The organism is Sphingobium sp. WR1 (assembly GCF_059693745.1).
On record NZ_JCATID010000001.1, the window covers coordinates 221,840 to 277,612 of the forward strand.

Annotated in this window: 51 protein-coding genes and 1 pseudogene (1 of these 52 running past the window's edge); 22 read left to right on the forward strand and 30 right to left on the reverse strand. The window is 64.1% G+C overall.

All coding sequences use genetic code 11. From position 1 onward, the window contains the following. Positions 1-557, forward strand: partial view of a DUF72 domain-containing protein gene (locus AC58EF_RS01135; RefSeq protein WP_497273810.1) — the 3' portion only. Its footprint begins 184 nt before the window's first position; the window shows 557 of its 741 coding nt (coding positions 185-741); its start codon lies beyond the left edge, outside the window; the stop codon is at positions 555-557. 333 nt (positions 558-890) lie between these two features. On the opposite strand, the gene AC58EF_RS01140 is transcribed toward AC58EF_RS01135, so the two are convergent. After that, a complete protein-coding gene (locus AC58EF_RS01140; RefSeq protein WP_179043888.1) occupies positions 891-1,076 on the reverse strand; it encodes a PspC domain-containing protein in 186 nt (61 codons plus the stop codon). A gap of 346 nt (positions 1,077-1,422) precedes the next feature. Here AC58EF_RS01140 and AC58EF_RS01145 point away from each other — a divergent pair, with 346 nt between their 5' ends. Both AC58EF_RS01145 and AC58EF_RS01150 read left to right on the forward strand, forming a co-directional pair. Next, positions 1,423-1,815: a gamma-glutamylcyclotransferase family protein gene (locus AC58EF_RS01145; RefSeq protein ID WP_497273811.1), complete on the forward strand. Its 393-nt coding sequence runs from the start codon at positions 1,423-1,425 to the stop codon at positions 1,813-1,815. A 235-nt stretch (positions 1,816-2,050) separates the two neighbouring features. Continuing rightward, on the forward strand, positions 2,051-2,380 hold the full coding sequence (locus tag AC58EF_RS01150) for a hypothetical protein (RefSeq protein WP_497273812.1): 330 nt from the start codon (positions 2,051-2,053) through the stop codon (positions 2,378-2,380). Positions 2,381-2,492: 112 nt separating this feature from the next. Here AC58EF_RS01150 and rpoN read toward each other — a convergent pair whose 3' ends face one another. The 3 genes from rpoN to AC58EF_RS01165 form a co-directional block, all read right to left on the reverse strand. Further along, a complete protein-coding gene (gene rpoN / locus AC58EF_RS01155) occupies positions 2,493-4,025 on the reverse strand; it encodes an RNA polymerase factor sigma-54 (protein ID WP_497273813.1) in 1,533 nt (510 codons plus the stop codon). A 45-nt stretch (positions 4,026-4,070) separates the two neighbouring features. Beyond that, the gene (lptB, locus tag AC58EF_RS01160; protein ID WP_497273814.1) at positions 4,071-4,856 is read right to left on the reverse strand and encodes an LPS export ABC transporter ATP-binding protein; all 786 of its coding nucleotides are present in this window, start codon (positions 4,854-4,856) and stop codon (positions 4,071-4,073) included. 181 nt (positions 4,857-5,037) lie between these two features. Continuing rightward, positions 5,038-5,517, reverse strand: a complete 480-nt coding sequence (locus tag AC58EF_RS01165) for an Lrp/AsnC family transcriptional regulator (RefSeq protein ID WP_497273815.1) — start codon at positions 5,515-5,517, stop codon at positions 5,038-5,040. 94 nt (positions 5,518-5,611) lie between these two features. Here AC58EF_RS01165 and phhA point away from each other — a divergent pair, with 94 nt between their 5' ends. The 4 genes from phhA to fahA are packed head-to-tail and all read left to right on the forward strand — an operon-like array spanning position 5,612 to position 10,131. After that, a complete protein-coding gene (gene phhA / locus AC58EF_RS01170) occupies positions 5,612-6,481 on the forward strand; it encodes a phenylalanine 4-monooxygenase (RefSeq protein ID WP_497273816.1) in 870 nt (289 codons plus the stop codon). Next, a complete protein-coding gene (gene hppD / locus AC58EF_RS01175; RefSeq protein WP_497273817.1) occupies positions 6,478-7,518 on the forward strand; it encodes a 4-hydroxyphenylpyruvate dioxygenase in 1,041 nt (346 codons plus the stop codon). The genes phhA and hppD overlap by 4 nt, the downstream gene beginning before the upstream one ends. Before the next feature lie 13 nt (positions 7,519-7,531). Then, the gene (gene hmgA / locus AC58EF_RS01180; protein ID WP_497273818.1) at positions 7,532-8,833 is read left to right on the forward strand and encodes a homogentisate 1,2-dioxygenase; all 1,302 of its coding nucleotides are present in this window, start codon (positions 7,532-7,534) and stop codon (positions 8,831-8,833) included. Next, entirely contained in the window at positions 8,830-10,131 is a 1,302-nt protein-coding gene (fahA, locus tag AC58EF_RS01185) for a fumarylacetoacetase (RefSeq protein WP_497273819.1), read from the forward strand. Before hmgA ends, fahA begins: the two co-directional genes overlap by 4 nt. A gap of 78 nt (positions 10,132-10,209) precedes the next feature. Here the strand turns inward: fahA and AC58EF_RS01190 are convergent, their stop codons facing one another. The 4 genes from AC58EF_RS01190 to AC58EF_RS01205 form a co-directional block, all read right to left on the reverse strand. After that, on the reverse strand, positions 10,210-10,413 hold the full coding sequence (locus AC58EF_RS01190) for a hypothetical protein (protein WP_497273820.1): 204 nt from the start codon (positions 10,411-10,413) through the stop codon (positions 10,210-10,212). Positions 10,414-10,549: 136 nt separating this feature from the next. After that, a complete protein-coding gene (locus AC58EF_RS01195; protein WP_497273821.1) occupies positions 10,550-12,091 on the reverse strand; it encodes a SpoVR family protein in 1,542 nt (513 codons plus the stop codon). Beyond that, entirely contained in the window at positions 12,088-13,395 is a 1,308-nt protein-coding gene (locus AC58EF_RS01200; protein WP_497273822.1) for a YeaH/YhbH family protein, read from the reverse strand. Before AC58EF_RS01200 ends, AC58EF_RS01195 begins: the two co-directional genes overlap by 4 nt. Positions 13,396-13,432: 37 nt before the next feature. Then, the gene (locus AC58EF_RS01205) at positions 13,433-15,376 is read right to left on the reverse strand and encodes a PrkA family serine protein kinase (RefSeq protein WP_497273823.1); all 1,944 of its coding nucleotides are present in this window, start codon (positions 15,374-15,376) and stop codon (positions 13,433-13,435) included. A 401-nt stretch (positions 15,377-15,777) separates the two neighbouring features. On the opposite strand from AC58EF_RS01205, the gene AC58EF_RS01210 reads away from it, so the two are divergent. The 3 genes from AC58EF_RS01210 (at position 15,778) to AC58EF_RS01220 (ending at position 17,331) form a co-directional block, all read left to right on the forward strand. Beyond that, positions 15,778-15,951 (forward strand): hypothetical protein, encoded by a 174-nt coding sequence (locus AC58EF_RS01210; protein ID WP_497273824.1) that lies wholly within the window; start codon positions 15,778-15,780, stop codon positions 15,949-15,951. Positions 15,952-16,226: 275 nt separating this feature from the next. Continuing rightward, positions 16,227-16,529 (forward strand): hypothetical protein, encoded by a 303-nt coding sequence (locus AC58EF_RS01215; RefSeq protein WP_497273825.1) that lies wholly within the window; start codon positions 16,227-16,229, stop codon positions 16,527-16,529. Positions 16,530-16,617: 88 nt separating this feature from the next. Continuing rightward, positions 16,618-17,331: a hypothetical protein gene (locus tag AC58EF_RS01220; protein WP_497273826.1), complete on the forward strand. Its 714-nt coding sequence runs from the start codon at positions 16,618-16,620 to the stop codon at positions 17,329-17,331. A gap of 140 nt (positions 17,332-17,471) precedes the next feature. On the opposite strand, the gene AC58EF_RS01225 is transcribed toward AC58EF_RS01220, so the two are convergent. The 8 genes and pseudogenes from AC58EF_RS01225 to araD1 all read right to left on the reverse strand — a co-directional run bounded on the left by AC58EF_RS01225 (position 17,472) and on the right by araD1 (position 29,111). After that, entirely contained in the window at positions 17,472-17,687 is a 216-nt protein-coding gene (locus tag AC58EF_RS01225; RefSeq protein ID WP_497273827.1) for a hypothetical protein, read from the reverse strand. 81 nt (positions 17,688-17,768) lie between these two features. Beyond that, positions 17,769-19,799 (reverse strand): MGH1-like glycoside hydrolase domain-containing protein, encoded by a 2,031-nt coding sequence (locus AC58EF_RS01230; RefSeq protein ID WP_497273828.1) that lies wholly within the window; start codon positions 19,797-19,799, stop codon positions 17,769-17,771. 116 nt (positions 19,800-19,915) lie between these two features. Further along, positions 19,916-22,740: pseudogene (locus AC58EF_RS01235) on the reverse strand (TonB-dependent receptor). A 255-nt stretch (positions 22,741-22,995) separates the two neighbouring features. Next, entirely contained in the window at positions 22,996-24,423 is a 1,428-nt protein-coding gene (locus tag AC58EF_RS01240; RefSeq protein ID WP_497274174.1) for a family 43 glycosylhydrolase, read from the reverse strand. 38 nt (positions 24,424-24,461) lie between these two features. Then, entirely contained in the window at positions 24,462-25,505 is a 1,044-nt protein-coding gene (locus tag AC58EF_RS01245; RefSeq protein WP_497273829.1) for an arabinan endo-1,5-alpha-L-arabinosidase, read from the reverse strand. A 77-nt stretch (positions 25,506-25,582) separates the two neighbouring features. After that, entirely contained in the window at positions 25,583-27,151 is a 1,569-nt protein-coding gene (locus AC58EF_RS01250; protein WP_497273830.1) for an alpha-N-arabinofuranosidase, read from the reverse strand. A gap of 35 nt (positions 27,152-27,186) precedes the next feature. Continuing rightward, complete coding sequence (locus tag AC58EF_RS01255) at positions 27,187-28,113, reverse strand: Gfo/Idh/MocA family protein (protein ID WP_497273831.1); 927 nt, start codon at positions 28,111-28,113, stop codon at positions 27,187-27,189. Between the two features lie 5 nt (positions 28,114-28,118). Next, complete coding sequence (gene araD1, locus AC58EF_RS01260) at positions 28,119-29,111, reverse strand: AraD1 family protein (RefSeq protein ID WP_497273832.1); 993 nt, start codon at positions 29,109-29,111, stop codon at positions 28,119-28,121. 190 nt (positions 29,112-29,301) lie between these two features. On the opposite strand from araD1, the gene AC58EF_RS01265 reads away from it, so the two are divergent. Further along, positions 29,302-30,066 carry a FadR/GntR family transcriptional regulator gene (locus tag AC58EF_RS01265; protein WP_497273833.1) on the forward strand — a complete coding sequence of 255 codons (765 nt, stop codon included), beginning with the start codon at positions 29,302-29,304 and terminating at the stop codon, positions 30,064-30,066. Positions 30,067-30,235: 169 nt separating this feature from the next. On the opposite strand, the gene AC58EF_RS01270 is transcribed toward AC58EF_RS01265, so the two are convergent. Next, positions 30,236-31,570, reverse strand: coding sequence for a sugar MFS transporter (locus tag AC58EF_RS01270; RefSeq protein WP_497273834.1), 1,335 nt, complete (start codon positions 31,568-31,570; stop codon positions 30,236-30,238). A gap of 124 nt (positions 31,571-31,694) precedes the next feature. Between AC58EF_RS01270 and AC58EF_RS01275 the strand changes: the two genes are divergently transcribed. The 4 genes from AC58EF_RS01275 (at position 31,695) to AC58EF_RS01290 (ending at position 34,979) form a co-directional block, all read left to right on the forward strand. Beyond that, the gene (locus tag AC58EF_RS01275; protein WP_497273835.1) at positions 31,695-32,840 is read left to right on the forward strand and encodes an aldose epimerase family protein; all 1,146 of its coding nucleotides are present in this window, start codon (positions 31,695-31,697) and stop codon (positions 32,838-32,840) included. Continuing rightward, positions 32,840-33,712, forward strand: a complete 873-nt coding sequence (locus tag AC58EF_RS01280) for an SMP-30/gluconolactonase/LRE family protein (protein ID WP_497273836.1) — start codon at positions 32,840-32,842, stop codon at positions 33,710-33,712. The genes AC58EF_RS01275 and AC58EF_RS01280 overlap by 1 nt, the downstream gene beginning before the upstream one ends. A gap of 375 nt (positions 33,713-34,087) precedes the next feature. Next, complete coding sequence (locus AC58EF_RS01285; RefSeq protein ID WP_497273837.1) at positions 34,088-34,255, forward strand: hypothetical protein; 168 nt, start codon at positions 34,088-34,090, stop codon at positions 34,253-34,255. Between the two features lie 130 nt (positions 34,256-34,385). After that, entirely contained in the window at positions 34,386-34,979 is a 594-nt protein-coding gene (locus AC58EF_RS01290) for a nitroreductase family protein (protein ID WP_497273838.1), read from the forward strand. Positions 34,980-35,019: 40 nt separating this feature from the next. On the opposite strand, the gene AC58EF_RS01295 is transcribed toward AC58EF_RS01290, so the two are convergent. The 8 genes from AC58EF_RS01295 to AC58EF_RS01330 all read right to left on the reverse strand — a co-directional run bounded on the left by AC58EF_RS01295 (position 35,020) and on the right by AC58EF_RS01330 (position 45,582). Continuing rightward, complete coding sequence (locus AC58EF_RS01295) at positions 35,020-35,421, reverse strand: GtrA family protein (RefSeq protein ID WP_497273840.1); 402 nt, start codon at positions 35,419-35,421, stop codon at positions 35,020-35,022. 1 nt (position 35,422) lies between these two features. After that, entirely contained in the window at positions 35,423-36,784 is a 1,362-nt protein-coding gene (rfbH, locus tag AC58EF_RS01300) for a lipopolysaccharide biosynthesis protein RfbH (RefSeq protein ID WP_497273842.1), read from the reverse strand. Then, positions 36,781-37,860: a CDP-glucose 4,6-dehydratase gene (rfbG, locus tag AC58EF_RS01305; protein ID WP_497273843.1), complete on the reverse strand. Its 1,080-nt coding sequence runs from the start codon at positions 37,858-37,860 to the stop codon at positions 36,781-36,783. Before rfbG ends, rfbH begins: the two co-directional genes overlap by 4 nt. Positions 37,861-38,174: 314 nt before the next feature. Beyond that, positions 38,175-39,581, reverse strand: coding sequence for an efflux transporter outer membrane subunit (locus AC58EF_RS01310; protein WP_497273845.1), 1,407 nt, complete (start codon positions 39,579-39,581; stop codon positions 38,175-38,177). 11 nt (positions 39,582-39,592) lie between these two features. After that, positions 39,593-42,775 carry an efflux RND transporter permease subunit gene (locus AC58EF_RS01315; RefSeq protein WP_497273847.1) on the reverse strand — a complete coding sequence of 1,061 codons (3,183 nt, stop codon included), beginning with the start codon at positions 42,773-42,775 and terminating at the stop codon, positions 39,593-39,595. 117 nt (positions 42,776-42,892) lie between these two features. Beyond that, positions 42,893-44,155, reverse strand: a complete 1,263-nt coding sequence (locus AC58EF_RS01320) for an efflux RND transporter periplasmic adaptor subunit (protein ID WP_497273849.1) — start codon at positions 44,153-44,155, stop codon at positions 42,893-42,895. Continuing rightward, positions 44,152-44,559 (reverse strand): hypothetical protein, encoded by a 408-nt coding sequence (locus AC58EF_RS01325; protein ID WP_497273850.1) that lies wholly within the window; start codon positions 44,557-44,559, stop codon positions 44,152-44,154. The genes AC58EF_RS01320 and AC58EF_RS01325 overlap by 4 nt, the downstream gene beginning before the upstream one ends. A gap of 414 nt (positions 44,560-44,973) precedes the next feature. Continuing rightward, positions 44,974-45,582, reverse strand: a complete 609-nt coding sequence (locus tag AC58EF_RS01330; protein WP_497273852.1) for a TetR/AcrR family transcriptional regulator — start codon at positions 45,580-45,582, stop codon at positions 44,974-44,976. A 244-nt stretch (positions 45,583-45,826) separates the two neighbouring features. Here AC58EF_RS01330 and AC58EF_RS01335 point away from each other — a divergent pair, with 244 nt between their 5' ends. Both AC58EF_RS01335 and AC58EF_RS01340 read left to right on the forward strand, forming a co-directional pair. Beyond that, the gene (locus AC58EF_RS01335; RefSeq protein WP_066859534.1) at positions 45,827-46,102 is read left to right on the forward strand and encodes an HU family DNA-binding protein; all 276 of its coding nucleotides are present in this window, start codon (positions 45,827-45,829) and stop codon (positions 46,100-46,102) included. Between the two features lie 21 nt (positions 46,103-46,123). Beyond that, positions 46,124-46,387 (forward strand): hypothetical protein, encoded by a 264-nt coding sequence (locus tag AC58EF_RS01340; protein ID WP_497273853.1) that lies wholly within the window; start codon positions 46,124-46,126, stop codon positions 46,385-46,387. A gap of 67 nt (positions 46,388-46,454) precedes the next feature. On the opposite strand, the gene AC58EF_RS01345 is transcribed toward AC58EF_RS01340, so the two are convergent. Continuing rightward, positions 46,455-47,483, reverse strand: coding sequence for a ShlB/FhaC/HecB family hemolysin secretion/activation protein (locus AC58EF_RS01345; RefSeq protein WP_497273855.1), 1,029 nt, complete (start codon positions 47,481-47,483; stop codon positions 46,455-46,457). A 53-nt stretch (positions 47,484-47,536) separates the two neighbouring features. Continuing rightward, positions 47,537-47,851 carry a hypothetical protein gene (locus AC58EF_RS01350; RefSeq protein ID WP_497273857.1) on the reverse strand — a complete coding sequence of 105 codons (315 nt, stop codon included), beginning with the start codon at positions 47,849-47,851 and terminating at the stop codon, positions 47,537-47,539. Between the two features lie 95 nt (positions 47,852-47,946). Here AC58EF_RS01350 and AC58EF_RS01355 point away from each other — a divergent pair, with 95 nt between their 5' ends. After that, a complete protein-coding gene (locus AC58EF_RS01355) occupies positions 47,947-48,405 on the forward strand; it encodes a hypothetical protein (protein ID WP_497273858.1) in 459 nt (152 codons plus the stop codon). 50 nt (positions 48,406-48,455) lie between these two features. Here AC58EF_RS01355 and AC58EF_RS01360 read toward each other — a convergent pair whose 3' ends face one another. Further along, a complete protein-coding gene (locus AC58EF_RS01360; RefSeq protein ID WP_497273860.1) occupies positions 48,456-50,561 on the reverse strand; it encodes a RelA/SpoT family protein in 2,106 nt (701 codons plus the stop codon). Between the two features lie 111 nt (positions 50,562-50,672). Here AC58EF_RS01360 and AC58EF_RS01365 point away from each other — a divergent pair, with 111 nt between their 5' ends. The 4 genes from AC58EF_RS01365 to AC58EF_RS01380 are packed head-to-tail and all read left to right on the forward strand — an operon-like array spanning position 50,673 to position 53,785. Further along, positions 50,673-51,155, forward strand: a complete 483-nt coding sequence (locus AC58EF_RS01365; RefSeq protein WP_497273861.1) for a winged helix-turn-helix transcriptional regulator — start codon at positions 50,673-50,675, stop codon at positions 51,153-51,155. A gap of 43 nt (positions 51,156-51,198) precedes the next feature. Beyond that, entirely contained in the window at positions 51,199-52,305 is a 1,107-nt protein-coding gene (locus AC58EF_RS01370) for a sensor histidine kinase (protein WP_497273863.1), read from the forward strand. Further along, entirely contained in the window at positions 52,302-53,102 is an 801-nt protein-coding gene (locus tag AC58EF_RS01375) for a LytR/AlgR family response regulator transcription factor (protein ID WP_179044340.1), read from the forward strand. The genes AC58EF_RS01370 and AC58EF_RS01375 overlap by 4 nt, the downstream gene beginning before the upstream one ends. A 26-nt stretch (positions 53,103-53,128) precedes the next feature. Continuing rightward, positions 53,129-53,785 carry a glutathione S-transferase family protein gene (locus AC58EF_RS01380; protein ID WP_497273865.1) on the forward strand — a complete coding sequence of 219 codons (657 nt, stop codon included), beginning with the start codon at positions 53,129-53,131 and terminating at the stop codon, positions 53,783-53,785. A 244-nt stretch (positions 53,786-54,029) separates the two neighbouring features. On the opposite strand, the gene AC58EF_RS01385 is transcribed toward AC58EF_RS01380, so the two are convergent. Both AC58EF_RS01385 and AC58EF_RS01390 read right to left on the reverse strand, forming a co-directional pair. Continuing rightward, positions 54,030-55,304: a dipeptidase gene (locus AC58EF_RS01385; RefSeq protein WP_497273866.1), complete on the reverse strand. Its 1,275-nt coding sequence runs from the start codon at positions 55,302-55,304 to the stop codon at positions 54,030-54,032. A gap of 32 nt (positions 55,305-55,336) precedes the next feature. Beyond that, positions 55,337-55,696 carry a hypothetical protein gene (locus tag AC58EF_RS01390; RefSeq protein WP_497273868.1) on the reverse strand — a complete coding sequence of 120 codons (360 nt, stop codon included), beginning with the start codon at positions 55,694-55,696 and terminating at the stop codon, positions 55,337-55,339. Between the last annotated feature and the right edge of the window lie 77 nt (positions 55,697-55,773).

Sequence of the window (55,773 nt, forward strand, 5' to 3'; positions counted from 1 at the left end):
AGGCGGTGCCGGATGGATTCCAGTTCGCGGTCAAGGCGTCACGCTATTGCACGAACCGGAAAGTCCTTGCCGAGGCAGGGGAATCGGTCGCCAAATTCACCGGGCAGGGCATCGCCGAACTGGGCGATCGGCTGGGACCGATCCTCTGGCAGTTTATGGCGACCAAGACGTTCGATCCCGACGATTTCGGGGCGTTCCTGAAGCTGCTGCCGACCAGCGTCGACGGCGTGCCTCTGCGCCATGCGCTGGAGGTGCGGCATGAAAGTTTCGACGACCCGGCTTTCCTCGCTTTGGCGCGCGCGGCCGGGGCGGCCGTGGTGTTCGCCGATCATGCGGACTATCCGGCGATCGCCGGTCATGATGTCGGCTTTTCCTATATGCGGCTGATGCGCACGAAGGCGGACGAGCCGACCGGCTACGCCGTCGCCGATATCGCGCGCTGGGCCGATCGGGCGAAGGCACAGGCGAAACAGGGCGATGTCTTCACCTTCTACATCAGCGGCGCGAAGGAACGGAACCCGGCCGCGGCGCAGGCGATGATCGTGGCTTTGGGGTAACGGGGCTGTTGCATTTGATGCAATCGGCAAGCCGCGCTTTGCGATTGTTACAACAATATGACAGGCCTAAGGGCGCACATCCCTCATGTCGGGGGATTGATTCTTGCAACTATGGAGCAAGCTATGCGTCAGATGTTTCAGGGCACCGTGCTGGCCGTTGCGGTCGGCGTGCAGATGCTGACTTTCTATTCGGTGCTTTATGCCTGATCGCGGTCTGTCCGCGATCTTTATCCCGGTGCACCGGGATACCAAAAGGCCGCTCCTGGGTTAACCAGGGCGGCCTTTTTACTTTGGGACGACTTGGGATCGACGTGGCCGAGGGCCGGTGAGGCATCAGCCTTCCGCCAGCCAGCCGGCGAGCAGATAGGCCACGACACCGATCGGTCCCAGCGCGCAGAGCGTCAGCAGGACCAGCGCGACGCGGATCAGCGTGACGTCCAGACCGGTGCGGTTGGCGATACCCGCGCACACGCCCATGATCTTGCCGTTGCGACGGTCGAGGGTGAAGCTGTTGTTCATGAGTCTGGCCTTCTGCTTGGATTATTTTGCCTTGAGGAGGTGGAGCCGATCAGGCGATCGGCACCACCGGGACAGCCGCGCCCACGAACAGGCTGGCGAAGATGACGGCGCCGACGAGGGCGAAGGCGGCGTTCTGGAACTTGGCGATGGACATGATATGCACTCCCTGGCTTGTGTCGGCCGGACCATCCGGCCTTGATGTCAGGTGACATGCAGGGGGTGTGCCAATTTCGGTTTTTGGCGGGAATCTGCGGGTTTTTACAGGATTGCGCGAGATGATGTGCGTGGAAAATTCTGCCTATTGGGAAATATCACCGCAACTTGGTGAAAATATCTAAGGCCCATGATGGGTGAGGCTTTTCTTTTCGTCTATGGCACGCTGCGCGCCGGTTTCGATGGCCCGATGGCGCGCCGCTTGCGCGCGGAGGCGCTGCATATCGGACCGGCCTGGGCCAAGGGGGCGCTTTATCGGGTCGCCGATTATCCGGGTTTCGTGCCGGGGGACGAAGGGCGGGTCATGGGCGATCTGTTCGCCCTGACCGACGCCGAAGCGACTCTCGCCTGGCTCGACCTGTATGAAGAATGCGCCCCGCATTACCCCGCGCCGCACGAATATCGGCGGGAACGGCTCATGGTCGAGGGGCCGGAAGGGCCGATCGAGGCCTGGGCCTATATCTATGCGCGCGACGAAACGGGGCGGGGGCGGATTGCGGGCGGGGATTTTCTCTCGGGCGGTTAAAGGGTCGGCGGCGGACGGGCAGTTTCGACCCTTGCAGCCTCTCACGATTTCATGGATCACCCCCCAAAGGCAGACATGAAAGCGGTGAAGAATGAGGTTCGCTATCGTATCCTACCCCACGATACTAAGCGCCTTGGTTGCTGCGTTGGCAGGCTGTTCCGAAGGGAAACACCCTTTTCGCATGGTCCAGCTTTGTCTTGCTGGTCCACAGGAAATTCCGGCCTTTACCAGCTTCATGAACGAAATCGCGCAATCATATCGAATGGAGTTTTTTGATCGCAGCGGCCAGACGCACGACGAATTGCAGTCGCTTGCATCAGATAACAAAAATACACCCGTAAATGGCCGTGCTGTGAATATCGGAGCAGAAAGAGGAAATGAAATTAGCTTTGGCGCTGGCAATCTAGGACTGCCTACTAATCAGATTGCAATAGGTTTTAACGGTGATGACCTTAATGAAGCCAAGGCATTCTCGGACGTTGCCGTGGAAAGGCTATCCACAAAATGGCGCATCCATGAAGTGCCGCAAGGGCGTGGCGCTTTGCCCCTAACTGGCTGCGATTAGCCGAATGTCGGCTTTGCTCGTCTCAATGCCGAAAGCCGCCATTCCGCTAACCCCCCAAGCCGGCCATCGTGCCAGTTTTCGGTCAGTCCCCAACACCTGACCGCATCCACCCCTACGCCGCCTTGCCCTTGAGCGCTTTCTGCCGGCGGCGCTGCACCGAGGAGCCGATGCCCATCGCCTCGCGATATTTGGCGACGGTGCGGCGGGCTATGTCCATGCCCTTGGCGCGGAGCAGGTCGACCAGCGTGTCGTCGGATAGGATCGCCTGCGGGTCTTCGGAGGCAATCAGCGCCTTGATGTGGCTTTTCACTGCTTCGGCCGACACCGCACCGTCGCCGCCTGCCGCCGCCACGCCGCTGGTGAAGAAATATTTGAGTTCGTAGAGGCCGCGCGGGCAGGAGAGATATTTGTTGGAGGTGACGCGGCTGACCGTGGATTCGTGCATCCCGATCGCGTCGGCCACGGCCTTCAGGGTCAGGGGCTTCAAGTGCGCGACGCCCTGGCGGAAAAAATCCTCCTGCTGGCGGAGGATTTCGCTCGCCACCTTGATGATCGTCTTCTGCCTTTGGTCGAGCGCCTTCACGAGCCAGTTGGCGCTGGCGAGGCAATCGGCCAGCCAGGCCTTGCTGTTCCTGTCCTGCGGGCCGCTCGAAAGCTCAACATAATAGCTGCGGTTGATGAGGACGCGGGGCAAGGTGGCGCTGTTGATCTCGATCGCCCAGCCTTCGCGGGTGGCGCGCACGAACAGGTCGGGCGTCACCGGAGCGGCGCGATCATGCGCGAATCTGAGGCCGGGCTTGGGATCATAGCCGCGCAGTTCGGCGATCATGTCGGCCATATCCTCCTCATCCACGCCGCAGATGCGGCGCAGCTGGGGCAGGGCGCCCCGCGCGAGCAGGTCCAGATTGGCGAGCAGCCGCGCCATGCAGGGATCGTGGCGATCGGCTTCCTTCGCCTGAAGCGCGAGGCATTCGGCGAGCGAGCGGGCGCCGACGCCGGTGGGGTCGAATGTGTGGATGACGCCCAGCACCCGCTCCACCGCATGGAGCGGGACGCCAAGGCCATGGGCGGTCTGGAGCAGGTTCGCCTCCAGATAGCCCGCTTCGTCGATCTGGCCGATGAGCTGGCCGGCGATGATGAGGTCCATGCCCGACAGGGTGGCGCGGGCCTGGTCCATGAGATGGACCTGAAGTCCGACTTCGGGCGCGGCGAAACTCTCGAAATCGGGCGCGTCCTCGGCATAGCCGCCGCCCCCGGCCAGATCCATGCCGCCGCCCGCGCCCATCGCCGTCGCCCTGCTGTCATCGGCGCGATCGCCCGGACCATCGTCGATGAAGATGTCGGCGCCATGGTCGACGTCGAGCGGGCTGTCCGTGCCGCCCAGCCCCTGGGCGATGAGTTCGTCGCTGGCCCCGGTCTCGGCGGCGAGGATGGGGCGCTCCTCCACCCGGTCTATGCCGTCGGGGGCGGGCAGGGCGTCGCCCGCGTCGCCGGATTCGAGCAGCGGGTTCTTTTCCAGCTCTCCCGCGACGAACGCCTCGATTTCGAGGTTGGAGAGCGCCAGCAGCTTGATCGCCTGCTGGAGCTGGGGCGTCATCACCAGAGACTGGCTCTGGCGCAGGTCGAGGCGTGGCCCGAGCGCCATTATCGCCCGCTCCGATCATGAAGAAGGGGGCGACCGTGCGTCATGTCACAGCTGGAAATTTTCGCCCAGATAGAGGCGACGGACGTCGGCATTGGCGACCAGTTCGGTCGGGTTGCCGGCAAAGAGCACCTGGCCGCCATAGATGATGCAGGCGCGGTCGACGATCTCCAGCGTCTCGCGGACATTATGGTCGGTGATGAGCACGCCGATGCCACGCGTCTTCAAATCCTTCACCAGATCGCGAATATCGGCGATGGAGAGCGGGTCGATGCCGGCGAACGGCTCGTCCAGCAGCACGATGGAGGGATTGGCGGCCAGCGCGCGGGCGATCTCGCAGCGGCGGCGCTCTCCGCCCGACAGCGCCATGGCGGACGAATCGCGTAGCCGGGTAAGGCCGAATTCGTCGAGCAGCTGTTCGAGCCGGGCGGCGCGCGCATCCCTGTCCGGCTCGGCCAGTTCCAGCACCGCGCCGATATTCTGCGCGACGCTGAGGCCCCGGAAGATCGAGGTTTCCTGCGGCAGATAGCCCAGGCCCAGGATCGCGCGGCGATACATGGGGAGGCCCGTGATATCCTGTCCGTCGAGCACGATGCGGCCGCGATCGGGGCGGACCAGGCCCATGACCGAATAGAAGCAGGTCGTTTTGCCCGCGCCGTTCGGGCCGAGCAGGCCGACCACCTCCCCCTTGCCCACGGTGAGCGAGACGTCGGAGAGGACGACGCGCTTGTCATAGCTTTTGGCGATGGAGATGACCGACAGGCCATCGCCCACTTCCCTGGGAGCGGGGGGCTGGGCCGGGTTCGGCCGGTCCGGGGCGGTCACGTCGTGCATCCTGTCATTCCTTGCGGGTCATTGGTGACACGCGGGGGTAAATTGGCAGCCCGAAGGCGGTTGGCAAGCTTTGTGCATTCTAATGCCGTGGGAGCAAGGAGAAAATGGGTGCGGGGTGCGGAGGTCGGGCTGGACGGTCGGTCATGCGCCTGGCGAAGCGCCTGTGGCCGTGGAAGCCAGCCTATGCTCCCCGAACCGGCAGGGCGGTTTCATATTTGGTGGTGGAAAGGGCGAATTGGGAGGAGGCGCCCGCGACCGAGGGGTGTTTGAGCAGGGTGCGCATCAGGAAATGCTCATAGTCGGCGACGTCAGAGGCGACGACGCGCAGCAGATAATCCCATTCCCCCGACATGGAATAGCATTCCATCACCTGTTCATGGCCGCGCACGAAATCCTCGAAGGCGGCGATCGCCTCGCCCGAAAATTCCTTCATGCGGACATGGCAGAGGACGGTGACGCCCTGGCCCAGGCCGCGCGGGTCGGCGAGCCAGACGGCGCGGCGGAGTATGCCCTGGTCCTGGAGCGCGCGGACGCGGCGCCAGCAGGAGGGGCCGGTGCTGCCGACCCGTTCGGCCAGATCGGCATTGCTGAGCGAGGCATCCCGCTGAAGCTCCGTCAGGATGCGACGGTCGAGCGGATCAAGCGCGAAAAAATTGGTCATGAAATAGATATATCATGAAAAAAATCGCCGATCATCAGCCATAATGACATTATTTTGAAAAGCATTTTCGGGGATTCTTTGCGACCATCGCGTCATGCAGAAGGACGCCGCCACCCGTCCCGCCCATGCGGCGGAAGACTGGACCATCCCGCAGGCCTGGGACCGCTATGATGCGGCCGACCATGCGATGTGGGACCGGCTGTTCGAGCGGCAGGCGCAGATGCTGAAAGGGCGGGTCGTGCCCGAATTTCTCGCCGGCCTCGACATATTGCGCATGGACCGGCCGGGCATTCCCGATTTCCACGCGCTGAACGAGCGGCTGGTGCGCGCCACCGGCTGGCAGGTGGTCGCGGTGCCGGGGCTGGTGCCCGATCGCCTCTTTTTCGAACATCTCGCCAATCGCCGCTTTCCCGCCGGGCGCTTCATCCGCACGCCGGAACAGGAGGATTATCTGGAGGAACCGGATATCTTCCATGACGTGTTCGGCCATGTGCCCCTGCTCGCGAACCCGGTCTTCGCCGATTATATGCAGGCTTATGGGCAGGGCGGGCTGCGCGCCGACGGGCTGGGCGCGATCGAGAAGCTGGCGCGGCTCTACTGGTATACGGTCGAGTTCGGGCTGATCGATACCGCCGAGGGCTTGCGGCTTTATGGCGCTGGGATCGTGTCGTCCAACGCCGAATCGCATTTCGCGCTGGAAGACCCGTCGCCCAACCGGATCGGCTTCGACCTGAAGCGCATCATGCGCACGCGATACAAGATCGACGATTTCCAGCAGAGCTATTTCGTCATCGACAGTTTCGAGGCGCTGCTGGCACAGACGGCCGGCACCGATTTCGCGCCGCTCTATGCCGAGCTGGCGGGGCTGACCGATCACGACCCCGACACCATCCTGCCGGGCGACCGCGTGCTGGCGCGCGGCACCCAGGCCTATGCGAACAAGAAGGAAGAGGAGCTTTCATGACTGCCGTTCAGGACAACCCGCTCGGACTTAACGGCTTCGAGTTCGTCGAGTTCACCTCGCCCGACCCGGAGGCGATGGCGGCACAGTTCGAACAGCTGGGCTTCACCGCGACGCACCGTCATCCAAGCAAGAATATCACCCGCTACAAGCAGGGACGCATCAACCTGATGCTGAACCGCGACGATGCCGGGCGGGTGGCGGCGTTCCGCGGCGTGCACGGCCCGTCGGCGAGCGCCATGGGGTTTCGCGTGGCGGACCCGGAAGCGGCGCTCAGATGGGCGCTCGACAATGGCGCGAAGGCGACCGAGGAGGACGATACCGTCATCGAAGGTATTGGCGGCGCCTATCTCTATTTCATCGAGGATGGCGCGGACCTCTATGCCGACTGGGCCGAATTTCCGGGCTGGCGGGAGAAGGAGGCGGCGAACAGCGTCGGCCTCGACCTGCTCGATCACCTGACCCACAATGTCCGGCGCGGCCAGATGCGGGTGTGGAGCGAATTCTACCGCACCCTCTTCGGCTTCGAGGAGCAGAAATTCTTCGACATCAAGGGCAAGGCGACCGGCCTCACCAGCCAGGCGATGATCGCGCCTGATCGGGCGATCCGCATCCCGCTGAACGAAAGCCAGGACGACAAGAGCCAGATCGAGGAGTTCATCCGCGACTATCATGGCGAGGGTATCCAGCATCTGGCGCTGGCCACCAACGATATCTACGAAACCGTCGAGCGTTTGCGGGCGCGGGGCGTCAAGTTGCAGGACACGATTCTGACCTATTATGAACTGGTCGACAAGCGCGTGCCTGGCCATGGCGAGGATCTGGAGCGGCTGAAGAAGAACCGCATCCTGATCGACGGTGATGTCGAGCGGGAGGGCATCCTGTTGCAGATCTTCACCGAGAATATGTTCGGCCCGATCTTCTTCGAGATCATTCAGCGCAAGGGCAATGAAGGGTTCGGCAACGGCAATTTCCAGGCCTTGTTCGAAAGCATCGAGCTGGACCAGATAAGGCGCGGCGTCGTGAAGGTGGATGCGTAAGCGAGGAGGCGAGATGACCTATCTCCCCGGCCCCTATATTCCCGGCTTCGCCAATCATCATGCGAGCGAGGCGGTGGCGGGCGCGCTGCCGCAGGGGCGCAATTCGCCGCAGCGGCCCGCGTTTGGCCTCTATGCCGAGCAACTGTCGGGCACGGCTTTCACCGCGCCGCGGGCGGAGAACCGGCGCAGCTGGCTCTACCGGATGCGGCCGAGCGCCGGTCATCCGGCCTTCCGGCCCTATAGCGCTGAGACGCTGATCCGGTCTGGGCCGTTTGACGAAGCGCCGCCTTCGCCCAACCGGCTGCGCTGGAACCCGCTGCCGGCGGCGGGGGACGATGTCGACTTCGTTGACGGGCTGGTGACGGTCGCGGGCAATGGCGATGTCGCGGCGGGCCTGGGCTGCGCCGTCCATCTTTATGCGGCGAGCCGGTCGATGGTCGATCGCGCCTTTTTCAGCGCCGATGGCGAGATGCTGATCCTGCCGCAGCAGGGCGCGCTGCGCATCGTCACCGAAATGGGCGTGATCGATGTCGCGCCCTTGCAGGTGGCGCTGGTGCCGCGCGGGGTGCGGTTTCGCGTCGAACTGCCCGAGGGGGTGGGACGGGGCTATGTCTGCGAAAATTACGGCGCGCTGTTCCGCCTGCCCGAACTGGGACCGATCGGGTCCAACGGCCTGGCCAATGCGCGCGATTTCGAGACGCCGGTCGCAGCGTTCGAGGATGTAGGGCGGCCGACACAAATCGTGCAGAAATATATGGGCGCGCTCTGGACCAGCGAGATCGACCATAGCCCGTTCGATGTGGTGGCGTGGCATGGCACTCTGGCGCCCTGGCGCTACGACCTGACCCGCTTCAACGTGATGGGGACGGTGAGTTTCGACCATCCCGACCCGTCCATCTTCACCGTGCTGACCAGCCCCAGCGACACGCCCGGCACCGCCAACGCGGACTTCGTCATCTTCCCGCCGCGCTGGATGGTGGCGGAGGACACGTTCCGGCCGCCCTGGTTCCACCGCAATATCATGAGCGAATATATGGGGCTGCTCCATGGCGCCTATGACGCCAAGGCGGGCGGCTTCGCGCCGGGGAGTGGGAGCCTGCACAATATGATGGGCGCGCATGGGCCGGATGTGGACAGCTGGCGCAAGGCGAGCGCGGCGACACTGGCGCCGCAGAAGATAGAGGAGACGATGGCCTTCATGATCGAGAGCCGATACCCGTTCCGTCCCACCCGTTGGGCGATGGAAACCCCGTTGTTGCAGGACGACTATGACGATTGCTGGCGGGGCTTTCCCAAGGCCGAGCTGCCGCGATGAGCTGGTGGGCGATCGACGGAACGCATGACCCGAGGCTGACCAGCTGGGTCGAGAGCGCGCAGGGGCATGGCGACTTTCCGGTGCAGAACCTGCCCCTGGGCATTTTCTCGATCGAAGGCGCGCATCAACGTGCGGGGGTGGCGATCGGCGACAAGATACTGGACCTGTTCGCCTGCGCCAGCGCGGGGCTGTTGCCGGCGGAGGTGGCGCCGCTCTGCGCCGGGGAGACGCTGAACGGACTGATGGCGCTGCCGGCGGCGGAGCGGCGCGCGCTGCGGCAGGGGCTGAGCGAGCTTCTGTCCGATCCCGCGCATCGCGCCCGGGTCGAGCCGATGCTGCATGAGGCGGCGGACTGCGCGATGCACCTGCCCGCCCGGATCGGCGATTACACCGACTTCTATGTCGGCATTCATCATGCCAATAATATCGGCCGCCAGTTCCGGCCCGACAATCCGCTGCTGCCCAACTATAAATATGTGCCGATCGGCTATCATGGCCGGGCGTCATCGGTGCGGCCGTCGGGCGAGCCGCTGGTGCGGCCGCGCGGGCAGCGCAAGCCGCCCGAGGCCGATGCGCCGATCTTCGGCCCGTCGACGCGACTCGACTATGAGCTGGAACTGGGCGTGTGGATCGGGCCGGGCAATGACCTCGGCACGCCGATCCCGATCGGGGAGGCGGCGGACCATATCGCCGGCTTCTGCCTGCTGAACGACTGGTCGGCGCGCGATTTCCAGGCGTGGGAATATCAGCCGCTGGGGCCGTTCCTGGCGAAGAATTTCCATTCGACCATCTCGCCCTGGGTGGTGACGCCCGAGGCGCTTGCGCCCTTCCGCATCGCCCAGCCGACGCGGCCGGAGGGCGATCCCGCGCCGCTCCCTTATCTTAGCGACGGCGACGACCGGGCGCATGGCGCGCTGGCGCTGGTGCTGGAGGTCGAACTGACAAGCGCCGCGATGCGGGAGGGGGGATATGCGCCGCTGCGGCTCAGTCGCGGACCGGCGAGCACCATGTATTGGACGGTGCAGCAGATCGTGACGCACCATGCGTCCAATGGCTGCAACCTCCAGCCCGGCGATCTGCTGGGCACCGGCACCATCTCCGCGCCTGAGCGGGAGGGCTATGGCAGCCTGATGGAGCTGAGCAGCGGCGGGCGCCAGCCGATCGCGCTGCCGACGGGGGAGACGCGGACTTTCCTGGAGGATGGCGACGAGGTGGTGCTGCGCGCGCGGGGCGAGGCGGCGGGGGCCGTGCCGATCGGTTTCGGCGCATGTCGGGCGCGGGTGCTGCCGGCACGGTAAAATCCAGCCGGCCCCGCGGCAGGGCGGAGGAAGGGACCGAACCTCGCCCGCCGAACGGCGAGGAACCTCAAAATTGCATCAATAGACCGGGTTGGCGCACAATTCGAGCATGGGCCGGTTCGCCGGTGAGCCGGCGAGCACGCCGGTTTCCGCCCGGCGGCGGAACTCGGCGGCCATTGCCTGATGCATCTTGCGTGCCGAAGCGTCGTCGGTGGCGCCTGCAAGCTGCTCATGCATACGCGCGCGTTCCAGGCATTCTGCGGAAGTAAGATCACTTGCCATGACGAACTCCTGCTGTTTCGCGGGTGTCCAGCCAGCGCCTCACCTGCGGAAAAAACGCGCAAATCTTAACGTTTCCTGCGGCGATTGGAAATGGAATCTTCGCCGCCCGCCGCAACGGCCCCGGCCGCGACACGTCCTATCGCAGCCAGTTGGCTCCCGGCTGTCCGGTATGGCTTTTGAGTTCCTTGCGCGTCTCGGCGTCCACCTCCTTCAAGGCGACCTCATAGCCCCATAAATCCGCTAGACTTTGCAATACCATAGTCGCGTCGGACGCCTCCAGAAGGACGCCGTCCACCACCGAATGTTCCACGATCAGCCGCCGGTCGCCGGCCAGGTCGACATCGACGACCTGGATATCCGGTTCCTGCCGCCCGATATCATATTCGCGCGCCAGCGCCCGGCGAATCCGCCGATAGCCGCGCTCGTCATGGATGGCGTCCACCCGCAATTCCGACTCGCTCGACCGATCGACGATATTGAAGAGTCGCCAGTGGCGGATCAGATGCGGACTGAGGAACTGGGACACGAAACTTTCGTCCCGATAATTGGCCCAGATATCCTTCAGCACCTCGACCGGATCGCCTGATCCGGCGATGTCGCCGAACCATTCGCGATCCTCCTCCGTGGGGTCCAGACAAATCCGCTCGATATCCGACATGATGCCAAAGCCCAGCGCATAGGGATTGAAACCGCCGAAATGGCCGGAATCATAGGTGGGCTGGTAGACGACATTGGTGTGCGACTGGAGAAATTCCATGAATGCGCCGTCGGTGATCAGGCCGCGCTCATGCAGGGTCGTCATGATGCGATAATGGGTGAAGGTCGCGCAGCCCTCGTTCATCGCCTTGGTCTGGCGCTGCGGGTAGAAATATTGCGCGATCAAGCGGACGATGCGCAGCACCTCCCGTTGCCAGCTGTCGAGTCGGGGGCCGGTCTTTTCGAGGAAATAGAGGATATTCTCCTGCGGCAGCCCCAGCGCCGCGCGACGCTCATTGCCGGGCACCGCATCGGCGCGCGCGCCGACCGGCACGGTGCGCCACAGATCGTCATAGATGCGGTCGCGATAGGCCTGCCGCTCCGCCTCCCGCGCCGCCTCATTCTTGAGGTCGCGGGGGCGGACGCGGGGATAGCGGTGCACGCCCTGGTTCATTAGCGCATGGGCCGCGTCCAGCACACGCTCGACCGCCAACTGGCCATGTCGCTCCTCGCACTGGGCGATATAGCGCTTGGCGAATTCCAGATAGTCGAGAATCCCCTCCGCATCGGTCCATTGGCGGAAGACATAATTATTCTTGAAGAAATGATTATGCCCGAAGGCCGCATGGGCGATGACCAGAGTCTGCATCGTCGCGCTGTTTTCCTGCATCAGATAGTTGATGCAGGGATCGCTGTTGATCACCAGCTCATAGGCCAGGCCGCGGCGCCCCTTGCGATACAGCATTTCATTGGTCACGAACTGCTTGCCGAAGGACCAATGCTTGTAGAAAAGTGGCATACCGATGGACGAATAGGCGTCCAGCATCTGTTCGGCGCTGATGATTTCTATCTGGTTGGGATAGATGTCCAGCTTCATTTCCTGAAGCGCGATCGGCTCGATCGCGTCATGGATGCGGTTGATGAGCGCAAAATCCCAGTCGCTGCCCGTGAACAGCGGCGCGTCCGCCAGCCTGGCCTTCATGCCTGTCTCTCCGCCACGCCCTTGCGCTGGAACAGTTCGCGGAAGACCGGGTAGATTTCCCGCCGATGGTGCACCTTGCGCATCACGAAATGGCGATGGGCCTCGCTGACTGGGGCATAGGCCTGCCACAGGCCGGTGGTCGCGCCGATCATATCGACATCGGCGAACTCCTCCCGCCCGACCTCCAGATAGGCGACATATTGGCACAGCGGCAGGATTTCGTCCTGCATCAGCGACACGACCCGGCCATTGTCCGACTGCATGGTGTCGCCGTCCGACGCCTGCGCCACATAAATGTTCCAGTCGTCGGGGCGATAGCGGTCCTTCACCACCTCCAGCAGCTTGTCGAGCGCGCTCGACACCAAAGTGCCGCCCGTCACCGTGCTGTAGAAGAAGGTTTGCTCGTCCACCTCCGCCGCCCGGTCGGTATGGTGGATGAACACCACCTCCACATGCTCGTAGCAGCGCGTCAGGAACAGGTGCAGCAGCGCGAAGAAGCGCTTGGCCAGATCCTTCATATGCTCGGTCATCGAGCCGGACACGTCCATCAGGCAGAACATCACCGCCTGCGCGACGGGCTTGGGCACCGTCTCGAACCGGCGATAGCGCAGGTCGACCGGGTCGATATAGGCGATCAGGTTGCGCCGCCGGATGATGTGCGCCCGTTCCTCGCGCAGCGCCTCCAGCCGCACGGCGTCGTCGGGCAGGGGCGGGTCGCGCGCCTCGATCCGGGCGATCTCCTCCTCGATCCGCTGAAGCTCACCGCTGCTTGGCCGGCGCAACGCCAGACGGCGGGACAGCGCCTTTTGCATGGTGCGCGGCACCGACAGGTTGGACGGATTGCCCGCAGTCGAATAGCCCGCGCGCCTGATGCCGTCGACCGCGCCGCCGATCAGCCGGCGCTTGGCGAGGTCGGGCAGTTCCAGATCGTCGAGGAACAGGTCGAGAAATTCCTCCCGGCTGAGCACGAACTGGAAATCGTCATTGCCCTCGCCCTGTCCCGCCTGCGATCCCGCGCCCGCGCCGCCGTCGGGGCGCTTGATCCGGTCGCCCTCCATATAATCGCGATTGCCGGGAAAGACCCGCTCGCGATTGCCGCCCTGCGCGGCGCGGTGGAGGGTCGGTTCGTGAATCGCGTCGCGCTGGATCGAAATCTGGCCCTGCTTGTCCAGATCCTTGATGCTGCGGTCCTTCAGGCTGTCGCGCACCGCCTGCTGCACATAGGCCCTTGCCCGCCGCAGGAAGCGCTGCCTGTTGACCAGGCTCTTGCCCCCCGGGTTCAGCCGTCTGTCGACTATGTGCATGGTGGCTGAGCCGCCTCCTTGAAACCGCGCGCCCCCATCAACCGGCTTGCTTGACCCGGATATACCATTCGACAAGCCGCCGCACCTGCCGCTCAGTATAGCCCCTTTCGATCATCCGCGCGACGAATTCGTCATGCTTGGTCGCGGTCTCGCCATCCTTCTTCGATCCGAAGCTGATGACCGGCAGCAAATCCTCGACCTGGCTGAACATCCGCTTTTCGATCACCTCGCGGATCTTCTCGTAACTGGTCCAGCTCGGGTTGCGCCCGTCGTTGCTGGCCCGCATCCGCAGCGCGAATTTCACCACCTCGTTGCGGAAATCCTTGGGATTGGCGATGCCGGCCGGCTTTTCGGTCTTGGACAATTCCTGGTTGATGACCTCCCGGTCCAGCAATTGCCCGGTATCGGGGTCCTTGAAGTCCAGATCCTCGATCCAGGCGTCGGCATAGGCGACATAGCGGTCGAACAGATTCTGGCCATAGTCGTTATAGGATTCCAGATAGGCCTTCTGGATTTCATTGCCGATGAACTCGGCGTAGCGCGGGGCCAGTTCGCCCTTGATGAATTCCAGATAGCGGGCCTCGACCTCGGCCGGGAATTGTTCCTGCCGCACCATGCCTTCGAGCACATACATGAGGTGGACCGGATCGGCCGCGATCTCGATCGTGTCATGGTTGAAGGTCGCCGACAGCGCCTTGAAGGCGAAGCGGGTGGAAATGCCCGACATGCCTTCATCCACGCCCGCGGCGTCGCGATATTCCTGAAGGCTTTTCGCGCGCGGATCGATCTCCCGCAGCATTTCGCCGTCATAGACGCGCATCTTGGAATAGAGATTGCTGTTCTCATGCTCGCGCAGCCGCGTCAGCACCGAAAAGCGCGCCAGCATGTCCAATGTGCCGGGCGCGCAGGGCGCCTTGCTGAGGTCGGATTCGCGCAGCAACTTCTCATAGACCTGCCGTTCCTCGGTCGCCTGCAGGCTATAGGGCACCTTGATGACGTAGATGCGGTCGATAAAGGCTTCGTTATTCTTGTTGTTCTTGAAATTGGCCCATTCCGATTCATTGGAATGGGCCATGATGATGCCGTTATAGGGAATGGCGCCGATATTCTCCGTGCCGATATAATTGCCCTCCTGCGTCGCGGTCAGCAACGGGTGGAGCATCTTGATCGGCGCCTTGAACATCTCGACGAATTCCAGCATCCCCTGGTTCGCCCGGTTGAGCCCGCCCGAATAGCTGTAGGCGTCGGGATCATTCTGCGACAGCATCTCCAGCTTGCGGATGTCGACCTTGCCGACCAGGGAACTGATGTCCTGATTATTCTCGTCGCCCGGCTCGGTCTTGGCGATGGCGACCTGGCGCATCCGCGACGGCATCATCCGCACCACCGAAAAGCGCGACAGGTCGCCGGCATATTCGTCCAGCCGTTTGCGGCACCAGGGGCTGATCATCCCGGTCAGACGACGGCGGGGTATCGCGTAATTCTCCTCGATAAAATCGCCATGCTGTTCGGCGTCGAACAGGGCGAGCGGGCTTTCGAAGATCGGGCTGAGTTCGTCCCCGGCCTTGAGCACATAGATGGGGTGGACCTCCATCAGCGCCTTGAGCCGTTCCGCGAGCGAGGATTTGCCGCCGCCCACCGGGCCGAGCAGATAGAGGATCTGCTTGCGCTCCTCCAGCCCCTGCGAGGCGTGACGCAGGAAGCTGACGATATGCTCGATCGTCCCTTCCATGCCGTAGAAATTGGTGAAGCTGCGATAGCGGCGGATCGTCCGGTTCAGGAAGATCCGGCCCAACCTTTGATCGCGCGACGTGTCGATGATGTCCGGTTCCCCGATCGCCGCCAGCAATCGTTCCGGCGCGGAGGCGTGCATCAACGGATCGCTGCGGCATCCCAGCAGATAATCCTCGATGGACATTTCGGCTTGACGACGATCGTCGAACTTTGTCGTGAAGCTCGAAAACAGTTCATTCTTCGTCACTGGCGACTCCCGACCAATACGCCATGAAGAGGAATATAATATGAAGCTGCCTGTAAAAACAGTGCAATAGAGCGGTGCTACCGTAAAAATTTGCCGATGGCGTCAAAACGACACGGGTTTTCGACGTGAAAATTGTCACGGCGCCGATTTTCAGTAAGGAACGACTTGCCCGTTTGAGGCATGATGAAGATCAGCGGGCAAAAAGGCAGCATCGACATACAGGCATGGCGCCGACATCGTCCCCGCACGACGGTCATGCCGCCACCATGACGCATAGTGTCATCCCTTGCCCTCGCGGGGAAGGGGCTTGATGCCATTATCGCGAAAAAGGACGACGCAGCGTTCGAAAAGGCGTGCGTGCCGCGGCTCAGCGCCGGTCCCGGCGCTTCCTCCGGCGGGCCATGGGACGAAATTCCGCCACCGTCGGTGTGTCCGGCGCGCCGGGCGCGGGCATCCGGCAAGCGCGGGCAACTCACCAAGACCATTTCTGCTCGATCGATTTCTGTTCGGGATCGTCACGCGCCTTCACGGGCAAGCGGCAATTTTTCGGCATCCGCTTCGGCCAGAAATTCTGACGCCGGGCCAGAAGGGCGAAAATGCCGCAGCCGGGTCGCGGGACTCGGCGGCGCCTTCCATCTTCATGAACCGTCGTTCATGTCTGAAGTGTTGAAAATCGGCCGATAGGGACAAAAGCCGGTTTCAGGTTCAGCGACAATTCATCTGGCATTTTTGGCTTTCCGCCGCGTCAACCATTCGCCTGACGACAAGCACAGCCGGACAGAATCGCTATTGTTCAACCCCCAGCGCTCGGCTTGGAACATTGCGGTTTTGTTAACTACAGGAGAATAATATGTCGCCGGCTCTAAAGAAAATCGCTCCCCTGGGCGTGATTTTGGTGGGTTCGCTGGCTCTGGGAGGCTGTGCCACCAAGGGTTTCGTGCGCGAGCAGGTCGCCACCGTGAACCAGCGCGTCGATGCGCTCGAAACGAAATTGAACACGACCGACAGCACCGCGCAGCAGGCGCTGGCCGAGGCCCAGTCGGCATCGGGCCAGGCGCAGAATAACGCCCAGCGCATCGAACAGCTCAACGGCCGCGTCGACAGTGTCGAGCAGCGTATGCAGGAAGCCCAGCGCAAGCGCGCGCGCAACTGATCCCGCAGGGGAACGTTAACGACAAGACCATGATCCCGGGTCGGCGCCTTTCCCTTTGGCGCCGCCCGTTTCCCGAGTGCCGCAAACGATGATTCCTGTTCTTTTGGCGTCGGCCGGACTTGCACTGACCGCCTCCGCACCTGTCATGGCGGCCGGGACCGTTTCGGCCGCTGCGCCCGCGCAAGTGGATAGCGAGAAGCAAGGGGAACCGATCCGGTCGGAGGAGGCCAGCCGCGTCGCCGACTGGGTCGCCGCATCGAAGGATCATGGCAAACTGCCCTATATCATCATCGACAAGAAGGCGGCCACCGCCTTCCTGTTCGACGCCAAGGGGAAATCGCTGGGACATGCGCCGGTCCTGATCGGTATCGCGCCTGGCGACGAAGCGACGCCCGGCATCGGCAGCAAGTCCCTGTCGCAGATCGGCCCTGCGGAGAAAACCACGCCCGCGGGCCGCTTCTTGGCCAAGTTCGGGGTAGCCGCCGGAAAGCAGAAAGTGCTCTGGGTCGATTATGCAACCTCCGTGGCGCTGCATACGATCCCGCCGGGCAGTCCGAAGGAAAAGCGGCGCGCCCGGATGTTGTCGGCCACTGCCGATGACAATCGCATTACGTTCGGCTGCATCAATGTGCCGAAGCTCTTCTACGCCAAGGGCGTCAGTCCCTTGTTCCGCAAGAGGGGCGGCTATGTCTATGTGCTGCCCGACACCAAGCCGCTGGAGGCGGTGTTCCCGCGCCTGCGGGTGCAGCCTTTCCTGAACACCACCGTTGCGGCAGCGGCCGAGACGGCGGGCACTGACTGAAAATGGGACATATTCCGGTCGGGGTATTCTAAGCGGGATGGCGTGCTGTTAGGGCGATCCCGCGACCCGAAGGATCGTCTTGCAGGCGACACTTCTTCCTGGCCCGGCACGCCTTGCGTGTCGGGCTTTTTTGCCTGGCGCTATCCCTTCTGGCCCGGATGGAGAAGGCGCAGGCGATCAGATATTTGCCGCTGCGCGGTGCGGGCGAAGGCGGTCTTGGCCTCGGGCGAGCGGTCGGGCTTGGCGCGGCTGACGGGCACCAGCGGGAAAGTGGGCGCGGCCTGCGCCATGGCGGCGCTGCGCGGCAGCATGACGGAAAAGGCGGCGGCGAAAATCCTGCGCCCGATGGTCGACATGCTGGCTGGTCCCCTTGGCGCCTGCGGCGTCGATGGCAAGGATGGACCGCAGATGGAGGGGGCCGGTCCGTCGTTCGTTGTTCACTCGTCAAACAACTTGAATTCGGTCAGACGGGTCGCACTGTGCATCGGCTGGGTGAAGAGCAGGCGAACCTTGCCGGTCTGGAGCCTGGGCCAGCGCAGGTCGGTGACTCCGTTGGCGATTGGGCTGCCTTTGGGCCTGGCGATATCGCGCCAGTCGCCGTCGACCCAGGCCTGAAGGCGGTAGCTTTGCGGCACGGCGAAACCCTTCCCGTCGGCGAAGAAGGCGAGTTCGGCGCGGGCGAGGTTCCGTGATTTGCCAAAATCGATGGCATACCATTGCTGCGTGGGCGAGGGGGCCGAGGACCAGCCGTTGGGCAATTCGGGAAAGAACGAGACGCGGCCGTCGATCGCGTCATGGACATTCTCGACATCCGTGTTGCTCGACGCCGAGCCGATCGGATATTGGCCGCGCACCAGTTGCACGGCGCGGTTGATCGGGCGGGCGATCGCGGGCGTGGCGGCGCGGGCCAGCGGCACCTCGATCCGGCCCAGCGTCTCGCGGCGGGCGACCTCCCTGCCGTCGACTTCGATGGAAAGGCCCTTGCCGCGCCGGTAATGGCTGCCGTCCGCGTCCCATGTCACCGCGACCTTGTGGCCATGATAGGGCAGGTCCTGCACCCGGAACCAGGCGAGCGCCTGCGGATCGCTGCTGTCGGGGAGCAGCGGGTTCACCTCCAGCACATCGTCGGCGCGGGGGCGGATGCCGACCAGCCCGGTCATGATCAGGTCGTTGAAGCCCGAATGGAAATAATGGTGGCTGCGGTCGAGGCCGACGATCGGCCTGCCGGTTTCGGGATGATAATCCTCTTCGATATCCAGCCGGTTCCCCTGATAATGGAGCGCGGCATATTGGCGCAGCAGGCGCATATAGGCGCTGCGGGTGACGGGACCGGTGGCCTGATAATGGTCGAGCAGATTGGCCATGCCGTGCAGCACCTGCGTCGTCTGATAGGGCCAGACCGGGCCGTTCCACTGGCATTCGGGGTCTTTGCCGAGATAGCGATATTGCCGCATATAATATTCGTAACCGGCCTCGACCGTGCGCATACCCGCCTTGCCGGCGAGCGAGGCGGGGTCGAGCAGATGCGCCCACGCCTGCGCATATCTGGCGTCGTCGGGGACGAGGTCGAACATCCAGGGGAGATAGCCGACCAGCTCGCGGTTGCGGATCGGCTCCCAATAATGGACGAACGGGTTCTTGCGCGACTGGTGACGGTCGATGAAATGGGTGAGCCTGTCCGACCACAGGTCGGTGAGGACGCGCTTTTGCAGGGCGTCGGCGCGGGCCGCATAGTCGGCGGCCATCGCCTTGTTCCCGGCCATCTCCGCCATTTTCGACAGGGCGCGGGCATTGGCGAACATATAGCTGTTGACCGAGGGGCGGAAGGCGTCGCCGCCGCGGAACCCGTCCTTGCCGCCCGATGCGTCGATCGAGGAGACGGTATATTCGGTGGCGTCCAGCAGCGGCTCGACGAAATACAGCCCCTTGTCGAAGTCATATTTGTCGTCCCACAGCCGGTAGATATGGTTCATGACGGGCAGGTGGCGCAGCGCGCTCGCACGGTCGCCGTCGACCAGGTAGCGGCCCCACACCGAGTCCGCCATATGATCGGTGAAATGGCGGTCATTGCCGCCGCTGCCATACATGAAATTGATATAGTCGTCGGCGAAGCGGCGATCGTTGAGCCAACGCCCTTCGCCGATATGGAAGCCGCTGGCGTCGTTCAGGCTCGCATAGGGATGGCGTTGCCAGTCGACATCGTCGAAAAATTCGGTGGTGATATAGCCTTCTTCGCCCAGATCGCGCTGATGGCCACGAAACACCTGCCAGCGATAATAATAGACGGCGTCGAGTTTGGGATCGGCGGATTCGAAGAAGGGGATGCGGTCCTGATACCAGGGCGCGTCATTGCCGAAGCGCTGGGTCGCGATGGCATGGGTATCCATCGCGACGGGAGGCGGGGGAGAGGCGGCGCCGCTTCCGGCCAGGGTGGCCCCCGCCAGCAGGATCATCTTCATCGCGCGCATCGGTCATCCCTCCTGTAGCAGAAACGAATATGGCGGCCGTAGCGGGACTGGAGAGCATCCCGATACGGCCGCCAAAAATGGAGCACGGCGAGGAGACGCCGCGCCCCATCGGGCACTCAGTCGAACTTGAAACGGACACCCAAAGCGAAGGTCCGGTCGATCAGCAGCGTGCTGCTGTTGAACTCGATCGGATTGCCGACATCGCCGAACTTGTAATAATTCTGCTGCTTCGCCTTGGTGATGTTCACCGCGTCGAAGGTGATGCCGATATCGTCATTCACATTCCAGGTGAGCTGGAAGTCCAGGCTCTTTTCCGGTGCGCGCCACATGCCGATCGGATTGGCGAAGGAGCGGCCTTCATTGTTGTTCAGGAAGCCCTTGCGCCAGATATAGGACAGGCGGGCGCCGATCGGGCCGCTGTCATAGGCCAGCGTGGCATTGTAGGACAGCTTCGACACGCCGAAGAAGGCCGACTTGGCCGTGCCGGTGATTTCACCTTCATTATTGACGACCGGAATGGTCTGTTCGGAATCCAGGATCGTCGCGCTGCCGGTGAAGCCGAGGCCGTCGAGGAAGCGGGGCAGGTAGGACGGGAAGTAGGTCAGCCCCAGTTCCAGACCCTTCAGCGTGCCGTTGGAGGCGTTTTCCGGGCGGGTGATGTTGAAAAATTCGGTGTAGGTTTCGTTGCGCGGCAGATAGTTGTTCGGGATGAACTCCCGCACGGTCAGGGGCACGACCAGACCGTCGATCTTGCGCTGGAAGGCGGTCGCGTAGATGGCGCTGTTGCGTTCGAAATACCATTCGATCGCCAGGTCCATATTCTTCGAATGCGTCGCCCGCAGGTTGGCGTTGCCCGACGAACCCGTGCCGAACCCGATGCGCGACAGATCGCCCGTCAGCGCCAGATTGGGGTTGAGGTCGCCAAAGGCCGGACGGCGCAGCGTTTCGCCATAGTTGAAACGGATGCGCAGATTGTCGGTGATATTGTAGCGCGCGGTGAAGGACGGCAGGAATTTTTCCGAACCGGTGGACACGGTGGTCCGGGCGAAATCATTGCCGCGATCGAAATAGTCGTAGAGAGTGTCGATCGCGACAAAGCGCACGCCGCCCTGAAGCTGGAGCGGACGGCCGAAGAGTTCGATCTCGCCATCGGCCACGATATAAGCGGCCAGATTGGTTTCGTTGATGCCGAACACATGGCCGAAGCTCATTTCGTCCGACAGCAGCAGGCCGGGCGCGACGGCGCGGTACAGCTGGCGGACGGCATCCTTGTCCATGCTGCGCGGATCGGCCAGCACCCAGCTGGTCGGGATGTCGGCGCGACCGTCGAAGAAGCCGCTGTTCGTGAACGGGGTACCCTCGCCGAAAGCCGCCAGCGTGAGGGGAAGGCCGCCCGCGCCCTGATCGCGGACATAGCTGTCAGCATTGCGGTTGTCGTAGCGGAAGCCGGCCTTGATGCGGCGCAGGAAGCCTTCGTCCCACTTATATTCGCCGTCCAGCATCATGGTCAGCGCGTTGCCGCTATTCTTCGTGCCGCTGTCGAACAGGTTGCCCATAGTCCATGCCGACGCATCGGTCAGGACTTCCTGATTGCCGAAGCTGTAGGACGGCAGGCCGCCGCCGCCGTTGAAATCGACATTCAGGTCGAGCGGACCGCGATCGGTGCGGATGGCGAAGAAGGAGGTTTCGTTCTTGCTGTCCTGATAGGCGATGTCGGCGACGATCTTGCCGCGCTCGCCCACATCCCACTTGGCGTTCAGGGCATAGACATAGCTGTCGGTGCGGTTGGTCGCCATGTCGCCGCTGTTGAAGCCCGCGACCGAACCCATCTGGCGCGACTTGATGATGTTCGTGCCTTCATACAGCTCGAAACTGTTGGCCACGTCGGCAGGCAGATCCCCCACCAGTCGGCGAAGCTGAAGTGCAGGCTGTTGAAGGTTTCGCCCCGGAAGCCGGTGTAGAAGACTTCGGCAGTGTAGACCGAGCTGTCATTGGGCGCCCACTGGAGCGCGGCATTGATCGAGGGACGCTCACGCTTGCCGTAGAGGTCGGAAGCGATGACGGCGTCACGCGACAGATAATAGGGGGTTTCGACGCCGTTGATGTTCAGCGTCGATCCCGGCGCGGTCGGCAGGCCGGCGTCGAGGCCCGGCGTCCAGTTTTCGTTCCGGGCGCCGGGGAAGATGCGCTGCAACGGGGTCAGGCCCGAACCGGCAGGCGGATTTTCCGTGGCGAACGGCACCATGGCGCCGGCTTGCAGATTCTGGTTGCGATAATGGGCGCGGGTGTAGCTGGCGTTCACCAGGAAGCCGATGTCGCCGATGCCGGTTTCCCAGCGGTTGCTGACGAGCAGGGCCACATTGGGATTCACCTTGTCCGCCAGTTCCGAATAGACGCCACGCGCCAGCCCCGAAATGGTGAAGCCATCGAAATCGAGCGGGCGACGGGTCTGGACGTCGATCTGGCCGGCAAGGCCGGTTTCGAGCTGGTCGGCCGAACGGGTCTTGTAGACGTCGATCTGCTTGACGAGGTTTGCGGAGATATCCTGCAATGCGAAGGACGTGCCCGCGGCCGTGAAGATGTTGCGGCCGTTGAGCGTCGTCAGCGGATCGGTCAGGCCGCGGATGGTGATGGCCGCGGTTTCGCCACCGGCGCGGTCGGTGACCTGGATACCGGTGACGCGCTGCAATGCTTCGACGACATTATTGTCGGGCAGCTTGCCGACGTCTTCCGACACGATCGAATCGACGATCTGGGTCGATTCCTTGCGCACGTTGAGCGCGCCGACGATCGAGGCGCGGACGCCGGTGACGACGATGTCGGTGACGTCCTCTTCACCCTGCGCGGCCTGTGGTGCGGCGGCGTCCTGCGCGTGGGCGGCGCCCGACAGCATCAGCGCGAATATGGAAGCGGAAGCGAGTGCGACCGGCCTGAAAGCCATTTGGATATCCTCCCCTGGAGCTGGCGCAGTTACGCCATGCGTGAATTACTCGGACTAATTATTGCTCTGACAAATGAATCGCAAGCGGAAAATTGGTGGCCTATCCCATGAATTGGGATGTTTGTGACATTTATGCTGCATGTCAGGAAGGAAGGGCGGTTTCTGGCCCGCATTCGCCCGGTTCATGCCAAAAGGGTCGCCCGCCCGACGGCGAACGGCGCTTTTGGCACAATTATTTTGTCAGACTTGGATGCGTCAGTCCGCGCGCCAATAGGCGGTCGCATCGCGGCTGCCGACCAGGCGAATCCGGCCATCGGCAAGCCCCAGCGCCTTGCCCGGCGCCGAGATGGCGGCGAAGCGGAGCAGGCCGCCGGCCTTGTCCTCCAGCCGGACGAACTGGCTGCGCAGCGCGAAGTCGGCGCTCTTGCTGTCCTTTACCAGCGTCACCGATCCGTCCTTCTGCGCGACCAGATAATGATCGGGCATCAGGATGGGCGAAAGCATGACGCTCTGCTTGCCGGCGCGGCCCGGCGTCTGGCGGAACTGGGTCTGGGCGAGGGTCGGATTGCCGCCGAGCAATTGCGCGCCGTCATGCGCCAGCAGCGACTGCGGGCTGGCGGCGGAAATGAAGCGTTCGGGCAACGGGCCATTGCCCACAGGCACGCCGAAATCGGGGGTGCCGTCGGCGGTATAATAGAGACGCTGGACGCGGGTGTGGCGGTCGGGGTTGAACAGCGGATCGCCCTGGATCGCCTCATAGTCGCGGCCATGATAGACGAGGATGTCGCGGCCCTTTTCGTCCACCGTGAAACTGTTATGGCCGGGGCCGTAGACGCTGGTGGCCTTGTTCGTGACGAACACCGGCTGGGGTGCCTTGGTCCAGCTTTTTGCGTCGAGCAGGTCGGCATTCTCGTCCGCCGTCAGCAGGCCCAGGCAGTAGCGCGCGTCGGTCGCGCTGGCCGAATAGGTCATGAACAGGCGGCCATTGCGGTGCAGGACGGCGGGGGCTTCGGCCACCTTGTAGCCGCGCACTTCCCAATCCAGCGTCGGCACGGTGAGGCGGGTCGCCTTGCCGGCCAGCTTCAGCGGGGATTCCAGCCGGGCTATGTACAGGTTGCTGTTGGTATCGATGCCCGGCTCGCGCTGCGCCCAGGCGAAATAGCGGACGCCCTTGTGCACGAAGCTGGTCGAATCGAGGTTGAAACTGTCCCAGGGCGTCTGGAATTCGCCCAGCACGCTCCACTGGCCGGTCATCGGATCGGGACCGTCGCAGACGATCGTATAGGTGCGGATGCGGAACACGTCGTCGCCGCCACCGCTGGGACCGGCGGCGAAATACATATACCATTTGCCGTCGATCTGGTGGAGTTCGGGCGCCCAGAGGAAACCGGATCGCGGTCCGCTCGCCTCATGCCGCCAAAGCACGGCTTCCTTGGCGGCGGCAAGACCGGCGATGGTCTTTGAGCGACGCAGGACCAGCCGGTCATATTCGGGTACCGATCCGGTCAGATAATAATAGCCGTCGTCATGGCGGAAGACCTGCGCGTCGGCGCGCTGCTTGACCAGCGGATTGACCGGAGCGGGGGTAGCGGCGGCGTCCGCGGCAGCGCGGGCCGCGGCGGGCACGGCCGACAGCGCGGCGGCGCTGCCGATGAAGCTGCGGCGGGACAGGGCGAAGGGCATCAGACTCTCTCCGGTCATGTTAGTCGGACTAAAAGGGGTCAATAGTCGGCGACGGGCCAGCCGTCAGCCCCCCAGCGCACCGGGGCGATGCGCAGGGTGGGGGCGCCGTTCGCGTGTTTGTCATAGGCATGGTAGACGACATAGTCTTTGCCATCCCGGTCATGCAGCCAGCCGGCATGGCCGGGGCCGCGAAAGCGTTGTTGTTCCTTCAGGTCGGCGCGCAGAAAGATGGTGCCGCCGCCTTCCATGAGAGGGCTGCCATCCTTGCCCAGATAGGGGCCGGTAATCTCCTTCGATCGGCCCATGACGGTATAGTAAGTGCTGTTCACGCCCTTGCAGCAATAGTCGTAGCTGACCATCAGCCAATAATAGCCGCCATGGTCGATGATGAAGGGCGCTTCGACCGGCGCGGGGCCACCGGCGGGGGCAGGGCGGCGGGCGATGGAGACGGGCCTGGCCGTCGCATCCCTGGGCTTGCCGGTTTTCGGGTCCAGTTCGAACAGTTTGATGCCGGTCCAGAAGCTGCCCAATGTCAGCCAGTGACGGCCATCCCGGTCGATGATGAAATTGGGGTCGATGGCGTTGAAATCATCGTCCTTCGTGGACATGACGACCAGCCCCTCGTCGCGCCAGCCATAATTTTTCGCCTTGGGGTCCAGCGTCGGACTGGTGGCGAGGCCGATCGCGGAGCGGTTCGATCCGAAGGTCGAGACCGAATAGTAAAGCCGGTAGCGTCCGTTGACATGCGCAATGTCGGGCGCCCACATGCCGTCGCTGCCGGGGATGGCCTGCTTGGCCCAGTCGGGGAACGCGGTGAAGATCGGATCGCCGGCCGTCCAGTGCACCAGATCCTTCGACGTGCGCGTTTCGATCAGCCGCTTGCCATGGCCGGTGCTGAAGACATGATAGGTGTCGCCTTCGCGGGCGATGACCGGATCATGGGTGGGGACGAGGTCGCCGGTCAGGCGGTCGTTGAGCGTCGCGGCGGCGGCAGCAGGAGCGGTCGGTTGCTGGGCGCAGGCAGGGCCGGTAGCTGCGAGCAGGGCAAGGCCCAATATTGTTGCGATACTATGCCGCGCCATGCGGTCCTCTCCTGCGAAAAATATGTGAAAAAAAGGCGGGCGGCCGCAAAGGACCGCCCGCCCGGGTGACGAAGCCGTTATTGCAGTTCGAGCACGACCACCGACTTGGCCGGCAGCGTCACGGTCAGGGTGCCGCCGCTGACCTGCGCGCCGGTGAAGGCGGCGGGCTTGACGGTCTCGGGCGCGTCGAACGTATTGTGCGCATTGATCGCCGATGCGGTCAGCACGCGGCCGGTGACGCTGGCGGCGTTGAGGCCGTCCAGCTTGACGGTCACGCTGTTCGACTGGTTGGGGTCGAGATTGGACAGGCCGACATGGATCTTGCCGTCCTTGGCCCTGACCGCCGATCCGCTGACCGCGGGCATCGTATATTGATCCTTGGCATACCAGGGCGTCTGGATGTCGATCGGCAGCACCGTCGCATCCTGCCAGGGCTTGTACATTTCGAAGACATGATAGGTGGGCGTCAGCACCATCTTCTTGCCGTCGGTCAGGATCATCGCCTGAAGCACATTCACCATCTGCGCGATCGCGGTCATGCGGACGCGGTCGGCATGTTTGGCGAAGATGTCGAGATGGATCGACGCGACCAGCGCATCGCGCAGCGTGTTCTGCTGGCGCAGGAAGCCCGGATGCGTGCCCGGATCCTGGGCATACCAGCTGCCCCATTCGTCGACCGCCAGGAAGACGCGCTTCTTGGGATCGTATTTGTCCATGATCGCGCTGTGCCTGGTGATCAGCTCGTCCATCTTGCGCGCGCCGTTCAGCGCGTCGGCCCAGCCATTTTCGTCGAAATCGACGGCGGGGGCACGGGGCGGCCAGCCGCCGGCGGGGTGGACATAATAATGGAGCGAGAGGCCGTCGAGCTTGTCGCCCGCGACCCGCATCATGGTGTCGGTCCAGTTATAGTCGTCGACATTGGCGCCGGCGGCGACCTTCAGGATCTTGGTGCCGCGCGGCGCCTTGACGAAAGTGGCGTAGCGACGGGTTTCGTCCGCCGCGAATTCGGGCCGCATATTGCCGCCGCAGCCCCACAATTCATTGCCGACGCCGAAATAGGGAACGGCCCAGGGTTCCTTATGGCCGTTCCTGGCGCGCAGGTCGGCCAGCGTGCCGGCGGGCGCGGTCATATATTCGACCCACTCGGCCATTTCCTGCGGCGTGCCGTTGCCGACATTGCCGGCGATATAGGCCTGTGCGCCGACCTGGCGCAGCAGTTCGAAAAACTCGTGCGTGCCCACGCTGTTCGGTTCGGTCACGCCGCCCCAATGGGTGTTGATCTTGACCGGGCGGTCCTTCTTCGGGCCGATGCCTTCGCGCCAGTGATATTCGTCGGCGAAGCAGCCGCCGGGCCAGCGGATGATCGGCACCGACAGGTTGCGCAGCGCGGAGATCACGTCGTTGCGAAAGCCGTTGGTGTTGGGGATCGACTTGTCGTTGCCGACATACAGGCCGCCATAAATGCCGTTGCCCAGATGTTCGGCGAACTGGGTGAAGATCGCCTTGTCATACAGCGCGCCGGGCTTGTCGGCGTGAATCGTCGCGGTGGTCGGCTTGCCGTCGGTGTCGGCGCTGGCCGGCTGCCAGGCCAATGCGCTGGCGCAGAGCAACAGCGCGCTGGCGGTGCGGCGCAAGGTTTTCGTCATGTCCGTCCTCTCCCTGTGGATAAATTGTGGGTAAGTCAGTCGTGGAAAGCGTCGGTGGTCTGGCGCGTGCCGCGCAGGAAGGCGTCGGCCACCAGCCGCAGCGGGCTGGTGTCGACGTCCGACCGTCCGCCCCGGATCAGCGTAGCGAAGCGGCTGTAGAGGCCCGCATATTCGACATCCTCGCCATGCTCGGTGCCGCTGGGCAGGGTCAGGACCGCGCCGCCATGCGACAGTTTCAGCGCGCCGGCGTCGGTTTCGACGATGATGTCCCAGCTTTGCGGGCCGGTCTGGCGCCAGTCGAGGTCCATATGGATCAGCGCGCCCGCCGTGTCGCGAAAGGCGAGGTCGGCGGCGATCGGCGCGGCGCGGTTTTCCGGCAGTAGCAACGTTGCGTCCTTCAGGAAGAAGGGGCGCGGCAATATATGGGTGACGATCGACAGGGCGTTGATGCCCGGATCGAAGACGCCGAGGCCGCCGGGCTGCCAGATCCACGCCTGACCCGGATGCCAGACGCGGACATCCTCGCGCCAGACGATCGACACTTTCTCGATCCTGCGCTCGGCCAGCCAGGCGCGCGCCGGCGCGACCCCGGCGGCGAAGCGGCTGTGCCAGGCGGCGAACAGGCTGACGCCGACCTTGTCGGCCTGGCTTTTAAGCGCTTCCACCTCCGCCAAAGTCGCGCCGGGCGGTTTTTCGAGGAAGAGGTGGATGCCCCGGGCCAGCGCCTGCGACGCGAGATCGTAGCGGACCTGCGGCGGGGTGCAGAGCGCGATGGCGTCCACCGCCGGACCTTGGCGCAGCAGGTCGTCCAGGCTGGCATGGTGCGGCACGCCGTCCAGGCCCGCATCCTGCGGGCTGACGGTGGCGGCCAGACTGAACGCGCCATTACCCCGGATCGCCGGGACATGCTGGTCGCGCGCAATCTTGCCGATGCCGACGATGGCGATGCGGATCGGGTCCATTTCTGTCAGAGCGTCTGGACAGCGACCTGGACAATTGCGGCGCGCTTCAGCGGATTGCGCACCGGCAGGGTGAAGGGCGCGGCGATGATCTCGAACACGTCGCCTTCCTGCGTCTGCACGCCGTCGCTGAACGACAGGGTCGCGGTGCCGAAGAAGTGGACATGCACGTCGCCGGGGCGGCGGAACAGGTCATATTTGAAATGATGATGTTCCAGGTTCGCGAAGCTGTGCGACATATTGCCCTCGCCCGACAGGAAGGGCTTTTCCCAGATCACCTCGCCGTCGCGCAGGATGCGGCTTGCCCCTTCGATATGGTCGGGCGGGGTGCCGACCAGCAGTTCCGGGCCGAGCGAGGCTTGGCGCAGCTTGGAGTGGGCCAGCCACAGATAATTGTGGCGTTCGGTGACATGGTCGCTGAACTCGTTGGCGAGCGCGAGGCCGAGGCGATAGGGGGTGCCGTCCTCGCCGATCAGATAGATGCCGGCGATTTCCGGTTCCTCGCCGCCATCCTTGGCGAAGGCGGGCATGACGAGCGGATCGGTCGGACCGACCAGCTGCGAGCCGTCGCCCTTGTAGAACCATTCGGGCTGCTGGCCGACTTCGCCCGCGGCGGGCTTGCCGCCTTCCAGCCCTTCCAGGAACATGCGCATCGAATCGGTCTGCTTTTCGGCGGCAGCGGCTTCGCGGTGCATCTTGTCGCGGCCTTCAGCCGAGCCGAGATGGGTCAGGCCGGTGCCGGTCAACTGGATATGCGCGTCATCCTCATGATCGATCGGGGCGAGCAGGCGGTTGGCGGCATATTCGGCGGCGATGTCGACCGTATCGCCCCGACCGGCGGCGTCGACGGCGGCGGTGAGGCTGATGCCCTGCGCGATCGCGTGCAGCGCCAGCGCGCGGATGGTGGCGAAGCCCGGCACGAAATGAGCCGCATCGCCCTGCGCGGCGATGACCGCCCGTTCGCCGGAATCCGAACGATGCTGCAACAGGCGCAATGTCATGAAAACTCTCCTCCCGCACGCCGACCTGTGGCGCTGGTTCCTCGATGATAGCCGAATCGCCGCGCCGACAATGATCCGGCGCAGCGGTGAATCTCTTAATTACTCCGACATATTACACGGTGATGGTAAAGGCAATGATTGTATTCTAGGTTGCGCTGTGCCTCAGTAGATGGAGGTGGGAGGAACCCGAATGGTGAAAGAAAATCCGTCTTTGCACGGGGATGAGGCGGAAAAGGGCGGTCTTGGCCGGGCGGCGCGGGGGCCGGGGCGGCGGCTGCACGGCGCGATCGCGCACAAGCTGGGCACCGCGATCTTGTCGGGGCAATATCAGCCGGGCGACACGCTGTCGGGCGAAGTCGCCTTCGCCGAGGAACTGGAAGTATCGCGCAGCGCCTATCGCGAGGCGATCCAGGTGCTGACCGCCAAGGGGCTGGTCGAGAGCCGGCCCAAGGCGGGGACGCGCGTATTGCCGCGCAACCGCTGGAACCTGCTCGATCCCGATGTGCTGGCCTGGGCCTTTGCCGGGGAGCCGGACATCCAGTTCGTGCGCGACCTGTTCGAACTGCGCGCCATCGTCGAGCCGGCGGCGGCGCGGCTGGCGGCGCAGCGGCGTGACAAGGATGACCTGAAGCTGATGAAGGATGCGCTCGCCGCGATGCGCCGCCATACGCTGGCGACCGAGGCTGGGCGGGCGGCGGACCGGGATTTCCACAATGCGATATTGAACGCGACGCGCAACGACGCGCTGCTGACCCTGACCGCCAGCATCGGCGCGGCAGTCAACTGGACGACCCAGTTCAAGCAGCGCGCCCGCGCCTTGCCGCGCAATCCGATCCCCGACCATGTCCGGGTTTATGACGCCATCGCCGCGGGCGATCCGGCAGCGGCGGCCGAGGCGATGGGGGTGCTGGTCGACCTGGCGCTGGAGGATACTGCGAGCGCGATGCAGGGATAAGATCCATCCCATGCAGGGGAGGGGGGCCGCTCGCGAAGCGAGTGGTGGAGAGGTGTCACGCTATCGATAGGGCGACACCCCTCCGTCAGGGCTTCGCCCTGTTCAACAGAGGCACGTGACTCTGTTGAACTCCCCTTGCAGGGGAGGATTTGGAAATGCGGCTCGACGCTTAGGCGCCGATCTGCTGATCGGGCAGCGCATGGGTCGGCTTCGACCCCCACAGCGCATAGAAGAGGATGTAGAGTTCGCAGGCCGCGGTCAGTAGAAAAGACCATTGCAGGTCATAATGGTCCGCTAGATAGCCCTGCACCGCAACTAATGCACCGCCGGCGATCGCCATGATGAGCAGGCCCGAGCCTTCCTCCGTGAGCGGGCCGAGACCCCTGATGCCCAGGGTGAAGATGGTCGGGAACATGATCGAGTGGAACAGACCGACCAGGATCAGCGACCACATGGCGACCGGGCCGGTAGTGAAGACGGTGATCAGCATGACGATAAAGGCGCCGATCGAGAAGGCGGCGAGAACAAGGCCCGCGTCGATCTTCTGCATGATCGCGGACCCGGCGAAGCGGCCGACCATCATGCCGCCCCACAACAGGGTCAGGTAGCGGCCAGCCTGCTCGGTGGTCATGTTTCCGATGTCGGGACGGCTGACAAAATTGACGAACAAGTTGCCGACGCCGATTTCGGCGATCAGGTATATGAAGATCGCGGGCACGCCGAGAACTAGATTCCGGTGCTGCCAGAGCGGGTGATTGCAGAAGCGCTGCCAAAGCGAACCGACTTTAGGTTCCGTGCTTTTCACGCGCTGGGTAGATGCGCCGATTGCCGGTAGGGGAAAGCGAGCAATAATAAGTGCCAAAACGATCAGCACGACCGCCACCAACATATAGGGCAGGATAACGGACTGTGCGTCGGCCAAGCGTTCGGCTTCGGTCAGCACCGTACCAGCGTGCGCTGTGCCACCCTTCGAGCGTCCGAGAATCAGGTAGGCGCCGAATATAGGTGCTAGCATGGTGCCGGCCGAATTCATCGCCTGGACGAGATTGAGACGCGAGGAAGCGGTTTCGGGCTTGCCGATCACTGCCACATAGGGGTTGGCTGCAACCTGGAGCAGGGTGATGCCGCTAGCGATCACGAAGAGCATCAGCAGCGTGATACCATAGGATGGGATCGACGCTGCCAGCGTCATACCCAGCGCGCCGGCGGCCATGATGAGCAAGCCTACGACCAATGATCTTTGATAGCCAATGCGCTCGATTAGCAAAGCGGCAGGGATGGACGCGAAGAAATAGGCGATGAACCAGACAGATTCGATCAGCGCCGCCTGAAAATAGCTAAGTTCGAACACGCTCCGCAGATGAGGGAGTAATGTACCGTTGATGACGGTGATGAAGCCCCACATGAAGAAGAGGCTGGCAAGCAGCGCGAGCGCGGGGCCGTAGCGCGTGCCGGGATTATGCGTTGCGTGCGGCGCAACGCCAGACGAGATCGGTCCTGCCATTCATCCTTCTCCAGTGCAGTTCCAGCAGCAGGCCGCCCGATCAAGGGTTGCGCCCGCTTATTTTGTCGGAGTATATGGCCGGCAACCGCCCGTCAATGGGCGTAGCTTTACCGGGAGGAAGTCCATGCGCAAGGTCGTCGATTTGAAAACAGCGCTGTCATACGCACTGGCCCTTACTCTCGCAAGCGGAACCGCACTGGCCGCCGAAGCGAGCCGCGCCCCCGCAGGCACCGCCGACGGAGCCGCCGTCGAAACGATCACGCTCAGCAACGGCGCCGGCGTATCGGCGAAGATCCTGAGCTATGGCGCGACGCTCCAGTCGCTGTCCGGCCCGGACAGGAACGGCAAGCAGGCCGACGTGCTGCTGGGCTATGACGACCTCAAGGATTATGTCGACCACCCCAATTATTTCGGCGTGACCGTGGGCCGCTATGCCAACCGCATCGCCGGCGGCACGTTCAGCCTCGACGGCAAGGCCTATCAGCTTCCCCTGAACGACAAGGTCAATTCGCTGCATGGCGGGGGCAAGGGTTTCGACAAGCAGGTCTGGAAGATCGTGTCGATCAAGAGCGGACCGACCGCGACCGCCATATTGTCGCTGACCAGCCCCGACGGGGATGCGGGCTATCCCGGCAAGCTGGACGTGACCGTCACCTATACGCTGGACGAGCAGGGCAATCTGGGCATCGCCTTCGACGCGAAGACCGACAAGCCGACCATCGTCAACATGACCAATCATGCGATCTTCAACCTCCAGGGCGAAGGGTCGCCCGATGGCGCGCTGGGGCATATGCTGACGATCCCGGCCAAGGCCTATACCCCGGTCGACGCCAACCTGATCCCCACCGGCGAACTCAAGCCGGTCGAGGGCAGCGTGTTCGATTTCCGCAATGGCCGGCGCGTGGCCGACGGCATTCGCGACGGGCGCGATCCGCAGATCATCGCCGGCCGTGGCTATGACCACAACTGGGCGCTGGACAAGGGATTGACCAAGAAGCCTGAACTGGCCGCGCGACTGGAAGACCCGGCGTCGGGCCGCGTGCTCGAAGTGCTGACCACCGAGCCGGGCGTGCAATTCTATACCGGCAATTTCCTCGACGGCACGTTCATCGGCAAGCAGAGCCATGTCTATCGCATGGGGGACGGCATTGCGCTGGAGCCGCAGAAATTCCCGGATTCGCCCAACAAGCCCAATTTCCTGTCGGCGCGGGTCGATCCGGGCAAACCCTATCATCATGCGATGGTCTATCGCCTGTCGGTGAAGCGCTGATGGCGGCGTGGCGGCTGATCGAAAGGGGCGTCGCGGACCGGCTGGGCGAGGGCACGCTCTGGTCCGCGCGCGACAATGCGGTCTATTGGGTCGACATCCTCGCGCCCGCGCTCAACCGGCTTTCGCTGGAAGATGGGGCGCTGGAAGATGGGGCGGTCGAGCGCTGGGCGATGCCCGAGCCGCTGGGCTGGGTGGCGGAACGCGAACAGGGCGGCTTCATCGGCGGCTTCCAGAGCGGGTTCGCCGAGATCGGCCTCGATCCGCTGACGATTCTCCCCTTCGGCGACCCGGAGCCGCATTTCCCCGGCAACCGCATGAACGACGGCAAGGCGGACGCGCAGGGGCATATCTGGTGCGGCACGATGGACATGGCGGAGGCGCATGATCGCGGCGCCCTCTATCGGCTGGCGCCCGACCGTAGCTGGCGCGTGATCGACAGCGATTATCGGGTGCCCAATGGCCCCGCTTTCTCGCCCTGCGGCCAGTGGCTCTATCATAGCGATACCGCGAAGCGGCAGATATATCGTTTTCGCCGGACGGCCGAGGGGGCGACCGATCGCCAGCCCTTCATCCGCTTCGGTGAGGAGGATGGCTATCCCGACGGCATGACCGTGGACGCCGAAGGGCATATCTGGGTCGCCCATTGGGGCGGCAGCCGGATCAGCCGCTTTACGCCGGAGGGCAAGCTGGACCGGGCGATCGCGTTGCCCGCGCGGCAGGTGACGAACATCTGCTTCGCCGGGCCGGATCTTGACCGCATGTTCGTCAGCTCCGCGACGGTGGGGCTTGATGATGCGACCGCCTATGATGGCGGCTTCTTCGAGGTCGATTGTGGCGTGCGCGGCCTGCCGACGAACCTTTACGCCGGCTGATTTCTTCGCCGGACCATCGGCAAGGGGCGGGGCCGTTTCGCGATGGCCGCGCCCTTTTCCTTTAGCGCCTGCATAAAGGCTGTTGCGTCGGTCGGGCGAATCTCCTAAGAAATCGGGACAACGTTGTCACGCCTCTCCAAGCACGGCGATGTTGCGATCCCGGACAGTGTGGTGGCGAACTGCACGCGTCGCCAGCTGTCCGGGTCGATTTTTCTTCGCTCCTCCTATCCGGCTTGCGCGTCATTGGCGTTGCTTCGCCGTGGGAAACGCGCCGCCTGTCCCACAAGCTTTTCTGTCCGCCACCTCAGCATTGCTTGCGCGCGCATTGTCTATCATATTGATAGAAAGCTGCGCGAGTCGGCGAGAAGGAGAGCCATGATCGACCCTCATCTGGATGAGGCGCCCGCCGGAAGCTGGTGGAGCCGCCTGACGCAGGCCGTTTTCCGGGAACCGAGCGTGGTTCTGCTGGAAAAAGAGGCCGATTCACTGCATCCCGCGACCGAGCGCGAGGAAGTGCTGCGTCCGTGCGAGGCCGCCCGATAGCGCACGCGCACGCCGCAGCGTGCCGGCTTTCCGCAAATAGGCCAAACGGAGCGTTGCCATATTGGGTCTTCGCTACGGGCTGGCCGCGGCCCATATGTCCGTGCGAACGGATCATCCACAAGGAGACATCATGGCTACTGACCCTCGCGCCGTCGAGCGCGCCGTCGATCCCCTGTTCCTGGAACGCTGGTCGCCGCGCGCCTTCGATTCATCGGCGCTGCCGCAGGCGGACCTCGACACGATCTTCGACGCCGCGCGCTGGGCGCCATCGGCCTTCAACTATCAGCCCTGGCGTTTCCTCTACGCGCATCGTGACACGGCCGACTGGAACCGGTTCCTCGGCGCGCTGCTGCCCTTCAACCAGAGCTGGGTGCGCAATGCGTCGGTGATCGTCTATATCCTGTCGGATACGCAGATGGCGGCACCTGGGTCCGACGATTTCAAGCCCTCGCACAGCCACAGCTTCGACGCGGGCGCCGCCTGGGCGCTGCTGGCGTTGCAGGCGACGCGGCTCGGCTATCACACCCATGGTATGACCGGCGTCGATTTCGACGCGGCGCGCAAGGAACTGGGCGTACCGGATCGGTTCCGTATCGAGGCGGCGATCGCCATTGGGCGGCAGGCGGACAAGGCGATCCTGCCCGAAACCCTCCAGGCACGCGAGGCGCCCAGCGGCCGCAACCCGGTCGAGCAATTCGCCTTCGCCGGCAATTTCGCGGGCTAACCGGAATCAGGAGCGTCCGGGGCCGATCGGTCGCGGGCGCTCAACCCCTTTCGGGCTGGCCCCGCGTGCCGAAGACGAGGTGCTTCAGCGCGAAATAGTTGATGACCGACACGATCATGATCGCCGACAGGCCGGCCGCATAGGGATTGGCGACGACGCGCGACAGCGCGGCCAGCATCGCCAGCCCCAAAAGATAGTTGGCGGCATAGGACAGGATGAACCGCAGCCGGGCCGGCGCCGCGCCGCGAAAGACATGGCGGCTGTAGCCGACATAGTTGAACATCACCCCCATCACATGCGCGACCAGTTGCGCGACGAACATGTTGAGGCCAAGCCATATCAGCAGCGCATAGGCGCCCAGACCGAAGATCGTGTTGACGATGCCGGTCTGATAATAGCGCCCTATCTCCATCAGGCGCGCACGGGAGACCGGAAAGCCCATATCAGCCGCCGGACCGGAGAAAGCGTCCCATCTCTTCCGCCATATAGTCGAGATGATCGTCGGTCAGGCCGGGGAACAGGCCGAGCCAGAAGGTGTGGGTCGTCGTCAGGTCCGCATTGGTGAGTTCGCCCACGACGCGATAGGTGCGGCCCTTCATATAGGGCTGGCGCAGCAGGTTGCCGCCGAAGAGCAGGCGGGTGCCGATTTTCCGGCTGTTGAGATAGCGGACCAGCGCCTCGCGGTTCACGCCGCTTTCGGGCCGGATGGTGATCGGGAAGCCGAACCAGGATGGCTGGCTGTTGGGCGTCGCCTGCGGCAGGATCAGCACATCCTCATAGTGGCGGAGCCGTTCGGTCAGGCCCGCGAAATTGCGCGCGCGCGCGGCGATGAAGCCGTCGAGATGGTCAAGCTGCGCCAGGCCGACGGCCGCCTGCATGTCGGTGATCTTGAGGTTATAGCCGGCATGGCCATAGGTATATTTATGGTCATAGCCCTCCGGCAGGCCGCCCAGCTTGCGGGCGAAACGCTTGCCGCAGGTGTCGTCCTTGCCCGGCGCGCACCAGCAGTCGCGGCCCCAGTCGCGCATCGATTCGATCACCCGCTTGAGGCGCGGCTTGTCGGTGAACACCGCGCCGCCTTCGCCCATGGTGATATGGTGGGCGGGGTAGAAGCTCAACGTGCCGATATGGCCGAAGGTGCCCACCCCCTGACCATTATAGGTGGCGCCCAGCGCGTCGCAGCAATCCTCGACCACCCAGAGATTATATTTTTCCGCGACGCGCATCACTTCGGCGATGTCGAACGGATTGCCCAGCGTGTGCGCGATCATGATCGCGCGGGTCCGGTCGCTGACCGCCGCCTCGATCATGTCGGGCCTGACGTTATAGGTCGGGATGTCGACGTCGACGAACACCGGCACCAGCCCATATTGCAGCGACGGATTGACCGTGGTGGGGAAGCCGGTGGCGACGGTGATGACCTCGTCGCCGGGCTTGAGCGCTTCGCCGCGGAAATAATGCGAGGTCAGCGTGGACAGCGCGAGCAGATTGGCCGACGACCCCGAATTGGTCGTCAGCGCATGGGCGACGCCGAGGCGCTGGGCCAGTTTCGCCTCGAACGCATCGTTGAACCGGCCGGTCGTCAGCCAGAAGTCGAGCGAGGAATCGACCAGGTTGCGCATGTCGCTTTCGTCATAGACCTTGCCCGACACGGGAACGGGGCTTTCGCCGGGGACGAAGGCTTTGGGCGCGTGGAAGCGCCGCGCATATTCGCCGGTCAGGTCAAGGATGAGCGCGCGAAGCTGGGCCTCGTCGCAATCGTCGGTCAAGGCGGTTGAAACGGAAGCCAGATGTTCGGCGGTCATGAGCATGTCTCCCCCAACAGGGCACGGTCGAGCTGCGCGCGATAGGCATTCAGCTGTGCCAAGGATATGTGCGCGGCATCGCCGCCTTGCGCGACGGCGCGATGCCAGGCGACGATCAGGTCCAGCGCTTCCCGCAAGCGCAGCGCCGGGCGCCAGCCCAGTTCGGTGCGGGCCTTGGAACAGTCGAGCTTCAATATCTTCGCCTCATGCGGCTGGACCTGTTCCTCGCTATACCAGGCCGGGCCGTCCCAGGCGGTGCACAGGCGGTCGGCGATCCAGCTGACGGGCCGGGTATCGTCGTCGGCCGGGCCGAAATTCCAGCCGGTCGCCATCGTCGCATCGCCCTGCGCCAGACGCTGCGCGATCATCAGATAGCCGCCCAGCGCTTCCAGCACATGCTGCCATGGCCGGATGGAGGCGGGCGAGCGGATGAAGGGCGGCTTGCCGGCGATCAGCGCGCGGATGATGTCGGGGATCAGCCGGTCGGCGGCCCAGTCGCCGCCGCCGATGACATTGCCCGCGCGCACCGAGGCGAGCAGCGGTCCCTTGTCGAAGAAGCTGCGGCGATAGGCGGCGATCACCAGTTCGGCCGCGCCCTTGCTGGCGCTGTAGGGATCACGCCCGCCCATCGGGTCGCTTTCACGATAGGGCCAGACCCATTCGCGATTCTCATAGCATTTATCGCTGGTGACGCAGACGATCGCCTTCAGGTCGGTGGCGCGGCGGCAGGCGTCGAGCACATGGGCCGTGCCCTGCACATTGGTGGCGAAGGTTTCGACCGGGCAGTCGTAGGACAGGCGCACCAGAGGCTGGGCGGCGAGGTGAAACAATATGTGCGGCCGGGCCTGCAGGATGGCAGCCTCCACCACGTCCCTGTCGCGAATGTCGCCTTCGATATGGGTGAGGCCATGCTCCACGCCCGCCTGACGGAACAGGCTGACCTCCTCGGCGGGAAGGGAGAAGCCGGTGACGTCCGCGCCCATCTGCGCCAGCCACAGGGCCAGCCAGCTACCCTTGAAGCCGGTATGACCGGTCAGGAAAACCCGGCGTCCCTGCCAGAATGCCGCCTCGACCATGGCCTAGCGCGCGTCCGTCGGCCGGGGACGCGTCGGAGCGGTCGCCGGTCGCCCACGCCCCGCATGGACTTCGCTTACAAGAACGGACGTTCCGATCGCCACTGTGCTGCCCCCGTGCCACCATTGGCGGACGTCGGATTTTTTGAAGGGAGCACAGGTCTGGGTCAACGGCGCGGAAGGGGGATTGTCAGTGCATAAATTCTATAAAATCAACGATTTGAATGGGTAATTTGGGGCTATCCCGAATCGGTAGTTGATATGCGCCGGAAGATGATGGTGCGGGCGCGCATATGCCGACGCTCCCGCACCATGGGTCAGGTCTTGGTCCAGCCGCCGCCGAGCGCCCGGAACAGGTCGACCTGCGCGAAGGCGACGGCGCGGTTGGCGCTGGCGAGGTCGGCGTCGGCCGCCGCCTGGGTGCGCAGCGCGTCGAGCACGGTCAGGAAGTCGATCTGCCCTTCGCGCTGGCGGGCGGTGCTGATCCGCGCGGCGCGGGCGGCCTCGTCCCGCGCGGTTTGCAGCGACGCGCGGCGTTGCAGCGCGTTGGCATAGGCGGAGAGAGCGGTTTCGGTTTCCTCCAGCGCGCGCAGCACCGTGCCGTCGAAGGTCGCCAGCGCCGCGTCGCCATCGGCACGGGCGGCGGCGATGCGGGCGCGGTTCGCCTCCTGATTGGGGAAGGCCCAGCTGATGAGCGGTCCCAGCAGCCAGTTGAGCGGCCCGCCGCCGAAAAGATTGCCGCCGCCGACCGCGGTAGTGCCGATCGATCCGCCGAGCGTGATGCGGGGATAGAGGGCGGCGGTCGCCACCCCGATCCGCGCCGTGTCGGCCGCGAGCCGCTGTTCGGCGGCGCGCACGTCGGGACGACGGGCGAGCAGCGCCTGACCGTCGCCCACGGGGATGGGCTGGGTGAGGTCGGGCGTCGTCTTTGCCTCGCGCACGGTTGCGGGCAGATCCTGCGGGGTGCGGCCGGTGAGGGTGGCGAGGCGGAACAGGGCCGCGTTGCGATCCGCCACCAGCGAGGGGATGAGCGCCTGCTGCTGGTCGCGCAGGCTGGTGATGCGGATCACGTCGAGCCGGTCGGACCGGCCGACGTCGAAGCGCGCCTGTGAAATGCGGAGCGACTGGTCGAGCAGGTCGACCGTCTGCTGCGCGACCGCGATGCGCTGGGCCGAGGCGGTGGCGTCGACATAGGCGCGCACCGTGTCGGCGACGACGGCGACGCGCACCGCGTCGGCATCGCCCGCCGCCGCGCCGACATCGCCGCGTGCGGCCTCTATGCTGCGCTTCACCCGGCCGAACAGATCGACCTCATAGGCGACATCCAGACCCATATCGACGGTCCAGTTCTCGCGGTCCATGCCCGGCAGAGTCTGGGCCTGCGACGCGCGGCCGTAGGTCGGCGAGCCGCTGAGCGTCGTGCTGGGCAGCCGGTCGGAGCGGGCGCCGCGCAACTGGGCGCGGGCGCGTTCCAGCCGGGCGACGGCGACGCGGATGTCGGTGTTGGCCGCCAGCGCGTCCTTGACCAGCCCGTCGAGCAGCGGGTCGTTGTAGAGCCGCCACCAATGATCGTCGGCGGGCGACTGGCTGACCGCCGGGGTCGTCGCCCCGATGAAGGGGGCAGCGGCCGTGGTCGGGGTGGCGGGGGCCTTGTAATCAGGCCCGGCGGCGCAGGCCGTGAGGGCGCTGGCGCCGAGCAACAAAGCGATGAAGTTCCTTGTCATGGCTCTATTCCTTATTCGGCCGGCTGCAACGCAGGCTCGGCCTCTTCGCGCCGGCGGCGGGCGAAGCGATCGCCCAGCGCGCGGCACACGACATAGAAGGTGGGGGTGAAGAGCAGGCCGAACGCCGTCACGCCGGTCATGCCGAAGAAGACCGCCGTGCCCAGCGCCTGCCGCAGCTCCGCGCCGGCCCCGGTCGCGATCACCAGTGGCACCGCACCCAGGATGAAGGCGAAGCTGGTCATCAGGATCGGGCGCAGGCGGGTCTGAGCGGCCTGAACGGCGGCCTCGACCGGCGAGAGTCCCTGTTCCTCTTCCGCCTGCTTGGCGAATTCGACCACCAATATGGCGTTCTTCGCGGCAAGGGCGATCAGCACGACCAGACCGATCTGCGTCAGAATGTTGTTGTCCATTCCGCGCAGGTTCACGCCCAGCATGGCCGCGAACAGGCACATCGGCACGATCAGGATGATCGACAGCGGCAAGGTCAGGCTTTCATATTGCGCCGCCAGCACCAGGAAGACGAAGAACACCGCCATGCCGAAGACGAGGCCAGCAGTATTGCCGGCGATCTTCTGCTGATAGGCGACGCCCGTCCATTCGCTGCCATAGCCGGCAGGCGCGGCTTCGGCGAGCTTCTCCATGGTGGTCAGCGACTGGCCAGAGGAATAGCCCGGCGCCGTGTCGCCGTCGATCTCCACCGCCGGCAGCAGGTTGTAGCGGACCACGCGATAGGGACCGGTCTTGTCCTTGAAGGTGGAGACGGAGCCGATCGGCACCATCTGGCCGCTGTTCGACCGGGTCTTCAGGTTCGCGATGTCCGCCACCGTGCCGCGATGATCGGCATCGGCTTGCGCGGTCACGCGATAGGTGCGGCCCAGCAGGTTGAAGTCGTTGACGAAGGCCGACCCCAGATAGACCTGCATCGCTTCGAAGATGCGTTCGGGTGGCACGCCCAGCAGGTCGGCCTTGCGCCGGTCGACGTCCGCATAGACGCGGGGTGTGCCGACATCGAACAGGGTATAGACCATGGCGAGGCTGGGGGACTGGTTCGCCTTGGCGATCATCTCCTGCGCGACCTTGTTGAGTTCGGCATAACCGCGATCCTCGCGATCCTCCAGCATCATGCGATAGCCGCCGGCCGAGCCGATGCCCTGGATGAGCGGCGGCGGGACGAGCAGGATGCGCGCCTTGTCATAGCCGGCGACGGCCTTGTTCGCCTGTTCCATGATGCCGGCATAGGTCGCGCCTTCCTCCTTGCGTTCGGCAAAGCTCTTGAAGGGGAAGTAGATCGCCGCGCTGTTGGGCGCCTGCGTCTGCGAGGGGCCGTGGAAGCCGGCGAACATCACCGCGCCGCGCAGTCCCTTGATCGGCAGGATCTTCTCCGCCACTTCGCGCGTCACCTTGTCGGTGCGTTCGAGCGAGGCGCCGGAAGGAAGCTGCACCACCGCCAGGAAATAGCCCTGGTCCTGGGCCGGGATGAAGCCGCCGGGCGTCACCCAGAAGAGGGCGATGGTGGCGGCGATCAGGCCGGAATAGGTCAGCAGCATCTTCTTGGGACGGGCGACAAGGAAGCGGGTGAGGCGGCCATAGCCCGCGCTCATCCGGTCGAAGCCGGTGTTGAACGCATCGACGGCCACGCCCAGCTTCTGCCGCCAGAGCGGATCGCCGCTGCGGTCGCGCGGACCATGTTTTTCCTTCAGCAGCAGGGCGGCGGCGGCCGGCGACAAGGTGAGCGACAGGATCAGCGAGATGATCGTCGCGGTCGAGATGGTGACGGCGAACTGCTGATAGAAGGCGCCGGAAATGCCGGTGATGAACAGCGTCGGCACGAACACCGCGCACAGCACCAGCACGATCGCGACAAGGGCGGTCGACACTTCGTCCATCGACGTGCGGGCCGCCTCCAGCGGCGACATGCCATTTTCGATATTGCGCTCGACATTCTCGACCACGACGATGGCGTCGTCGACGACGATGCCGATGGCGAGGACCAGGCCGAAGAGCGACAGGTTGTTGAGCGAATAGCCAAGGCCCGCCAGGATCGTCGCCGTGCCGATCAGCGACACGGGGATGGCGATGATCGGGATGATCGCCGCGCGCCAGTTCTGGAGGAAGACCAGGATGACGAGCACGACCAGCAGTACCGCCTCGATCAGCGTGTGATAGACGGCGTCGATCGACTGGCTGATGAATTCGGTCGGGTTGTAGATGACGCTATATTCCAGCCCCTTGGGGAAGCGCTTGGAAAGCTGGTCCATCTCCGCCTTCACCTTCTCCGCCGCGTCGAGCGCGTTGGAGCCGGGACGCTGCATCACCGCGATGACGACGGTGGGCTTGTTCGACAGATAGGTGTTGATGCCATAATCCTGCGCGCCCAGTTCGACGCGCGCGACATCGCTGACGCGGACCTGATGGCCGGTGGCGTCGGTGCGGATGACGATATTGGCGAATTGCTGCGGTTCGGTCAGGCGGCCCTGCATCTCGACGCCGAGCTGGAAGGCTTCGCCGCGGTCATAGGGGGGCTGGCCGATCGAGCCGGCCGACACCTGGACATTCTGGGCGCGCAGCGCCGAGACGATCTCGCCCGCGGTCAGGTCCAGCGCGGCGGCGCGGTCGGGGTCGATCCAGATGCGCATCGCATAGTCGCGCGACCCGAAAAGCTGCACATCGCCCACGCCGTCGAGCCGGGCAAGCCGGTCGCGCACCTGCGTCAGTGCATAGTTGGACAGATAATTGCGATCGAACGTGCCGTCGGGCGATTGCAGGTTCACGACCATCAGGAATTCGGGCGTGGTCTTGCGGGTGACGACGCCCAGCCGCTGCACCTCTTCGGGCAGGCGCGGGATGGCGACGGCGACGCGGTTCTGCACCAGCACCTGCGCGGCATCGAGGTCGGTGCCGATCTTGAAGGTGACGGTGATGACGACCTTGCCGTCGCCGGTCGACTGGCTGCTCTGATAGAGCATGTCGTCGACGCCGTTGATTTCCTGTTCGATCGGCGCGGCCACGGTCGATGCGACCGTTTCCGCCGAAGCGCCGGGATATTGGGCGGACACCGTGACCGTGGGGGGCACGATGTCGGGATATTGGGACACCGGCAGGCCGACGAAGGCAAGCGCGCCGACCACGGTGATGACCACCGCGATGACGGCGGCGAAGATCGGCCGGTCGATGAAGAAACGGGAGAAACGCATCGGATCGTCCTTTGCGAAAGGCGAAAGGGAGACCGCGCAATCCGGCGGGTGCCGGATCACGGGCTTGGGAATGTCTTGGGCTGACCCCTCCCGTGTGAAGGGAGGGGCCTATATAAGTTACCGCGCGAAGGTCGCCTGCGCCGCCACCGGCGCGGCGCTGTCGACCGGCGTGACCGGCGCGGGCGTCGGAGTGATGCGCGTTGGCCGCACCGCCACCTTGGCGCCGGGCATGGCCGCCTGGATGTTGGACACGATCACCCGGTCCTGCGCGCCAAGGCCCGAGCGGATGATCCGCAGACCGTCGACGATCGGGCCAAGCTCGACCGGCTTCACCGCGACATTGTCATCCTTGCCCACCACCAGCACGGTCTTGCGCGCCTGGTCGGACTGGATCGCCTCGTCGGGAACCAGCAGGGCATTGGCCTTGCCGCCATTGGCAAGCCGCATATTGCCGAACAGGCCGGGGGTCAGGAAATTGCCCGGATTATCGAACACGGCGCGGATGCGGATCGTGCCCGACCGGGGATCGAGGCCGTTGTCGGTGAAGTCGAGCTTGCCCTTCCACCGATAATCGGCCTCATCCTGCAAGCGGACCTCGACCGCGCCGCCCGCTTCCTTGTCGCGCTGCGACTTCAAATAGAGCGCCTCGGAGGCGTCGAAGTTGAAATAGATGGGGTCGAGCTTGTTGACCGTGGTCAGCAGGGTCGCGCCGGTGCCCTCCGCGCCGGCCACGAGGTTGCCGATGTCGACGCGGCGGTCGGAGACGCGGCCCGAAATGGGGGCACGGACCTGCGTGAACTCGACGTCGAGCGCCCGCTGCCGTTCACGCGCCTGCGCGCCGGCGAGCGCGGCCTGCGCCGCCTGGAGACGGGAGCGCAGCGAGTCCACTTCGCTGGCCGACACGGCCTCGTCGCCGTTCAGCCGCTGGACGCGGGCATAGTCATTCTGCGCCAGCAGCAGCGCGCTGCGGGCCGATGCGCTGCTCGCCCGCGCCTCGGCCAGCGCCGCCAGGAAGGGGCGCTGGTCGATGGTGAAGAGCAATTGGCCCTGACGGACGAAATCGCCGTCGCGGAAATGGATGGCGGTCACGGCGCCCGACACGCGCGGGCGGATTTCCACCGTTTGGCTGGGGGCGAAGCGGCCGACATAATCGTCCCATTGCGTCACGCTGCGGGCGAGCGGCGCGGAGACGCCGACCGCCGCCAGCGGGGCGGCCGAAGCCTGGGCCTGGGGCTGATCGAGCAGCTTCCAGCCCGCGCCAAGGATGGCGATGGCGGCGACGGCGGCGATCCCGCCATGGCGGCGGGACCATCGCCGCTTCGGCTGTGTGCCGGCGTCCGCATATTCGGCGTCGGCGGTGATTTTTGTATGCTGATTCATGCGAAACTCCGGCGTCCGCGAGCCAAGCGGCCCGCGCTGATGGTGGCGAGCAGAAGCTCGAGTTGTGCGGTGGAAAAACCCGCCGCGCGGAAGGCGGCGAGGCCGGACAGCGAAACGGCATAGCCCTTGTGCCAGGCCTCGACGGCCAGGCGGCGCAGCGCCTCCAGCCGGTCGCTGGCCAGGGTCAGGTTGGTTTCCTCGCCGAAAATCCAGCGGCGCAGGCGGGCGAAGCGGCCCGGGCCTTGAAGCGAGCGCAGCCCGTCGGTGCGCGCGAGCGCGACGATCTGCCATTCCTCCGTGGAAAATTCGGTCGGTTCAGCCGAGCGAACGACGGTCTGGGCGATGCCCGCGCCGACGGCCATCTGCGGGCCGGCCAGCGGTTGTGCGAAATCAAGGAACGCCATGGCTATTTCCCTTTCCCAATTGAAGAGGACGCGTCTCTACGCCCGGAATCGCGCCGTCGCGTCCCGCGCCTTGCGCCCGAAATTTGCGCGAACGATCCTGTCCGCTCGCGCCGGTGGACGCGTCAGCGAAAAGATCGAAAAATATGGATCAGGATGCTCCCGTCGCCGGGAAGCCATCCTTTACGCCGCTGTCAGCAACAGCGCCTGTATTTGAGATGATGCCGCATGATGACCTCCCTGGGAGATGTTCCCAGCAGTTCTATACTGAGCGGTATATATTAACGCGACCTTGCTGGTCAACCCTTATTTTATACCGGCAGGTATTTTATTCGCGGTGCAGCATTTTCAAGGGGGTGGACGGTACGATGGCGAAATAATTTTCGCCGGCAGCGTCGAAGGGGAGGCCAGGTTGCGTCAGCGACCTGGCCACATGGACAGGGTGGTTTCGATCAGCGTTTCGAGCCGGTCGACCGGCACGCCGGCGCCCGCCTGCACCGCCATGCCCTGCGTGACGGTGGACAGGTAGCAGGCCAGCGCCTGCGGTTCGATATGATCGGGCAGGTCGCCTTCGTCCCGCGCCCGTTCGAACCGTTCGACCAGCGCGCGGTCGGAGGAGGCGCGGCGGGCGATCACCTCGTCGCGGATACATTCGGAATGGGCGGTGCCGCCGACCGAACTGATAACGCCCAGACATCCCTTGGGATCGGTGCTGTTGGTCTGGATCGCCAGCGACCCGCGCAGCAGCCGTTCGGCCACCGCCTTGGACGTGGGCGCATCCAGCGCCGACTGGACATAGCAGAGCTTGTCGCGCTCATAGAGGTCGAGCGCCTTGCGGAACAGGGCTTCCTTATTACCGAAACAGGCGTAGAGGCTGGGTTTGGTGATGCCCATCGCCTCGGTCAGCTCGGCCAAGGACGCGCCCTCATAGCCGCGCCGCCAGAAGACTTCGAGCGCCGCCGCCAGCGCTTCTTCGGGATCGAATTCCCGGGGACGGCCTCTCCCGCTATGTGTCGCTATTTCCATACCGATCGGTATATAGTGTGGATGCGCCGAGAGTCCAGTGCTGCTGTTCAGCATGGCGGGACAGCGCCGCGCGCCGGTCGAGGTCGTGCCGTCGCCGCTCGATCCGACGAATCCCCGCTATAATCCGGCCACCGGTTCGGCGCCGGGCTGATTTCGATCGAACAGCTTCATATCATTACACCGTGGACGAGCCGCTCACAGGCCGCTATTTCCAGCCGTTCCATAATCAGGAGCTTAAATCCTCATGAACAACACCGATCTTGCCGAAGCGGTCGCCGCATCCCACGACATCAGCAAGGCTGAAGCGCGCAAGCTGGTCGACAGCGTGGTGGGCGCCATCGCCGACGCTGCCGCCAAGGGTGACGAAGTGTCGCTCAACGGCTTTGGCAAGTTCAAGGTCAAGGACAGCCCGGCGCGCCAGGGCCGCAACCCCGCCACCGGCGCCGTGATCGAGATCGCCGCCTCGAAGAAGCTGACCTTCACCCCCGCCAAGGCGGTCAAGGACCGGCTGAACGGCTGATCCGGGAGGCTGTCGCTTCCCATGAATTTCGATGACCAGATCCATCGCTATTTCGGCACCACCAATCTTGACGCGGTGACGCCGGAGGCGATGGCTGCGGGCATCGAGCGGATGCGCGTCGACCTTGGTCTGGAAACCAACCAAGGTCGGCGCTTCGCGCTCTGGTCCCTCCTGTTCCTCCTCGATGCGGCACCGGACATCGAAACGACCTTCGACGATCCGGCCGACCGCGACGCCGCGCGCGATTTCATGGACATGATCGAAAAGGGACCGGCGGAGGATTAGGGTATCGCGCGCACCGCAAGCCCCATGCTCGACGGGCCGGTCTGAACCGTCCCCTCCCCCCCGACATTCACAGTCCGAATTTCATCCGCGCGGTCATGAATAGCCGCCAATCTTCCCCCATGCCGGGATAAGGGGATTTGAGGGCGCGCGCCGCGCCGAAATCCACGCCCAGCCTGTCCGCGAGCTGAAGCCGTGCGCCTATCCCTGCGGACGCAAGGCGATAGGTCACGCCCGTAAACGGATCACGGCGCTTGTAATGCACCGACGCGGTGTCCACGAAAGCGAACAGTTCCTGTGTCGTGAGCGCGGCGATGGCTTTCGGCAGCCAAGCCACTTCAACGCCCGCCGCCCAGCCGTCGTCGCCGTTGATCAGCCCATTGGTGAAGGCGCGGCCAAAATCGCCGCCGCCCGCCGATATCTGCTCGACCAGAGGCAGGCGCGCGGTCGTGAGTTGGGCCGTCGCCTTCATGCGGACGGCCAGATGGGAACCGACCATGTGGTGCGTGGACAGGCGTCCGTTGATCTTGGTGAAATCGACCTTGCCCAGCCCCTCGCTGGCGCGCGCTCCGGCGATCGCAATCCCCTGGGATAGGCCCAGTTCCGCCTTGAGTTCATGGTTGTCCGCCGTTTCGCTATATCGAAGCGACAGGCGAACGGCCCTCGTCCGGTCATCGGTCAGCCGATAGATCAGGATTGCATTGTCCAGATTCATGAAGTCGAAGGCCAGGCTGGCCTGGATCGACCGTCCGAAGCGTTGCAGCAGCGGACGGGAAAGCAGCAGGCCGCCCTGCCATCCCTTGCCGCGCACCAGATCGTAGAAGACCTTCGATCGAAGATAGGCCGCCTGGACGGTCAGGCGCGTCCCTTCGCGATCCAGGGCCATGCCATGGCTGATCGCGACATATTGACTGCGCTCGAAACGGGTCGCGCTGGTTGCGTAAAGGCGTGTTTCATCTCCGGCCGCAAAGAGCCCGGATAATTGCAAATTCGCCTCCAGCGTATCGGCCCCGACCAGGTCGCCGCCATAATTATTATAGCCGACGATCAGCGCAGGGCGCTGACGGGCGGCCGTGCCGCATTGCCATATATGGAGCACATGCGCTTCGCGGAGGGCTGGAAGGCGGCGAGGCGTGCCCGCCGCCGACCTTTTTACTTGGGCAACGCGCCGTTCAGCTTCCCGTCGAGCGGAGATGTCAGGCCCAGATAAATTGGTCCGTTGCTGGTCTTGACGGACAGCCCGACCGTCTTGTCGGGGCCCAGCACGCGCAGGCTGATCGGTGTTTTGTTGTTGTTCGGGCTGAGGACGCCCACACCGATGGCGGAATCGGCATTGCCGGTCAGAGGGGCGCCGTTTCCGACCGAGATTTTCACCGGAAGATTCTGGAGCAGCGTCTGCGCCGACGCAGCGCCGGGCGCGGCCATCATGGTTGCGGATACGGAAAGGAGAAATGTCTTAGCGAGCATGTTCTATTATTCGTCGATCGGCATCGATCCGAACGGCATCCCGATGTTGACGGGGGCCGACAGCTTCGGGCGGGTCGTGCCTGCGTGACGAAGGGATGCGCGGCATCGACATAATGGGGAATGATCCCAACGGCTGTTGGCGCCCGGCGCGGCGGGCTATAAAAATCGGACATCAAAATGCCCGGATCGCCGACAAGATCGGGCGCAGCAATCCCCATGGCCTGCAACCGCCGCCGCGTCAGATGGCCACGCACGGCGACCAGCCTGGCAGGCGGCGTTTGCAGCTTTATCTCCGCCGAGATCAAGCCCGAACCCCAGATGACCGAATGGGCGTCAGCCCAGTGAAGGATCGACCCGATGGCGATCAGATTGGCATGATCCAGCGCGGCCTGCCCCACCGTTTCGACATCGTCGGAAAGCAGGCGGGACAGAATATAGCTGCTCGCTACGTCGCCCGCGTTGGCGAATTTGGTGAACTGCTTGAGATAGATAGGCAAATCTACATCCTCAGCTTTGGTGCTCGCGCGGATAGCGAAGTCGAAACGCCTCGGTGAAGTCGCGTACGGCTTCGCCTCCCGCCGCTGGCCTGGTGTCGTCGGCCGTCCTACACCCGATCCGCCTGCACCACCGCGTCGAGCGCGCGCAGGGCGGAAAGGATGCGGTTCAGATGCTGGGCGTCGGCCACTTCCAGATCGATGATGTCCGTGTGGAAGGGGCCTTCGCGGTTCACCAGTTGCAGGTTCAGGATGTTCGCCTTGGTCGCGCCGAACACGTTGGCGACCGCGGCGAGCGCGCCCGGCTGGTTCTTGACGATCACCTGAAGCCGTGCGGTGCCGCCCTTGGACTTGCTGTCCCAGGCGAGGTCGACCCAGTCATCGTCCTGGTCGACCTCCAGCGAGCGGCAGTCGATCGTATGCACCTCGATCGGCTCTCCGGTGCGGCGCACCCCGACGATGCGGTCGCCCGGCACCGGATGGCAGCAGTCGGACAGATTATAGGCGATGCCCGGCGTCAGCCCCCGGATCGAGACGGGCTGATGCTGGCGCGGATGGGCTTCCTCCATCCCCTCGGCGGTGGTGGAGCCGGGGATCAGCGCCTCCATCACTTCGGCGTCGAGCACGCGATGGGTGGCGATCGCGACCATCAGCGAGGCGCGATCCTCCAGCTTCAGCCGCTTGAGCGCGGCGGTCAGCGCCTTGTCGCCCAGTTCCTTGGCAAGATCGGGAGAGAAGCGGCCGATAATCTCCTCATAGAGTTTCTCGCCCAGCGCGACCTCCTCGCCGCGCTGCTTCTGGCGGATGAAGCGGCGGATGGCGGCGCGCGCCTTGCCGGTGATGGCGAAGGTCAGCCAGCCGGGCTGCGGCTCCTGCCCCACCGACTTCAATATCTCCACCTGATCGCCATTTTCGAGGCTGGTGCGCAGCGGCACGACCCGGCCGTTGACCTTCGCCCCGACGGTCTGGTTGCCGAGCGAGGTGTGGACCGCATAGGCGAAGTCGACCGGCGTCGACCCCTTGGGCAACTGATGTAGTTCGCCCTTGGGCGTGAAGGCGAAGATCCGATCCTGATACATCGCCATGCGGGTATGTTCGAGCAGTTCGTCGGCGTCCTGGCTCTGTTCCAGAATTTCGACCAGGTCGCGCAGCCAGGCGGCATGATGGTCGGCCGCGTCGCCCTTCTGCTTATAGGCCCAGTGCGCCGCCAGCCCCAGTTCCGCGTCGCTGTGCATCTCGCGGCTGCGGATCTGCACCTCGATGCGGGCATTGTCCTGATGGATGACGGTGGTGTGCAGCGACTGGTAGCCGTTGCGCTTGGGCGTCGAGATATAATCCTTGAAGCGGCCGGGGACCATCTTGAAGGTCTGGTGGATGATGCCGAGTGCGCGGTAGCAATCCTCCGTCGTGTCGGTGATGACGCGGAACGCCATGACGTCGGTCAGCTGCTCGAAGCTGATATGGCGCTCCTGCATCTTCTTCCAGATGGAATAGGGATGCTTCTCACGGCCGGAAACGGTCACGGACAGGCCCTTGCCGCCCAGCAGCAATTGCAGTTCCGCGCCGATCCGGTCGACCTTGTCATGGCCGCCTTCCTTCAGCTGCTCCAGCCGCTTGGTGATGCTGTCATAGGCGTCCGGCTCGATCTCGCGGAAGGCGAGCAACTGCATCTCGCGCATGAAGTCGTACATGCCGATCCGCTCCGCGAGCGGGGCATAGATGTCCATCGTCTCCCTCGCGATGCGGCGGCGCTTGTCCGGGTTCTTGATGAAATGGAGCGTGCGCATATTGTGCAGCCGGTCGGCCAGCTTCACCAGCAGCACGCGGATATCGTCCGACATGGCGAGCAGGAATTTGCGGAGATTTTCCGCCGCCCGCTCATTTTCGGACATCGCCTCGATCTTGGACAGCTTGGTGACGCCGTCGACCATGCGCGCGACATCCTTGCCGAATGCGCTCTCTATCTCGTCATAGGTGACGAGCGTGTCCTCGATCGTGTCGTGCAGCAAGGCGGTGACGATGGTCTGGTCGTCCAGGTTAAAATCGGTCAATATGCCCGCAACTTCAATGGGATGGCTGAAATAGGGGTCGCCGCTGGCGCGCTTCTGGCTGCCATGTTTCTGGACCGAAAAGACATAGGCGCGGTTGATCATCGCCTCGTCCGCGGCAGGATCATAGCGTTTCACGCGTTCGACAAGTTCATATTGACGTAGCATCGTTGCTCGATTGTGTTGGAACCCCCTTGTCGTGCAACAAAAAAATCCCATCTTAAGCGAATAAGGCGGCACTTTTGCAACAGCCGCCGCTTTGCGCTATGCGTTAGACCCATGAAACATAATCTTGCCCAGGATCTGGAACAATGTGCGTTGCCGAGCGCGCTGGAGATGATGGGCGAACGCTGGTCCTTCCTGATCCTGCGGGGCGCTCTGTCGGGCATCCGCCATTTCGAGGAATTTCAGTCCACCCTCGGCATCGCCCGTAACATTCTTGCCAACCGGCTCGCCCGGCTGGTGGAAAATGGCATATTGGTGCGCCAACCGATGCAGTGCGACCGCAGGAAGGTCGAATATCGCCTGACCGAAAAGGGGCAGGGTCTGGCCCCGGCCATGATCGCGCTGCGCCAGTGGGGCGAGCGCTGGGGTTGCGGCACGCCCGCCTGTCAGGTGCTGGCCGACAAGCGCGATGGCTTGCCCATCCGGCCGATCGCCATCCAGGCGCATGACGGACGCACGCTGGAACTGGGCGATCTGGTCTGGCTGTGCACCGATGAAGTGACGCCGATGGCGGAAGAGCCGGCGGCGGCTGCCTGACCCGGCTTCACCCCGGCGCGGAAAGTCTCTAGGCTTAGGGGCAATGTCTGCTTCTCGCATCCAGCCTCAGCCCTTTTTCGCTGACAAGAACCGCGCCTTCTGGAACCTGCAATCGCTGGGGTGGGCCGGCGCCTTCCTGCTGCGCGGTTCTTCCACCATCGCCAACGGGCAGTCCTTTTCCAGCCTGATCCCGGTGCTGATCTCCACCGTCACCGGCTATTCGGTGACGTTGCTGATCGCGGTCGTCTTCCGCTTCCTCCAGAAACAGCGGCCGATCGTCACCTGGGGCGTGTCGATCGTGACGGTCGTGCTGGCGGCGGGGCTAGTCGCCTTCATCGACGCCTGGGTCTTCTCGACCCAGAATAGGGGTAGCGAGACGGCGGGGCTTCAACTGTTCCTGGGCGCCTTCTACCTGTCGATGACGCTGATCGGCGCCTGGTCGGCGCTCTATTACGCCATCAACTTCTACCTGACGGTCGAGGAGCAGGCGGACCAGCTGCTGCGGCTGGAAAATCAGGCGTCGAGCGCGCAGCTCGCCATGCTGCGCTATCAGCTCAATCCGCATTTCCTGTTCAACACGCTCAACAGCATCTCGACCCTGGTGCTGCTCAAGCAGACCGACCGGGCCAATGCGATGCTGTCGCGCCTTTCCTCCTTCCTGCGCTATACTTTGATCAACGAGCCGACCGCGCAGGTGACGATCGAGCAGGAGGTGGAGACGCTGAAACTCTATCTGGAGATCGAGAAGATGCGGTTCGAGGATCGGCTGCGCCCGGTGTTCACCGTCGATCCCCTGGTGGCCCATGCGCGGCTCCCTTCGCTGCTGCTCCAGCCTTTAGTCGAAAATGCGATCAAATATGCGGTGACGCCCAAGGAGGAGGGCGCGGAGATTTCGGTCATAGCGCAGCCTGCCGGTGAAAATGTTCGGATCGTCGTATCGGACACCGGGCCGGGATTGATCGATGGCGCGATGAAACCGCACATTCCTATGAGCGAGGGGACGGGCGTCGGCCTGCCGAACATCCGGGACCGGTTAATTCAGGCCTTCGGGGAACGACAGAGCTTCGAAACGCGTTCCACGCCAGGCGGTTTTTCGGTCATCATCGAAATTCCGCTTAACATGGATGAAACATCGAAAGTGGCCGCATGACCATCAGAACAATCCTCGTCGACGACGAAAGCCTGGCTATTCAAGGCCTTCAGCTGCGTCTGCAAGCGCATGAGGATGTCGAAATCATCGAAACCTGCACCAATGGCCGCGAAGCCATCCGTGCCATCAAGACGCATAAACCCGACCTTGTGTTCCTCGACATTCAAATGCCCGGCTTCGACGGCTTTTCCGTCGTCCAGGGGATGATGGAGGTGGAGCCGCCGCTGTTCATCTTCGTGACCGCCTATAGCGACCATGCGATCCGCGCGTTCGAGGCGCAGGCGGTCGATTATCTGATGAAGCCGGTGGAGGAAGGCCGGCTGGCCGACGCGCTCGACCGGGTGCGTCAGCGCCTGAGCGAAAAGCGGCAGGTGCAGGAAGCCGAGAAGCTGCGCGAGGTTCTGGCCGAGGTCGCGCCCCAGGCGATGAGCGACTTCGTCGCCGATGACGACGCGCCGGCGTCCAACCGTTTCGAGAAGCTGATCAACATCAAGGATCGCGGGCAGATTTTCCGCGTTGACGTCGATTCGATCGAGCGGATCGACGCGGCGGGCGACTATATGTGCATCTATACCGCCGACAATAGCCTGATCCTGCGCGAGACGATGAAGGATCTGGAAAAGCGGCTCGACCCGCGCAATTTCCAGCGCGTGCATCGCTCGACCATCGTCAATCTCAGCCAGGTGCGGCAGGTAAAGCCGCACACCAATGGCGAATGTTTCCTGGTGCTGGAATCGGGCGCGCAGGTGAAGGTCAGCCGTTCCTATCGCGACGTCGTGGCGCGCTTCGTCCACTGATCCGGCCATAAGGGGAAGGGGCGGCGATGTTGCAGTTTTTCGGGCATCCCTTCTCCTCCTACTGCCAGAAGGCGCTGATCGCTCTTTACGAAAATGACATTCCCTTCGCCTTCCGCATGATCGATCCCGATCATGCGGACAATGGCGCACGGCTGGCGCAGCTCTGGCCGATCGGCAAATTCCCGGTGCTGGAGGATGCGGGGCGGGCGGTGTTCGAGGCGAGCATCATCGTCGAATATCTCCAGATTCATCATCGCGGGCCGGTGCGGCTGGTCCCGGATGATCCGGCGGTCGCGCTGGAGGTGCGGCTGCTCGACCGCTTCTTCGACAATCATGTGGCGACGCCGCAGGGCAAGCTGGTGTTCGACGCGCTGCGGCCGGAGGGGCAGAAGGATCCTGCCGGCGTCGCGGATGCGCGCGCGGCATTGGACAAGGCCTATATCTGGCTCGACGCGCATATGGCGGGACGGACATGGGCGGCGGGCGATGCGTTCAGCCTGGCCGACTGCGCCGCCGCGCCGCATCTTTTCTACGCCCACTGGTCGCATCCGGTCCCGGCGGAGCATGGCCAAGTCCACGCCTATCGCCGGCGCCTTCTGGAGCGACCGTCCTTCGCCCGCGCGGTGGAGGAAGCGCGGCCCTGGCGGCCCTATTTCCCGCTGGGCGGAACGCCGGGGGATTGAAGGGATATTTTTTTGGAGGGGACTGTCTTCGACCAGGAGCGGACATAAGATCCTCCCCTGTAAGGCGAGGGGGACCACGAAGTGGTGGAGGGGTGTCACCCTCACGATAGCGGGACACCCCTCCATCAGGCGCTATGCGCCTGCCACCTCCCCTTACAGGGGAGGATAAAAGTGGTCATTCCGTCATCCACCCCACATCAGTCATGCCTTGATGCAAATCCGCTCCACAAGGACCGACGACCGCTCATCCCTTGGCAGCCACCACCACCGCATGGCCCTCCGGCTCGTCCTTCATCCCCGCCGCGACCTTTTCCGCCGCCGCCATGACGCGCAGCACATTCTCGCCCACGAGCTTGGCGATGTCGGCGTCGCTCCAGCCCCGGCGCATCAGTTCGGCGAGCAAGGCGGGATAGGTTTCGACGCCGCTCAACCCCTGGGGCAGGTCGCCCACGCCGTCGAAATCGCTGCCGATGCCGACATGGTCGACGCCCGCGATCTTGACGATATGGTCTATATGGTCGGCGACCTGGCCGATCGTCGTCACCGGTTCCGGGTGCGCCTTTTCCCAGTCGGCCAGCGCTTTCGCCGCCGCCGCCGGGTCGCCGATATGCAGGCCGCCAAAGGGCGGGGCGTTGTTGCGGGTGATTTCGGCGCTGCGATCCGATCCCCAGACGCGGCGCGCCTCCGACACATATTGGGCGGCGAAATTGACCATCACCACGCCGCCATTGGCCGCGACCTGCCGAAGCACGACATCCGACACATTGCGCGACGTGTTGCAGAGCGCGCGGGCGTTGGAGTGGGAGAAGATCACCGGCGCCTTCGTCACGCGCAGCGCGTCGAGCATCGTCGCCTCGCTCACATGGCTGAGGTCGACCAGCATCCCCAGGCGGTTGAGTTCATGCACCACCGCCTCGCCGAAGGGGGTGAGGCCGTCATGCTGCGGATTGTCGGTCGCGCTGTCGGCCCAGGCGATGGTGCGGCTGTGGGTCAGCGTCAGATAGGAGGCGCCAAGTTCGCGATAGGCGCGCAGCACGGCCAGGCTGCCGTCGATCTGGCCGCCGCCCTCGACGCCGATCAGCGATCCGATCCGCCCGGCCTTGTGCGCGGCGCGCATGTCGGCGGCGGTGCGGGCGAGCCGGAAATGCTGCGGATAGCGGGCGGCGAGGCTATGGACCATGCCGATCTGGTCGAGCGTGTCCTTGACCTGCTGGACCTGCGGCAGGTCGGCCGACACCCAGACCGACCAGAATTGCCCGCCGACGCCGCCGGTGTGGAGGCGGGTGATGTCGGTATGATATTGCGCCGGGTCGAGATGGGTCAGGTCCATCGTCCAGCGGGCGTCCTTCGCCTTTTCCGCCAGCGCCTCGGGCCAGTCATTATGGCCGTCGATCAGCGGCGTCGCCTTCAATATCTTCGCGATCCGGGCGGCATAGGGGCCGGTCGCGGGCGTGTCGGCGGCGAGAGCGGGTGGGGCGGCGAAGAGAAGCGGCAGCAGCGCCAAGCATATGTTTTTCATGGACGATGAAGCTAGGGCAGAGACGGCGCGTGTCAATCTTCCTTGGTCGGCGGAAGCACATAAGCGCCATGCCCGTCCGGCGGGACCAGGTCGGCGTCGCGCACGGTCAATTGCAGCGTCTCGAATGCGGGCGTCGGCACATCCTTCGTCTTCTCGGCCGTCAGCAGGATGACCCCGTCCTTCTCGCTCCAGCGGCCTTCGGCGAACAGGTCGAGCGCGCCCACCACCAGATACCATTGAAAACGGCCGTCGGGCCGGAGCAGCAGCTCCGATCCCGTCTCCATCACCCCTTGCAGATAATAATGGCCGCTGCGGTCGGGCCGGGAATCGGACCGGGCAAAAGCGGGAATGGCGACGCCCACGACCAGCAGGGCAAGGAACAGATGACGCATGGCCCATCCTATCGCGCGCAGCGATGCGGTCAAAAGCGATTGCGGGGGCTGGCCCTTCTGCTTGGGTCTGCTAATCC

What these genes read in the sequence shown, in the direction of transcription:
- AC58EF_RS01140 (WP_179043888.1), bottom strand. Translation starts at nt 1,076, where the DNA reads ATGAACAACAGCTTCACCCTCGACCGTCGCAACGGCAAGATCATGGGC.
- AC58EF_RS01145 (WP_497273811.1), top strand. Translation starts at nt 1,423, where the DNA reads ATGGGTGAGGCTTTTCTTTTCGTCTATGGCACGCTGCGCGCCGGTTTC.
- AC58EF_RS01150 (WP_497273812.1), top strand. Translation starts at nt 2,051, where the DNA reads ATGAACGAAATCGCGCAATCATATCGAATGGAGTTTTTTGATCGCAGC.
- rpoN (WP_497273813.1), bottom strand. Translation starts at nt 4,025, where the DNA reads ATGGCGCTCGGGCCACGCCTCGACCTGCGCCAGAGCCAGTCTCTGGTG.
- lptB (WP_497273814.1), bottom strand. Translation starts at nt 4,856, where the DNA reads ATGCACGACGTGACCGCCCCGGACCGGCCGAACCCGGCCCAGCCCCCC.
- AC58EF_RS01165 (WP_497273815.1), bottom strand. Translation starts at nt 5,517, where the DNA reads ATGACCAATTTTTTCGCGCTTGATCCGCTCGACCGTCGCATCCTGACG.
- phhA (WP_497273816.1), top strand. Translation starts at nt 5,612, where the DNA reads ATGCAGAAGGACGCCGCCACCCGTCCCGCCCATGCGGCGGAAGACTGG.
- hppD (WP_497273817.1), top strand. Translation starts at nt 6,478, where the DNA reads ATGACTGCCGTTCAGGACAACCCGCTCGGACTTAACGGCTTCGAGTTC.
- hmgA (WP_497273818.1), top strand. Translation starts at nt 7,532, where the DNA reads ATGACCTATCTCCCCGGCCCCTATATTCCCGGCTTCGCCAATCATCAT.
- fahA (WP_497273819.1), top strand. Translation starts at nt 8,830, where the DNA reads ATGAGCTGGTGGGCGATCGACGGAACGCATGACCCGAGGCTGACCAGC.
- AC58EF_RS01190 (WP_497273820.1), bottom strand. Translation starts at nt 10,413, where the DNA reads ATGGCAAGTGATCTTACTTCCGCAGAATGCCTGGAACGCGCGCGTATG.
- AC58EF_RS01195 (WP_497273821.1), bottom strand. Translation starts at nt 12,091, where the DNA reads ATGAAGGCCAGGCTGGCGGACGCGCCGCTGTTCACGGGCAGCGACTGG.
- AC58EF_RS01200 (WP_497273822.1), bottom strand. Translation starts at nt 13,395, where the DNA reads ATGCACATAGTCGACAGACGGCTGAACCCGGGGGGCAAGAGCCTGGTC.
- AC58EF_RS01210 (WP_497273824.1), top strand. Translation starts at nt 15,778, where the DNA reads ATGGGACGAAATTCCGCCACCGTCGGTGTGTCCGGCGCGCCGGGCGCG.
- AC58EF_RS01215 (WP_497273825.1), top strand. Translation starts at nt 16,227, where the DNA reads ATGTCGCCGGCTCTAAAGAAAATCGCTCCCCTGGGCGTGATTTTGGTG.
- AC58EF_RS01220 (WP_497273826.1), top strand. Translation starts at nt 16,618, where the DNA reads ATGATTCCTGTTCTTTTGGCGTCGGCCGGACTTGCACTGACCGCCTCC.
- AC58EF_RS01225 (WP_497273827.1), bottom strand. Translation starts at nt 17,687, where the DNA reads ATGTCGACCATCGGGCGCAGGATTTTCGCCGCCGCCTTTTCCGTCATG.
- AC58EF_RS01230 (WP_497273828.1), bottom strand. Translation starts at nt 19,799, where the DNA reads ATGCGCGCGATGAAGATGATCCTGCTGGCGGGGGCCACCCTGGCCGGA.
- AC58EF_RS01240 (WP_497274174.1), bottom strand. Translation starts at nt 24,423, where the DNA reads ATGCCCTTCGCCCTGTCCCGCCGCAGCTTCATCGGCAGCGCCGCCGCG.
- AC58EF_RS01245 (WP_497273829.1), bottom strand. Translation starts at nt 25,505, where the DNA reads ATGGCGCGGCATAGTATCGCAACAATATTGGGCCTTGCCCTGCTCGCA.
- AC58EF_RS01250 (WP_497273830.1), bottom strand. Translation starts at nt 27,151, where the DNA reads ATGACGAAAACCTTGCGCCGCACCGCCAGCGCGCTGTTGCTCTGCGCC.
- AC58EF_RS01255 (WP_497273831.1), bottom strand. Translation starts at nt 28,113, where the DNA reads ATGGACCCGATCCGCATCGCCATCGTCGGCATCGGCAAGATTGCGCGC.
- araD1 (WP_497273832.1), bottom strand. Translation starts at nt 29,111, where the DNA reads ATGACATTGCGCCTGTTGCAGCATCGTTCGGATTCCGGCGAACGGGCG.
- AC58EF_RS01265 (WP_497273833.1), top strand. Translation starts at nt 29,302, where the DNA reads ATGGTGAAAGAAAATCCGTCTTTGCACGGGGATGAGGCGGAAAAGGGC.
- AC58EF_RS01270 (WP_497273834.1), bottom strand. Translation starts at nt 31,570, where the DNA reads ATGGCAGGACCGATCTCGTCTGGCGTTGCGCCGCACGCAACGCATAAT.
- AC58EF_RS01275 (WP_497273835.1), top strand. Translation starts at nt 31,695, where the DNA reads ATGCGCAAGGTCGTCGATTTGAAAACAGCGCTGTCATACGCACTGGCC.
- AC58EF_RS01280 (WP_497273836.1), top strand. Translation starts at nt 32,840, where the DNA reads ATGGCGGCGTGGCGGCTGATCGAAAGGGGCGTCGCGGACCGGCTGGGC.
- AC58EF_RS01285 (WP_497273837.1), top strand. Translation starts at nt 34,088, where the DNA reads ATGATCGACCCTCATCTGGATGAGGCGCCCGCCGGAAGCTGGTGGAGC.
- AC58EF_RS01290 (WP_497273838.1), top strand. Translation starts at nt 34,386, where the DNA reads ATGGCTACTGACCCTCGCGCCGTCGAGCGCGCCGTCGATCCCCTGTTC.
- AC58EF_RS01295 (WP_497273840.1), bottom strand. Translation starts at nt 35,421, where the DNA reads ATGGGCTTTCCGGTCTCCCGTGCGCGCCTGATGGAGATAGGGCGCTAT.
- rfbH (WP_497273842.1), bottom strand. Translation starts at nt 36,784, where the DNA reads ATGACCGCCGAACATCTGGCTTCCGTTTCAACCGCCTTGACCGACGAT.
- rfbG (WP_497273843.1), bottom strand. Translation starts at nt 37,860, where the DNA reads ATGGTCGAGGCGGCATTCTGGCAGGGACGCCGGGTTTTCCTGACCGGT.
- AC58EF_RS01310 (WP_497273845.1), bottom strand. Translation starts at nt 39,581, where the DNA reads ATGACAAGGAACTTCATCGCTTTGTTGCTCGGCGCCAGCGCCCTCACG.
- AC58EF_RS01315 (WP_497273847.1), bottom strand. Translation starts at nt 42,775, where the DNA reads ATGCGTTTCTCCCGTTTCTTCATCGACCGGCCGATCTTCGCCGCCGTC.
- AC58EF_RS01320 (WP_497273849.1), bottom strand. Translation starts at nt 44,155, where the DNA reads ATGAATCAGCATACAAAAATCACCGCCGACGCCGAATATGCGGACGCC.
- AC58EF_RS01325 (WP_497273850.1), bottom strand. Translation starts at nt 44,559, where the DNA reads ATGGCGTTCCTTGATTTCGCACAACCGCTGGCCGGCCCGCAGATGGCC.
- AC58EF_RS01330 (WP_497273852.1), bottom strand. Translation starts at nt 45,582, where the DNA reads ATGGAAATAGCGACACATAGCGGGAGAGGCCGTCCCCGGGAATTCGAT.
- AC58EF_RS01335 (WP_066859534.1), top strand. Translation starts at nt 45,827, where the DNA reads ATGAACAACACCGATCTTGCCGAAGCGGTCGCCGCATCCCACGACATC.
- AC58EF_RS01340 (WP_497273853.1), top strand. Translation starts at nt 46,124, where the DNA reads ATGAATTTCGATGACCAGATCCATCGCTATTTCGGCACCACCAATCTT.
- AC58EF_RS01350 (WP_497273857.1), bottom strand. Translation starts at nt 47,851, where the DNA reads ATGCTCGCTAAGACATTTCTCCTTTCCGTATCCGCAACCATGATGGCC.
- AC58EF_RS01355 (WP_497273858.1), top strand. Translation starts at nt 47,947, where the DNA reads ATGCGCGGCATCGACATAATGGGGAATGATCCCAACGGCTGTTGGCGC.
- AC58EF_RS01360 (WP_497273860.1), bottom strand. Translation starts at nt 50,561, where the DNA reads ATGCTACGTCAATATGAACTTGTCGAACGCGTGAAACGCTATGATCCT.
- AC58EF_RS01365 (WP_497273861.1), top strand. Translation starts at nt 50,673, where the DNA reads ATGAAACATAATCTTGCCCAGGATCTGGAACAATGTGCGTTGCCGAGC.
- AC58EF_RS01370 (WP_497273863.1), top strand. Translation starts at nt 51,199, where the DNA reads ATGTCTGCTTCTCGCATCCAGCCTCAGCCCTTTTTCGCTGACAAGAAC.
- AC58EF_RS01375 (WP_179044340.1), top strand. Translation starts at nt 52,302, where the DNA reads ATGACCATCAGAACAATCCTCGTCGACGACGAAAGCCTGGCTATTCAA.
- AC58EF_RS01380 (WP_497273865.1), top strand. Translation starts at nt 53,129, where the DNA reads ATGTTGCAGTTTTTCGGGCATCCCTTCTCCTCCTACTGCCAGAAGGCG.
- AC58EF_RS01385 (WP_497273866.1), bottom strand. Translation starts at nt 55,304, where the DNA reads ATGAAAAACATATGCTTGGCGCTGCTGCCGCTTCTCTTCGCCGCCCCA.
- AC58EF_RS01390 (WP_497273868.1), bottom strand. Translation starts at nt 55,696, where the DNA reads ATGCGTCATCTGTTCCTTGCCCTGCTGGTCGTGGGCGTCGCCATTCCC.